Origin of the sequence: Stappia sp. TSB10GB4 (assembly GCF_900185745.1) — a bacterium.
Taxonomy (GTDB): domain Bacteria; phylum Pseudomonadota; class Alphaproteobacteria; order Rhizobiales; family Stappiaceae; genus Stappia.
The window spans coordinates 1-44,291 of the sequence record NZ_FYAV01000058.1; the positions used below are offsets into that span (position 1 = coordinate 1).

The following is a 44,291-nucleotide window of genomic DNA, read 5'->3' on the forward strand; positions in this document are numbered from 1 at the left end:
CCGCCGGCGCAGCCGCGCCGCGAGCCGCCGCCCCCGCCGATCCGCCGCAACGTGACGCCGCCGTCGTCCGGCCCGGCCGCCAATGCGCGCACGGCTTTCCCGCAGTTCACCGAGACCGCCGAGAAGCCGGCCGCCGACAAGCCGGCGCCGCGCGGCGACCTGTCCGGCGTTGTCGCCGGGGCGGTCGCCGATGCCGCCACCGCGGCCTCGTCCGCGAGCGCGCCCGCGGCGCCGAAGGTCGAGGTCAAGCAGCCCGAGCCGGAAGCGAAGGCCGAGATCAAGCCCGAAGCGCCGGCACCCGCCGCAAGCCGTGTCCAGCCGGATCTTGCCTCGCTGGAAGACGCGCTGCTCGCCGAACTCGGCCAGTTGCGCGGCAGCCCCGCCAGCGAACGCAGCGAGCCGCGCAGCGATGTCGGACCGCGCGCCGCCGCCCCCGCCGCCGCCGCCCCCGTCGCAGCCGCTCCCAAGGCCGAACCGGCCGCACCGCCGGCCGTTGACGAGGCGCCGAAGCCGGCGGCGGCCGCTCCCGAGATCAAGGTGGCTGCGCCGGCCGCAGCGGACGAGCCCGAGGCGGGGAGCGGCGACGACAGCCCGAAAGCGGAAAAGAAGGCCGACAAGGATGCCGGCTCGGTGACGATGGATGCCATCGAGGAAGAGATGGCGCGGCTCCTGAGCGAGATCGGCGGACCGCGCAAATGATGGTGCCGCGCACATGACGAAGGCCCGGCACGCCGTCCTGCCCCTCCGCAAGACGTCGGTCGCGGTCCTCGCCTGTCTCGCCATGCTCGCGCTGGTCACCGGCGCGAGCGCCCAGGACATCACCATCGGCTTTGGCGAAGGCGCCGGGCTGACCGAGCGTGCGGTCCAGTTGGTCGCGCTGCTGACGGTGCTGAGCCTGGCGCCGTCGATCCTCGTCATGGTGACGAGCTTTACCCGCATCGTCGTGGTGCTGTCGCTGCTGCGCTCGGCGATCGGCCTGCAGACGGCGCCGCCCAATGCGGTGATGACCTCGCTTGCCCTGTTCCTGACCCTGTTCATCATGGCGCCGACCTTCGAGGCCGCCTACAACGAGGGCGTCCAGCCGCTGGTCGAGGGCAATATCGAACTCACGGAAGCCTATGAGCGCGGCGCCCGGCCGTTCCACGCCTTCATGCGTGCCAATGTGCGCGAGAAGGACCTGGCGCTGTTCACCGAACTGTCGGGACAGGAGGCGCCGGAGACGCCCGAGGACATCAGCATGCGGGTGCTGGTGCCGGCCTTCATGATCAGCGAGTTGCGCCGCGCCTTCGAGATCGGCTTCCTGCTCTACCTGCCGTTCCTGATCATCGACCTGGTCATCGCCTCGGTGCTGATGTCGATGGGCATGATGATGCTGCCGCCCGTGGTGATCTCGCTTCCCTTCAAGCTGATCTTTTTCGTCCTGGTCGACGGATGGAACCTGATCGCCGGCAGCCTGGTGCAGAGTTTCTCCAGCGGCTGACCCCGTCCCGCCACCACACCGGGCCGGGCCGGGAAGGGAAGGCGCTGCCGCTAACCGGCGTCGCCGACCGCGCTCTCGGCCATTTCCGCCGCCGGCTCCGCGTCATCGCCGCGCGCGGCGGTGCGCTGCCTCTCCAGCGCGTCGTCAAGCCCCGACATCGGCAGCTCGGGCTCCTCGTCCGCCTCCAGGCCGGGCGTGCCGTCCAGCGCCGGCTGCAAGTATTTGCGCCGATACTCGGCCAGGAAGATGTCGAGCGAGTCGACGCTCTGCAGGCTGTCGAGCACCGACATGAACTCGACCCCGCGGCTCCCCACCGGCCGGGTCACGATGTCGAAGGCGGCGGCGCTGGGGCTGTCGCTCATCTTGCCGGAGAACTTGGCCTTCAGCCGCGACAGGCTGAAATCATCGTCGGCAAGCGAATAGCCCATCGCCGCGCGCAGGATGTCGGTGCGCTCCTGGTCGGCAAGCGGCACCGGATCCGACCAGCGACCGCCCACCAGCGCCTCGAGCTGCTCGCCCGCCTCGCGCCAGCTCTGCGCCGCCCACAACGTGTCGGCCTTCAGCCGCTCGACATCCTCGCCGCGCATGTTGCGGACGATCTCCAGCGCCAGATCCGGGCGGCCGCTTTCGGTCAGCGCGCGCGCCTCGACCATGTTGCGCTGGCGCTCCAACTCGCGCGGCAGCTTCGCCTGACGGGTGCGGGTGAGCACCCTGAGCGCCTGTTCCGGCTTGCGGTCCATCAGGTAGACAACCCCGAGGTCGGCGGCGATCTGGGCGCGGGCGGCGCCCTTCAGGCGATGGTCCACCTGGTGGCGCAGCAGTTCCGATGCCTGGTCGAGCAGGTCCATATCGACGAGCCGGCCCGCCAGCCGGCGCACCATCTCGTCGCCGCGTCGGCCGACCGGCGTCATCTCGCGGAAATCGTAGAACAGCGCCAGCGCCCTCACCGGATCCATCCGGTCCGCCTCGCCATTGAGGAACAGGTTGGCGAAAACCGCCCCCATCTCGTCCTGCAACAGGCGCGTGGTCTCCGCGTCCGCATTGGCCTGGATCGCCGATTGCATCGCCTCGAAGGCGCCGCGATACTCGCCCGCCTGGGCCTGAAGCTGAGCCAGGAAGCGCAGGGTCTTCAACTCGGTCTCGTCGCCGCGCCAGGACGCGGCAAGCCCCGCCAACTGGTCGATCGCCTCCTCCGTGGTCACCTCGCCGTCGCGATGGCGAACCCGCAAGGCGCGATAGGCGGCTTCCGCCGCCAGCGGGCGTTCCATCGAGCGCTGAACCAGATCGAAGGCGGTCAGCGCCTCGCGGGAGCGCCCGGAAGCGTCGGCGATCTGGCCGCGGATGATGTCATAGCGCGCCGCCTGCCGGGCCGAGGCAAGGCTCGGGTCGATCTCGGAGAGGATCGCCGCCGCCTGCCCGTAGTCGCTGACCTCGACCAGGGTCTCCGCCGCAGCCAGATGAAAGGCGATCTGCACCGCCGCCGGATAGCCGCCGACAACGGCCTGGCCGCGCGGCTGGTTGTCCCGCGCCTCGCTCCAGTTGCGCCGTTCGGCAGAGGCAATGGTGCGCCAGACGGCCGCGTGGGGATTGTTGAGAAGCTCCGTCCGTCCGAGATAGTCGAGCGCCTCCCGCGGCCGGGCCGCAAGGGTCTGGGCCGCTCCCATCATCAAGTTGAAGGCCGGATCGCGGGCCAGGGCCGGATCGTCGAGCGAGGCAAGCCGCATCAAGCCCAGCGCCTCATGGGCGAAACCATGGGCGAGATAGAAGCGCGACAGCTCCATCCGCGGTCCCCGCCGCTCCTCCTCCGGCGTGTTGGCGATGGTGTATTCCATGCCCTTGATCTTCTGGAGAAAGTCCCTCGTTCCGCTGCTCATCAGATTGCCGAGGTCGACCTGCCCCGGCGTCGAGGGATCGATCACCGGCGGCAGGATCGTCGATCCCCTCGTCAGGTTGCCGTTGGACACCGCCAGGCCCCGCGGCCGCTGCAGCAGGATCGCATCGCCAAGCAGCTTGATCTCAAGGTCGTCCGCCTTGCCGAGCACGGCAACGCCATGGGCCGACATCAACGCGTCGAATTCGGCGAAGCTCTGCGGCTTCAACAGACCGCGCGCCGGCGCGAAGCCGGTGACCACCGTCATCTTGTCGCCGGCGAAGGGATCGACCACTTCGCGAACATTGGCCGGCCCCTGGAAGGGGATGGTGATGACCGTGCCGCCATCGCTGCTCTGGCTGCGTTGCAGCGTCAGGGGCCGGGACGGTTCGAGGATCATCTCGCCGATGGTCATGACCCAGGCGCTGCCGTCGATGCCGATACTGGCCAGCGCGTCGCGCATCAGATCGATGCGGATCACCTGCCAGTCGGCATGGGCGATCACCTCCACCGCTTCCACCCGGTCCGCAAGCACCGAGCGCATGCCGCGAATGTCCACCGGATCGGCGGTGTCGAAGACGAGATAAAGGCTGCGGTAGCGGCGGAACACGGACGAGGCGACCGGGGTGGAGAAGGGAAACACCACGCGCACCGCCTCGCCGATACGGCGCGCCTCGGCGACGACGAAGCGGCGGGTCTCATCGCCATAGCCGGCCGGCGGCATTTCCGGAGAGGCGACCTCGTCGGCCGAACCGGACGGCCGGTCGACGGCAAGACCGCTGAGATCGATCTCCGCCGGTAGCCCGTCCTGCGTCGCCGGTCCCCCAGCGGCCTCGGGCCGAGGCGTCACGGCAGCCGTCGATGCGGCTGCGGCCGGCGGCTCCGGCGAAGCGGGCGCGGCCTCGGCGGGCCGGGTCGGGGCGGATGCCGGCGCGTCGGTCGGCGCCTCATCGCTCGCCTGAACGGCCGGTGTCGTTTGGGGCAAGGCCTGCGGAGCCGCCTCATCCGATCCCGGCTTGGCACGCGGAAGCGGTGTGCCCGGATCATCCGGCTCCGCCGGCGACGCCGACGCCTGCTCCACCGGCACTTGCGCCGGCGCGGCGCTTTCCGGAGAGATGGCTTCGGGGCTCGGCTGCGCCGCACCGGAGACGCCGGACGCCATCACCAATTCCCTGGCGGTGGCCGGAATGTCGTCCCCCGCCGTCAGAGCCTCACCGATGGCGGCATTGACGGGGTCCTGTGCCATGCTGCGCGGCGTGACGTCGACGATGTAGAAATTGTCCTCGCGAAAGGCCCGGATATCCACGTCCGGCTGTATCCGCAGCAGGAATTTCAGCCGCCCCTCGTCGCTGAAGGCCGTTGCGTCCACCACGCCGGGGGGCAGATCGGCGCGCAGCATCGACAGGTCGAGCGGGACATCGTAGCTGAACGTCACCTTGATCATGTCGCCTTCGCGCACGAAGGCCGAATCGAAGTTCAGGTTCCACTCGAAGGCGAGCCGGGTGAAGGTCGGATGGGTGCCGACGAAGAGCTCGACCTTGGGTTCTTCCTGTCCCTTCAGGCGTGCCTGTTCCAGGGCCCGGGCGCGGCGGATCGCCTCCTCGGCACGACGGGCCAGGTCCTGCACCACCTCGTCGGGCAGGCCCGGCGGCATGCCTTGCCAGTTCTGCGGCAGAAGATCGATGAAGAGCTTCTCTCCCGCCTCCATCGTGTTGATCCGGAAGTCGCCCATCAGCGCGAAGCGCAGCGCCGAACCGTCCGGATCCCGGCGGGCGATGGAGATGAAGTTCGGCATGTCGATCGGGACGCTGTCGACACTGGTCATCACCTCCTCGCGGAAGCGGATGCGCAGAACGCCGTTGGAGGCGATCGCATCATATTCGGGCAGCAGCGTGAGATCGCGGAAGGTCAGGACGATCCGGCCATAGCCATCCTGCTGAGAGGCCCGCAGATCCGCCTGCAGCGGCTCGGCATGGGCGGACGGGGCGACGACGGCAAGAGCGGCGAAAACGCCAGAAAACAGCACAGCAAACGCAAGAAACGCCGCCGTGATCCGCGCGGCGGCGACCTGAAGCATGCGTCTTTTCGAGCCGTCCTGCCTCACCGGGCTCCCCTGAACCTTTCGACCAAGCATCCAGTCTAGCGGCCGCCGCTTAACGCTGCGTTTAACCGACCTCCCGGATTCCCTGGCATTCCCGCCGGGGAACGACGGGACGCCCGCTCCGCATCAATTGCCCATGATCTTCGGCAGGTCCGGCGCGACGACGGCGGCGGCCTCTTCCGGTTTGCGTCCGGTCACGAGGGCCACCGTCAGCCGCTCGCTCGCCTCCGGCGACATGCGCCCCATGATGTCGGCCATCTTGCGCGGGTTCATCTGGCGGGCGACACGCACGAGGATGTCGAGGTCGAGCCGATCGAAGATGCGCGCCGCATCCTTCGCCTTCATCGACTCGTACATGACCACCAGGTCCTTCATCTCCTCCTCGCGCTTCTTCTCCTCCTTCTCCTGCAAGCCGCGGATCCGCTCCTCGATCGCCGAGATCTCCTCGACCTTTTGCTGCAGGCGATCCTCGGTCGCCTTCATGAGCTGCTGGCGCAACTCGAACTGCTTCTCGCGGTTGTCCAACTCGCGGCGGCGATCGCTGAGCGACTCCAGCACCTTGCGTTCGGCAATGGAGCCGCCGAGCTCGAGGCCGCCGACACCGGGCGGCGGCGGTGCCTCCTCATCGCCCTCGGTGGAGGGCCCGTCGGAAGCGCCTGCATCCCCTGTCCCGGCGGTGCCAGTTGCAGGATCGGTAGGCTGCTGCGCCATCGCCACGCTCACGCCGGCGGTGACGGACGTGCCGCCCTCGATGGCGAGCCCCAGCAGCTTCAGCGCGAGAAGCGCGCTGGCCGCCAGGACGAGAACGGGGATCAGGCGCAGGTTTGTCACGCAGCCTGCTCCGCGGCACGCTTGCGGAACAGTTCAAGCCGGGCGGTCGCCTCCATCGCGGCGGACCGGATGTCGCTGGCACGCATGGCCGACGGACGGGCCGCGGCCGCCGGCGCCGGTTCGGCGACCGGAGCAGCCATGGCGGCGGCCGGAGCCGGCGCCTGCGGAACCGCACGGGCGGCCTCGGTGATCTGGGTGATGCGCTCCAGCACGGTGTTGCCGCGCGAGACATGCGCGGCGAGTTCCTGCGACAGGCGCTCGGCGTCGACAAGGCGCTGGCCGAGGGTGCGGTCGGCCTCGCCCGCCGTCGCCTTCAGCCCGAGAATGGCACGCTCAGCGATCTCCGAGGCGGTGATCAGCTCGGAAATGGTCGCGCGCAGCGCCTCCTCGTCGGCCCGCAGCCGCTTCAGCCGCTTGTTGAGCACCACGCAATATCCGATCGTCACCACCAGCAGCAGGGCAACGAGGCTCTCGATCATCAGTCCGACAGGGAGCGTGCTCATGTTGGGTCCATTTCCTTCTGCATGGCCCGCTCGAAAGCGGCCAAGGTCATCTTGGGCTTCTGCAGCCCGCGCTCGACGCGGATCGCGATGGAATCCTCGTCCTTGCCCATCGTTCCTTGCGTCAGCGGAATGCCGCCGCACTTGATCGAGACCGGGTCGTTCGGAGAAATGTCGAACAGCAGCGTCTCGCCGACCTTGAGATCCAGCACCCGTCCGAGCGGGATGTGGGTCTCGTAGAGGACCGCGTCGACATCCACCTCCGCCGCGTAGATCTCGGTGGCCAAGTGGCCTTCCCAGATCTGGTCCCGGCCGAACTTCTCGCCCATGAACATCTGCAGGAGCAGATCGCGGATCGGCTCCAGAGTGGCATAGGGCATCATGATTTCGATCTTGCCGCCGCGGTCCTCCATGTCGATCCGCAGTTCGACGAGGATGGCCGCGTTGGCCGGGCGCGAGATCGCAGCAAAGCGCGGATTGGTCTCCAGGCGCTCCAGGTTGAAATGGACCGGCGAGAGCGGCGAGAAGGCCTGCACCATGTCGTGCATGATGATCTCGATCATCCGCCGCACCAGATTGCTCTCGATCGTCGTGTAGGGCCGCCCCTCGACGCGCACCGCCGACATGCCGCGGCCGCCGCCGAGCAGCACGTCGATGATCGAGTAGATCAGGCTCGATTCGACCGTGCACAGGCCGAAGCCGTCCCATTCCTCGGCCTTGAAGACGCCGAGAATCGCCGGCAGCGGGATCGAGTTCAGATAGTCGCCGAAGCGCACCGAGGAAATGCTGTCGAGCGACACCTCGACATTGTCGGAGGTGAAGTTGCGCAAGGAGGTGGTCGTCAGCCGGACCAGCCGGTCGAAGACGATCTCCAGCATCGGCAGACGCTCATAGGAGACCATCGCCGAGTTGATGAGCGCGCGAATGCCGCTCTGGTCGGCGGCGATCGTGTCCTCGATGTTGAAGCCGAGGAGGTTGTCGATCTCTTCCTGGTTGAGAATGCGGTCGGCGCCCCGCGTGGCGCTTTCCAGTTCCGGCTCGCTGTCGTCGATCATCGCCGCCCATTGGGCAGCCATGTCGTCGCCGCCGGCGACGCCCTGCTCCTCGAGCGCGGCGCCCCAGGCGGCGGCCAGATCCTCGTCCTCGCCGTCGCCTTCCATCTGCTCGGCCAGGGCTTCGCCCCATGCCTCGTCGAGATTGCCGAGATCGTCGTCGTCAGCCATCGGAGACCTTACTGGACCAGGATTTCCTTGAAGAGAACGCCTTCGACGCGCGCCGGATAAACCGCCGTGTTGATGCGCCGCAACAACTCTTCCTTGAGTCGGAACAAACCGGAAGACCCCTCGAGATCCGCCGGACGCAACTCGCGCAGGTAGACCTGGAAAGCGTCGAGAATGCGCGGAAGATAGGGCTCGATCCGTTGCACCATTTCGCGGTTCGTCACCTCAAGCGAAATGCGAACGCGCAGATAGGTCGCCCGCCCCTCGCTCGACAGGTTGACGGTCATCTCCGGCAGATCGAAGAACACCGCGGGCCGCTGCTCGGACACCGGCCGCTGCGCGCCTCCCGAGACCGCAGCCTCCTCGCCGCCGCCAGAGAACAGAAAGTAGTAGACCCCGCCGCCGATGGCCGCCAGCAGGACGAGACCCGCGAGACCGAAGATCAGCAGTTTCTTCCTGGACCGGCCGGCCCCGTCTTCCGGGGTGCCGGTTTCGGCTGCATCCGCATCCGCCGTCATTGTGACTCAACCTCGCTGCGCTGCCCTCCCGCGCGTGGAGTTAATTTCTAAAGTCACAATGGTTAACGAGTGGTTACCGAACCGTTAACGCCTCGCAAAATGCGGCAATTTTTGCCGGGCGGTAACCATTGGCCGGAACGAAGCTGCCTCCCACCCTGCCGCCCCGAACCAAAAAGCCCAATGAAATCAGAGGTACGAAAACTGGCACGATGTCTGCAACAAGGTTAACGGGTATCCGCTCTGGGGAGGGTGGATGCTCGCTGGGGAGCATAGGAACGGTACGCCATGGAGAATTCTCTGCTGATCGGGCTGTCACGCCAGACAGCCCTTCGCAACCAGTTGAACGTGGTGGCCAACAACCTGGCCAACATGAACACGACGGGCTTCAAGTCCCAGCGGCTGCACTTCGAGGAATATCTGATGCCCGTCGCGGAGGCCACGGCTTTCCAGCGCGGCGACCGGACGTATTCCTATGTCCTCGACTATGCAGCCTCCTCCGATTTCGGAGCCGGCGCCATCTCGCTGACGCAGAACGCCTTCGACGTGGCGATCGAGGGCGAAGGCTTCTTCGTCATCGGCGGCCCCGAAGGCGAGCGCTTCACCCGCAGCGGCGCCTTCCACCTCGATGCGACCGGGCAGATGGTGACGGCCGACGGCCGGCCTGTCCTGGGCGAGGGCGGCCCCTTCGTCTTCACAGCCGAAGACGGCGACGTGACCATCGCCGAGGACGGCACGGTTTCCACCGAACTCGGCGTCAAGGGCCGGCTGCGCGTCGTCACCTTCGAGGATCCGCAGGCCCTGGAACGCATCGGCGACAACCTGTTCGCCGGCGAGGCGCCCCAGGCCGCCGAGCGCATCCGCGTCCTGCAGGGCGCCGTCGAGAAATCCAACGTCTCCGGCGTCGTCGAAATGACCCGGATGATCGAGATCACCCGCAACTACACGACCGTGTCGAAGATGCTGTCTGACGGCGACGACTTGCTGCGCAAGGCAATCGAACGCCTCGGCTCCGTCCAGGCCTGAGCGAAGCGGAAGAAGGAACAGTCACCATGAAGGCACTTCACATCGCCGCGACAGGCATGCGCGCCCAGGAACTGAACGTCGAGGTCATCTCGAACAACGTCGCCAACATGCGCACCACCGGCTACAAGCGCCAGCGCGCCGACTTCCAGGACCTGCTCTACCAGAACCTGCGCCGCATGGGCACCAACTCCTCGGCCACCGGCACGATCGTGCCGACCGGCGTGCAGATCGGCTCGGGCGTCAAGACCGCCTCGACCGCCCGCATCATGAGCCAGGGCAACCTGAGCCAGACCAACAAGGAACTGGATGTCGCCGTGCGCGGCGAAGGCTTCTTCCAGATCCAGATGCCGGACGGCGGCACCGCCTATACCCGCGACGGCTCCTTCGAGCGCGACCCGAACGGCCAGATCGTCACCATCGACGGCTATGCGGTGCTGCCGGGCATCGTCATTCCCGAAGACGCCCGCGACATCACCATCTCCACCGACGGCCAGGTGCAGGTGCTCGACGCCAACAACGCCGTGCAGGTGCTCGGCCAGATCCAGATCGCCCGCTTCATCAACAAGTCGGGCCTGGAAGCGATCGGCGACAACCTGTTCCTGGAGACCGAGTCGAGCGGCGCCGCCATCGTCGCCAACCCGGGCGATCCCGGCTTCGGCGACGTGCTGCAGAAGCATCTCGAAATGGCCAATGTGGAAGCCGTCAGCGAGATCTCCGATCTCATCGCCGCCCAGCGCGCCTACGAGATGAACTCGCGCATCATCAAGGCGGCCGACGAAATGTCCGCCACCACCTCGAACCTGCGCTGATGCGCCGGCTGACCGGAAGGCCCCTCGCGATGTTCGCCAAGCTCCTCCTCGCCGCCGCTCTTGCCCTGGCCTCGGCCCTGCCGGCCGCTGCCGGCGCGCTGCGCTCGGAAGTCGCCGTCACCGGCCCGATCGTCACCATCGGCGACTTCTATCCCCATGCCGGCGCCCTCGCCGCGACGCCGCTGTTCCGGGCGCCCGATCCGGGCACCCGTGGCACGGTGCGGGCGAGCCTGGTGGCCGAGCGTGCCCGCACGGCGGGCTTTGCCCTCGCCGGCACCGACGGCCTGTTCGAGGTCGTCGTCGAGCGCCTCGCCCTGACCATCGGCGAGGCCGAGGTCGCCGAAGCCGTGCGGAACGAACTGCTCGCCCGCGAGCCCGAACTCGATGCCGACACGCTGGAAGTGGCCGTGTCGGGGCTGCGTGCCCCGCTCCTGGCCGACGCCGGCCGGATCGAGCCGATCACCGTCTCGGAACTGGCCTGGGACCGCCACTCCGGCCGCCTCGCCGCGACCTTGCGCGTGCGCGCCGTCGATGGTCCCGTCACCCTCCGCCTGACCGGCCTTGCCCGGGAAATGGTCGAAGTCTATGTCGCCGCCCGGCCGATCGATCGCGGCACGGTCATCACCGCCGCCGATATCGAGCCGCAGCGCGTCGCCCGCAACCGCCTCACCGCCCGCCAGATCACCGACCCGTCGCAGGTGGTCGGCCAGGCGGCACGCCAGGCGCTCCAGGTCGGTCGGCCGCTGCGCGCCGCCGATGTCGAGCCGCCCCTCCTGGTGCGGCGCGGCGCCAAGGTGACGCTGGTCTACCACACCGGCGGCATGACGCTGACCACCATCGGTCAGGCCATGGCGAACGGCGCCGCCGGCGACTTGATCGACGTCCTCAACCTGCAGTCCCGCCGCACCGTGACCGGGATCGTCCGCTCCCGCGACCAGATCGAGGTCAGTGTCGCGCGGCAGCACCTTGCACAGCTCCAGGAGACGAACTGATGGCTCCGCGCATGTCCCTCTTGAAGCCGGCCCTGACCCTGTCGCTGGCTCTTGCCACCGCCGCCTGCGGCACCGCCGACAAGCTCTCGCAGGTCGGCCAGACCCCGGCGCTCTCCGCCATCCAGGATCCGACAACCACCGCCGGCTACCGCCCGGTGCAGATGCCGATGCCGGCCCCCCAATCGGACCACTACAACTCCAACTCGCTCTGGCGGTCTGGTGCCCGCGCCTTCTTCAAGGACCAGCGCGCCGCCCGCATCGGCGACATCCTCACCGTTCTGGTGACGATTTCCGACAAGGCGGAGTTCGACAACAAGACCCAGCGCAGCCGCACCGGGTCCTCCTCCTCCGGCACCGGCGGCGCCGTGGGCGCTGCGATCAACACCTTCCTGCTGCCGAGCGGCTCGAACTCGGACAACCTGGCCTCGGCCCAGGGCGCCTCGACCTTCCAGGGCAGCGGCAAGGTCGACCGCGAGGAGAAGCTGCGTACGCGGGTCGCCGCCGTCGTCACCCAGATTCTGCCGAACGGCAACATGGTGATCGAAGGCCGCCAGGAAGTGCGGGTGAATTTCGAGGTGCGCGAGTTGATCGTCGCCGGCGTGGTGCGGCCCGAGGACATCGCGGCCAACAACACGATCGAAAGCGAGAAGATCGCCGAGGCCCGCATCGGCTACGGCGGCCGCGGTCAGATCACCGACGTCCAGCAGCCGCGCTACGGCGCCCAGGTGCTCGATATCGTCCTGCCGTTCTGACCCCGCCTCTTCGGTTCGCGGCGCGGCTCCCCAAAGAGCGCCGCGAACCTCTCCCCTCCCCAAGCCGCTCCACGCTCCCCAAGCAGAGAACGGCAGGCGGGCACGGGATCCCCCCGCTCCCCAGCGGACCCGTGCCCGCCGCACCTTTCCGTATCAAGTGCAAGACAGGAGGAATCCGTCAGAAAGGACGGCCAGCCGATCAGGCCGCGTGTTCGCGTCCGCCCGGGTCGAGCGGATGCCGTCCCGCCCGCAGACACGGCATCATGACGCCGCCCTCCGCGCCCTCTCCGCCGCGCTTGGTCGTAAACACCGGCGCCAGCACCATGGAGCGGAACGCGGTGAACAGACGGGCATCCAGCTTGCCCTTCATCTCCGCCATGATCGCCAGGGCCTGACGGGGCGACATCGCCGCCTTGTAGACCCGCTCCTCAGTCAGCGCACTATAGATATCCGCGAGGGTGACGATGCGCGTCAGCGGGCGGATGCAACTTCCGCCGAGCCCGTTGGGATAGCCGGTCCCGTCGAGAAACTCGTGGTGATCTCGTACCGCATGGATCACCTCCATATCGTCGCGCCCGCTCCGCTGCAGCGCGAAGGCGCCGCGTGCCGGATGGGTGTTGATCACCCGTCGCTCGGCATCACTCAGCGGCCCGTCTTTCTCCAGCACCGAGATCGGGATGAACAGCTTGCCGACGTCATGCAGCAGACACGCTTCGGCGATCAGCACGATATCGCTCTCATGCAGTCCGAGATGCTGACCGAAGGCGCTGCCGTTGCCGGCGACGCTGAGCATGTGGCGACAGGTGCGGCTGTGGTGGAACTGGACGGCATCCAGCCAGCCCCCGAGCCCGTCGCGCCGCGTCGCCTCGCAGATCGCCCGCGCCGTGGCGCCGATCACTTCCGGCGGCAGCGGCCGGTCGGTGCGCATCGCCCTGCCGAGCTCCCGATAGAGCGTTTCACCGCACTCGATCGCCTTAGCGATATAGGGCGACCGTCCGGCAAGATGGATCGACAGGTTGCGCCAGAGGATGGCCTTGACCGCTGCACGGATGTCGTCGGGCGTGCGGAAGCTCGGCAGCACCCGCTCGATGCCCAGCGCCTCGGCCTGGACCTGACAGGCCCGGTCGCTGCCCGTCGCAACGAAAATCGTGTCGTTCTTGCGCCGGTCTTCGCCGATCAGCCCGGCAAGGCGTGCAATGTCGGCGGACCGGCGCAAGCTGCAGTGAAGAACGATCACCCGCGCCGACGCAACGTTCTCGACAGTAAGCGATTCACGCGAGACGCGCTCGACCTTGAGAGCCATGGCGAGCGCATTTCCGAAAGCGGGAAAGGGCTTTTCCTGATCCATAACCAGAAGGACGTCGAGCATGGGACACCGAGGATCTGTAGCGCGAGGATGAATTTCCTCTACGTCATCGATACTCGACGCCGCTTGTCGAAGTCTTAATCAAGACGGATAGAAACTATTAACAGGGCATGAAACCGGACCATGCCGGGCGGATGACCGGGCCGCCGCCCATACGAAAAAGGCCCGGACGGATCCGGGCCTTAAAAGGTCGTCTGTGCCGGCCGAGAACCGGTCAGTCGTCGCGATACACCTTCTCGCGGCGCTCGTGCGCTTCCTGCGCCTCCAGCGACAGGGTGGCGATCGGGCGGGCCTCCAACCGCTTGATGGAGATCGGCTCCCCCGTCTCGACACAATAGCCGTAGGACCCGTCGGCGATCCGCTCCAGGGCCGCGTCGATCTTGGCGATCAGCTTGCGCTGACGGTCACGGGCCCTCAGTTCGATCGATCGGTCGGTCTCGGAAGACGCCCGGTCGGCGATGTCAGGATGGTTCTGGCTTTCCTCCTGGAGGTTTGCGAGCGTTTCGCGGCTTTCCTTGAGGAGCTCTTCCTTCCACCGCAAAAGCTTGTTCCGGAAATACTCGCGCTGACGCTCGTTCATGAAAGTCTCGTCCTCGCTGGGACGATACTCGGCATCCAGCTCAACCGTCATGTCCTACTCCGGCTCCCGTTAGGCCGCGCGGAATATAGCGATCCTGCGACCGATGGACAATGTCGCCGACGTCGAAAATAGCGCCAAATTTCCGTGAAGCATTTCATGGACTTAAGCCGGCTGCCCGCGGTTTTGGCAGAACTCCGGCCTGTTCGGGCGGCACCGCCCGCGGTTTACGTGCCGTAGAGTCCGAGCTTCGCCAGCTCCACTTTCGCGCGAAGCTCGATCTCGTCGACCACCTTCTCCAGCGCCGGATTGCCGCTGTCGATCCGCCGTTCCAGCAACATGGCCAGCCGGGTGAGTCGCTCCGGAGAGACGCGCCCGGCAAGCAGGTCGACCTTGATCTCCTCCAGCATGTCCAGCATGTCGTGGCCGCGCGCCATCGCCCGGCGCCGGCCGGTCAACGGATCGTCCACCTCCTGGAGCGCGAGCAGCGCATCGATGCCGGCAATGCCGCCGGCCGAACCGGCGGAGGCGGCACTTTCCGACCGCCCCGAACTGCCGAGGTCGAACTGGCTGCCGGACCCGTCGGTGCGCTTCTTCTGGTTGCGTCCGGCGATGCCCGTCAGGGGCGTGTAGCCTGAGATTCTCATCATCGAAAACCGGATCCCGCTGGAGGCAACTTCGACACTACACAATTTTCCGAGTTGGTAAACGAAGCGTTAACGACCCGGCAATTCCTGCCGAGCGACAGGTCGCATCCGTGGACGGAGTTTGGCCGAGCCCCCTGCCGTTTTCAACATTTAGCTTTTAAAACAATTGATTAGAGAATTTCAGCCGCCGCGCCGAATTCTGGCACGCTGCTCGCATAACGGAACGCGGACACACCATCGTCGTCGCCCGTTGCGCAATCGAGTCAAACCAGAATGACCCTGATCGGCCTCTTCTCCCGCCTCACTGCCATTCTGCAGGTTCTCTGCATGGCGTGGACGCTCGCCCTCGTGGCGGCGCTGGCGGGGCCCGCCAGCGCCGCCTCGCGGATCAAGGACATCGCCGACTTCGAAGGCATCCGCGACAACCAGTTGATCGGCTACGGTCTCGTGGTCGGCCTGCGCGGCACCGGCGACAGCCTGCGCAATGCCCCGTTCACCCGCCAGAGCCTGGAAGCCATGCTGGAGCGCCTCGGCGTCAACACCCGCGGCTTCAACCTCAACACCCAGAACGTGGCCGCGGTGATGGTCACCGCCAACCTGCCGGCCTTCGCCACCCAGGGCACCCGCATCGACGTCTCGGTCAGCGCCCTCGGCGACGCCGACAGCCTGCAGGGCGGCACGTTGCTGGTGACGCCGCTGCTGGGCGCCGACGGCGAGGTCTACGCCATCGCGCAAGGGCCGCTGGCCATCGGCGGCTTCGCTGCCCAGGGCGACGCCGCCTCCATCGTTCGCGGCGTGCCGACCTCCGGCCGCATCGCCAACGGCGCGCTGGTGGAGCGCGAGATCGACTTCAAGCTGGCCTCCCTCACCAGCCTGCGGCTCGCCCTGCGCAATCCGGACCTGACCACCGCCCGGCGCATGGCGCTCGCCGTCAACGAGTTGATCGGCCTGCCGACCGCCGAGCCGCTCGACCCGGCGACCGTCCGCATCGACCTGCCGCGCCAGTTCAACGGCAATATCGTCGACCTGCTGACCGATATCGAGCAACTGGTCATCCAGCCCGACCTGCCGGCCCGCATCGTCATCGACGAGAACTCCGGCATCATCGTCATGGGACAGAACGTCAAGGTCTCGACCGTCGCCATCGCCCAGGGCAACCTGACCATCACCGTCGCCGAAAGCCCGACAGTGGTGCAGCCCCTGCCCTTCGCCAACGGCGAGACTGCGGTCGAACCGCGGACGGACATCCTCGTCGACGATGCCAGCGACAACAAGCTCGCCGTCGTCCGCGAATCCGTGACGCTGCAGCAGCTCGTCGACGGTCTCAACGCCCTTGGCATCGGCCCCCGCGACATGATCTCCATCCTCCAGGCGATCAAGGCGTCAGGGGCACTGCAGGCCGAAATCGAGGTGATGTGATGAGCCTGCCCGGCATCGACACCGTCCTCGCCTCGGCCCAGGGCCGCTTCGCGTCGCGCACCTCCACGCCCGACCCGGCAAATTCTGCCGCCGTGATGCGCGAGAATGCCGAGCAGTTCGAGGCGGTCTTTCTCAACACGATGTTCCAGACGATGTTCGCCGGCCTGGAGGAAGGTGGCGCCTGGGGCAACGAGACCGGCTCCGAGGCCTGGAGCGGGATGCTGGTCGAACAATACGCCAACACCATCGCAAAGGCCGGCGGCATCGGCATCGCCGACGCGGTCCAGCGTGAACTTCTTGCCCTTCAGGAGATGGCCGGACAATGAGCCTCGACACCAAGCAACTCGCCGAGATTGCCCCCGAATTCTTTTCCGGCGCCATTGCCGATCCCCAGGCCGCCGAGGCAACCTGCATTCGCCTGGAGGCCGCCATGGGCGACCTGCTGGCCGTGATCGAGCGGGAGACGGAACTGGTCCGCCTCGGCAAGCTGGACGCGGCCGGCGACCTGCAGCCTGAAAAGGCCAAGCTGGTCAGCATCTACATGCGCGGCATGACCTTCGTGCGCGACCAGACCGTCGCGCTCGGCAATCTCGCGCCCGAAGCCGTCGACCGGCTGAAGCGCCGCCATGCCGAGTTCCAGCCGGTGCTGCGCATCAACCTGGCGGTGCTGGCGACCGCTCGCGAGGTTGCCGACACCCTGCTGCGCAAGGTGGCGGAGAGCGCCGCCAGCACCCGCGGACCGTCAACCTACGGCCCCGGAGGCAGCGCCCCGCGCACGCCCGCCCTCGCCGACGGCATCGCCGTCAACCGCGCGCTGTAGGGCCGTTTCCGGGCCGGGCCAAGCGACTCACCGCAAAAGAGACAGGTCTCGACGCCGCCCGCCTCCCAAGGCCGGGCGGCGTTGCCGTTGCGTCCTCTGCGCTTCCCCGGTTAACCACACTGGAACGAATCGGGATCAGATCGGTTCAGCCGCAAATCCTAACGATTTCATTAAGAGTGGATTCACAGTTTTCCGATAAGCTTCTTGCCATATTCTGCAAGTCGTTCTCCCTGAGTGCGGCGAGCGAAGTTGCATATCGGAAGACCCGAGAAGGGTTAACGAGCGAAAGACGTGATGGTCGAAAAGCAACAGTGATCCCGGGCGCGTGGCCTTCACGGGTCTGTCCGGTGAAGGAGTAAGGCAATGGAAGCAACACCGATCAGGACCGCGGCCTATACGCCGCAGCCGGCAACTCCCAGACCGACCGAGGCCGGATCGCCTCCGGCTGCGACCACGGACCTGCCTCCCGAGAAGTCCGTCCAGCCGACCAGCGAGACGACAGCCCCGCGCCCTGCTGCCGAGAACGATTTCGCCAAGGCCGAGAGCAACATCAAGCGCGAGGAATATCGCGACAAGATCACCGCCTCCATCGTCTTCCGCGCCGTCGACATGGACACCGGCGAGGTGGTGCAGCAGATCCCGGAGGAATCCCTCCTGCGGTTGCGCCGCGCCTTTGCCGAGACCACCCAGAAGGACATGACCGGCCTCGCGTTCAGCCGCAGCCTCTGATCGCGGACGGGGTGCCGTTGGCGCGTCCCGTCCACATTGCGATCATCGGGACCCTTGCCGGGGACATGGGCCATGGTTGGGCCGCTCCGCCCCACCCGATTCCGAATCGGCTATAGTCCGGGCGCCGTTCACCCTCGACCCGGACCCTGCGGATGCCGCCCTCTCCCCAGAGCCACCTGGACCAGATGCGCAAGGCGCTGCTGCTGCAGCGCGACGGCAAGCCCGCGCGCGCGCGCCCGATCTACGAGAAGATTCTCAAACAGGACCCGACCAACGTCGAGGCGACCAACCTCCTCGGCCTGTGCTTCCTGGAACAGGGCTATCCGAAGCGGGCCGCGGCGCTTCTGGAACGCGCGGTGGCTCTCGCCCCTGCGGAGCCGCGCTACCGGGTCAACCTGCTCGACTGCCTGGAACGGCTTGGCGACACCGCGCGCCTGCTGGCCCTGGCCGAACAGACGGAGGCCGGCGGGGCGACCGATCCCGACCTGCTCCATCGCCGGGCCCAGGTGTTGCGCAATGCCGGCCGCCTGCCGGAAGCGCTGGCCGCCTATGATGCGGCCCTGCGGGCAGCGCCCGAGCGCATCGATATGCTGGTGGAGTTCGGCCAGACGCTGATCCTCGCCGCCCGGCATGAAGACGCCGTGCGTGTCTTCCAGTTTGTCCTGTCCTCGGATCCCGCCCACCGCATCGCGCTGCTCAGCCTTGCGGACGCGCTGAACCAGGTGCATCGCGCCGGCGAAGCCCTTACCCTGCTCCAGGAGTGCGCCGAAGCCTTCGATGCCGAGACGGATGCCACCTACAGGCTGAGCCTTGCCAATGCCTTCTGGGGCATCGGCGCCTATGCCCAGGCCTTGGTGGAAACGGACCGGGCGCTCGCCCTCGGCGGCGTCGCCGGCAGCGATGCCCGTCTGCTGCGCGGCAAGACGCTCTACCATCTCGGCCGCTTTGGCGAGGCCGTCGAGGAGTTGGAGCGGGCGCTGGCCATCGACCCCGCCCGCCACGAGACGGCGATGACGCTCGGCCTCGCCTGCCTCGCCAGCGGCGATCTCGCGCGCGGCTGGAAGCTCGCCGAGCGCCGCGTCGAGGCCAACCTCAAGGGGCTGATCCAGCGCCGCTTCTCGCGCCCGACCTGGCAGGGCGAGCCGCTTGCCGGCAAGACCCTGATGATCTGGGACGACCAGGGCATTGGCGACGTGCTGCGCTCCGCCTCGATGTTTGCCGAACTCGCGCGGCAGGCAGGCCGGTTGATCGTCGAGTGCCATCCCAAGCTGGTGCCGCTGCTGGCCCGCAATTTCCCGCAAGTGGAGATACGCCCGCGCAGCAACGAGGGGCTGAACGCTTTTGCGCGGCCGCGTGAGGATTTCGACGTTCAATGCGCCTTTGGCGGGCTGCCCGCCCTGCTGCGGCCGGACATCGCCGCCTTTCCCGGCACGCGCGCGGCGCTCGCCGCCGATCCGGACCGCGTCGCTGCCTTGCGCGAGCGGCCACCGCTCGGCGGATCGCGGCCGAAAGTCGGCCTGTCCTGGACCAGCGGCAACCGCACGGGCCAGCGCGGCCGGTCCTATCTTGCATTGGAAGACCTGCTCCCGCTGCTCGCGGTCGAGGAGGTCGACTTCATCCTTCTCGACTATACCGACCGCACTGCGGAGATCGCGGCGCTGCAGGAGCGAACGGCCTTCACCCTGCATCGCTGGGACGACCTCGACCTCTTCGACGATCTGGAAACCGTGGCGGCGCTGACTTCCTGCATGGATCTCGTCATCTCGGCCAATACGTCGGTCGCCGACATGTCGGGTGCGCTCGGCGTGCCGACCTGGCGCTTCGGCCCGGTGACCGGCACGATCCTGCTCGGCCAGGACAACCCGCCCTGGGCCCCGGCAACGCGCTACCTGCGGCTCGACCCGGAACGGCCGGCGGCCGACATCGTGCCCCGGCTGGTGGCGGATCTGCAGACCTGGCTGGCGGAGCGCAAATAGCGCGAACGCCCCGACGAGCGTCACATCTGGATCGGATGGATCTCGAGATTGCGCTCCAGCCGCTCGAGCATCAGTTCCGCAACGGCGATGTCGTCGCGCTCGTCGATTTCCACGACTTCCTCGTCGCAGGTCTCCCAGAAGCCGATACGTCCCGTCAGCCGGCATCCGGTCCGCTCGAAACTGTCCGTGCGGAACAGGTAGAAGTTGCCGGTCTCGCGATAATAGCGGTCCTCGGCCGGGATCTGCTGGCGCATCAGCCGGTTGTGCGGATCGTAAAGCGGCTGCGGCTCGGGCAGGTTGCGCCAGATGTAGTTGCGGATGAGCCTGGCGGAGAAGAGCGAGTCGTAGCCCCCGTCCGTGAAATGCCGGAAGGCATCGGCCAGCGTGTCCCTGCGCCGCACCGGCGAAGTGACCTGCGGGAACAGGATCGCATCCGGCTTGTCCGCCCGGCACATATGCTGGATCGCATGGCGCAGCGAGGCCTCCGCCGGCGAGGTATCGGTCGCGAATTCGTCCGGCCGCAGCACTGGCACGCGCGCCCCGTAAGCCCTTGCCGTCTCCGCGATTTCCTCGCTGTCGGTCGAGACGACGACGTCGCGCACAAAGCCTGCGGCCTGCGCCGCCTCGATGGTCCAGGCAATCAACGGCTTGCCGAAGACCGGCACGATATTCTTGCGCGGGATCCCTTTCGAACCGCCACGCGCCAGCACGATCGCATCACAGATCATCATGTCTTTTCCGCAAAAACCGTCACGAAGGAGCCCCAGAAGGCGGGCGACACGCCCGTTCCCGGGTCCTGCATCCGCTCGAAGGCCTCAAGGGTGGCAAAGCGCGTGCCGAAGAACGGATACTCCACCGAGGCGATGCGGAAGCCGCTGTCCCGCAGCAGTCGCATCAGCGAGTCGTCGGTGAAGAGGCTGACATGCGTCGGATCGTGGAGCAAGCGGTAGCGCTCGCCGAAAAGGCGCGCCGCGGCGCTGGCGAAATTGGGCGTGCCGACCACGAAAAGCCCGCCCGTGCGCAGCGCCTCGGCCACCAGCCGGACGAAGGCAACCGGCTCGTCGACATGCTCGATGACATGATGGGCGACGATCACATCGCAGGACGCAGGCTGGAAACGGCCGGGCTCCAGCACGCCGCGAAGGGTAGCGGCGCCGCTGCGCTGCGCCGCCATCTCCACCGCCTTTGCGGACGGATCGAGGCCGATCCGCTCGTGGCGCGGGTCGATCTGCTCGAGCAACTCGCCGAGACCGCAGCCGATATCGACCACCCGGCCGGGGGGCCGCGCATTCACCGCCTCAGCGATATAGGCAAGGTCGGCCTTGCGCATCTCCCGCTCGGCGGCGATGTCGCGCAGACGGCCGTCCGGATCGCGCTTGTCGTCCCAATATTCGTCCGCCGACACCCGCGCCGGGTAGCGCACGAAGTAATCGTCCGATCCGTAAAGCGCCAGGCAGCGGTCGATGATCGAACTCACGCAAACCCCTCCACCCGCGCCGCCAGCCAGCCGGCAAGATCATCATGGTGGGTCCTGAGCACCTGCCGCTCGCGGGCACGCACCGCCGCAAGGCGCCGGACGCTTGCGGCGGGATCGGCAAGATCGCGTGCCACATCGGCGAAAAGAGGCGCGAGATCGCTGTCCGCGGTCCAGGCATGACAGCGGTCTGCAAGCCCGAGCGCGCCGAACTGGCCGGCGATCTTGTGGTGTGTGGAGAGGCCGAAGACCGGCGTGCCGAAACCGATCGACGCAAGGTTCGCATGATAGCGCATGGCGATGACGGCGGCGGCGCGACGATAGAGGTCGAAACTGGCCGACCAGCCGCCCTCCCCTTGCGCCAGTCCGGCAACGACGATGCGCTCGCGCCGCAACCTGTCGTCCAGCGCGGCGAGCACCGCGCCGATCGGCCCGAAATCGCTGTAGATATGGGGCACGAAGACACAGGTGAGCGTCTCGTCGGCGCCGAGCAACGTCTCTATCCCGGCGGCAATTCCGGCCGCGAAGCGGTCGGTCAGATCTTCGCCGCGGTCTCCGGCATAGCGCTTGTCCGGCATGTCGCCGGCAAGGTTGACGGCGACAAAGCGCTGCCCCTCCGGCAGGCCGGGATGGGCCCAGGGCGACGGCTCGGCGAACAGGCCGCCATCCGGGATCACCGGCATGGCATCGGCATAAGCGCTGCCCAGATGATCGCGGATCAGGTCGCTCGACCCGTCATTGCGCAGCGAGAACCGGCAGTGATCGAAGCCGAGCATATCGTCGAGAAACGCCCGCGTCCGCGCCACCGCCACCGGACTGACGCCGCGCGTCGCGTCGACGCCGAGGCCATGGAACACGATCGGCCGCCGGATCGCGGCAAATAGCTCGGGGCCCGCATCCAGATAGGTGCCGGAGGAGGTGGTCTCGCGCCAGAGCTGAAACAGGCTGAACCCGCCGATGACAACCAGATCCGCGCTGTTTGCCTCGTCCACGAACGCCCCGTCAAACGCGCGCCGGCGCCAGTGGATGAAGTCCCGCACCTCGATGGGGCGATGGTTCAGAGGAACCGGAAGATCGGCGGCGCGCGTCCGGTATTCGCCGTCATGCATGGCATTGTCGCCGAGATTGCCGACGAAGGAGGCCAGGTGCAGGACGGAGAGCGGGCGCATGCGGGCGGGGATCACGGAGCGGGGGTCACGATGGGACGGTCACAGCGCGGCCAGCGTATCCTTGCGCCGCAGCTTCTCCATCACGGGGCGCTCGCGGGCGTAGATATCGATGACGCCGTCGCCGCGAACCTTCTCGGCCAAGCGAATGCCGGCAATCATCTCCTTCATCTGCGCCACGTCGATGGAGGCCGACTGGTCGGAGCCCCACATGGTGCGGTCGAGAGTGAAGTGGCGCTCCACCGACACCGCGCCGAAGGCGATCGACAGGATGCTCGGCAGGATGCCCTCCTCGTGTCCGGAATAGCCGATCTTGAGATGGGGAAAGCGCTCGCGCAGGGTGGAGATGCCGGCGAGATTGATCTCCTCGGGAAGCGCCGGATAGGTCGAGGTGCAGTGATAGAGGCAGGAGATCTGGCCGCCGGCCTCCTCGATGGCTTCGACCGCCGCCTCGACCATCTTCAGATTGCACATGCCGGTGGAGATCAGCAGCGGCACCCCGCTGCGGGCAGCATGGACAAGCAGTTCCCGGTCGGTCACCGACGCCGACGCGATCTTCAGATAGGGAACGTCCAGCGCCACGAGAAAGTCGACCGCCGCCTCGTCCCAGGGCGAGGCGTACCAGACGATCCCCAGTTCGGCGCAGAGCGCGGCAATCCGCTCATACTCAGCCCGGCCGAATTCGAGCCCCCGCTTCAGGTCGCCATTGGTCTCGCCCAAGGGCGACTTGCGCGGCCGCGACAGTTCCTCGGCGGAGTAGACGACATCGACGGTGCGCTTCTGAAACTTGACCGCATCGCAGCCGACACGGTGCGCGGCGCGGATCATCTCCAGCGCCAGGTCGATACTGCCATTGTGATTGATGCCGATCTCGGCGACCACCGTGCACTTGTCAAATGTGAAGAGGCTCATCTCGCGATCTTTTCGGGCTCGCGGCAAACGCGGGTTCCGATCAGGCCGGTCCGGCGCGTTCGCGGGTTTCACTGTCCTTACCCCCGCCAGGCGGCAGTTTCTTAACCGCTGCGAGGCAGCGGACGGCACCGGATCCTCGGCGGTGGCTGTTCGAGCACCTTCGCAGTATCTCCGTTTCGGGATGATTCGGCGAGCAGTTTTAAGCTCCTGCCGCAGGATGCGAGCCTCCGGCGGACCTGGTAACCGGCTGTTTACCCTAAGATACGTTAACCAATTGTTTTTACAATTGATTCCGGAACGACGGGGTACTTTCGCCTGGCAACGAGGATGCGTTGCTCGACCTGTTACCAGAAAGGTACACCAATGAGCGTTACTCTCTCCGCTGGCGTGCGCCAGAACCTTCTGTCGCTGCAGAAGACCGCCGAGATGATGGCCACCACGCAGAACCGCCTTGCCACCGGCAAGAAGGTCAACTCGGCCCTCGACAACCCGACCAACTTCTTCACCTCGCAGAACCTGAATTCGCGCGCCAACGAGTTGTCGAGCTTGCTCGACGGCATCTCCAACGCGACGAAGACCCTTGAGGCCGCCAACAACGGTATCACCGCCATCACCAAGCTGGTGGAAAGCGCCCAGTCGACGGCCCGCCAGGCGCTGCAGGACGGCTCCGCCGGCTCCGGCACCGTGGTGGAAAGCTCCTCCTCGATCTCGACCAACGGCCTGACGCCGGTCGCGGGCGAATCGATCCAGGACCAGGCCAAGCGCCAGACCCTGTCCAACCTTGGCTTCTCCAACGGCGATACGATCACCCTGCAGGCAACCGACACCACGACCGGTGCGGTTTCCCAGATCGAGATCACCGTCGGCACGACGCAGAAGGTCGACGGCTCGGGCGCAGTCTCGACCGTTCAGGACGTCCTCGACGTGATCAACGCCTCCGGCGTTGCCACCGCCGAGGTCACCGATGCCGGCAAGCTGAAGATCACCGGTTCGGACACTGATACGCTGAACCTGTCGATCGTCGACGTCGGCGGCGACGGCTCGACCGCGACGACCCAGCAGACCTCGCTGGCCGCCTCGCTCGGCTTCGGCACCAACACCTCGATCGATCTCAACGGCGACGCCGACTACGTCGACGCGGGCGAGACCCAGGTGACCTTCACCAATGGCGCCAGTGCCGGTGATGCCGACAGCTTCTCGATCACCACCCAGGCCAATCCGGCGTCGAACTCGACCACCCGCCAGAAGCTGGTGTCGCAGTTCAACGACATCCTGGGCCAGATCGACAAGCTTGCGCAGGATGCCTCCTACAACGGCATCAACCTGGTCAACTCGTCGTCCTCGAAGCTCACCGTCGCCTTCAACGAGAAGCGCGACGCGGCCAGCAAGTCGGAACTGACCATCCAGGGCAAGGATCTGACCTCGTCCGGCATGAGCCTGACCCAGGTGTCGAGCCTCAACGACACCGAGGCCAATGCGGCTCTCGACAAGCTCAGCGGTGCGCTGACGACGCTGCGCGAGACCTCGTCGACCTTCGGTTCGAACCTGTCCACGGTGCAGATCCGCAAGGACTTCACCAAGGATCTGATCAACACCCTGCAGACCGGTGCCGACAACCTGGTGCTGGCCGACACCAACGAGGAAGGCGCCAACCTCCTCGCCCTGCAGACCCGCCAGTCGCTGTCCACCACGGCGCTGTCGCTGTCCTCGCAGGCCGACCAGGCCGTGCTGCGTCTCCTCTAAGACGCAGCTCGCCGCAAGGCACAAAACACTCACGAAGGGCGGCGAGTCTCGACTCGCCGCCCTTTTTCGCGCCCCTTTCGATATGGTTAACAAACCTGCTGTAATTGCACGGCAAATCGGAATTCTCGACACATGTCATTAACCTTAATTTAGCGTTTCCGGGTCAATTTGGCTGCGAGCCTCAGGACGAGGCCATGCGAAAATTTGGGCAGCCAGAAAGGATTTCCGAATGTCCGACATCACTCTTTCCGCCGGTGTGCGTCAGAACCTGCTGACGCTGCAGAGCACCGCCGACATGATGGCCACCACCCAGAACCGCCTTGCCACCGGCAAGAAGGTCAACTCGGCCCTCGACAACCCGACCAACTTCTTCACCTCGCAGTCGCTGTCGGCCCGTGCCAAGGACCTGACCAACCTGCTCGACGGCATCGGCAACGCGATCAAGACGATCGAGGCCGCCGACAACGGTATCACCGCCATCACCAAGCTGGTGCAGAGCGCCCAGTCGACGGCCCGCCAGGCGCTGCAGGACGGCTCCGCCGGCTCCGGCACCGTGGTGGAAAGCTCCTCCTCGATCTCGACCAACGGCCTGACGCCGGTCGCGGGCGAATCGATCCAGGACCAGGCCAAGCGCCAGACCCTGTCCAACCTCGGCTTCTCCAACGGCGATACGATCACCCTGCAGACCACCAACACCACCAATGGTGCGGTTTCCCAGATCCAGATCGAAGTCGGCACGACGCAGAAGGTCGACGGCTCCGGTGTGGTTGAGACCGTTCAGGACGTCCTCGATGTGATCAACGCCTCCGGCGTTGCCACCGCCGAGGTCTCCGATGCCGGCAAGTTCAAGATCACCGGTTCGGACGCCGAGACGATCAACCTGTCGATCGTCGACGTCGGCGGCGACGGCTCGACCGCGACGACCCAGCAGACCTCGCTGGCCGCCTCGCTCGGCTTCGGCACCAACACCTCGATCGATCTCAACGGCGACGCCGACTACGTCGACGCGGGCGAGACCCAGGTGACCTTCACCAATGGCGCCAGTGCCGGTGATGCCGACAGCTTCTCGATCACCACCCAGGCCAATCCGGCGTCGAACTCGACCACCCGCCAGAAGCTGGTGTCGCAGTTCAACGACATCCTGGGCCAGATCGACAAGCTCGCGCAGGACACCTCGTTCAACGGCATCAACCTGATCAACTCGTCGTCCTCTAAGCTCACCGTCGCCTTCAACGAGAAGCGCGACGCGGCCAGCAAGTCGGAACTGATCATCAAGGGCGAGGATCTCACCTCCTCGGGCCTCAATATCACCAAGACGACCAGCCTCAACGACACCGAGGCCAACAACGCCCTCGACGAGCTCTCCAAGGCGCTGATCACCCTGCGTGAGGCCGGATCCAAGTTCGGCTCCAGCCTGTCCACGGTGCAGATCCGCAAGGACTACACCAAGGCTTCGATCAACACCCTGCAGACCGGTGCCGACAACCTGGTGCTGGCCGACACCAACGAGGAAGGTGCCAACCTCCTCGCCCTGCAGACCCGTCAGCAGTTGTCTACCACGGCGCTGTCGCTGTCCTCGCAGGCCGACCAGGCCGTGCTGCGGCTCTTCTAAGAACGCAGCTCGCCGAAAGGCGCAAAACGCTCTCGAAGGGCGGCGGGTTTCGACCCGCCGCCCTTTCCTTTTGGGTTTCTTTCAAATTTCTAAAGCGCCGGTCGCGATTTGCGACATGGTTAACCTGTCGTTAGGAATTTCAGCTCAATTATTAACGCGTTCTCAGAATGAGATGCGCCCGGGACAAGGGCGGCGCGAAAGGATTTCCAAATGTCCGACATCACTCTCTCCGCCGGTGTACGCCAGAACCTGCTGACGCTGCAGAGCACCGCCGACATGATGGCCACCACCCAGAACCGTCTTGCCACCGGCAAGAAGGTCAACTCGGCCCTCGACAACCCGACCAACTTCTTCACGTCGCAGACGCTGTCGGCCCGCGCCAGGGACCTGACCAACCTGCTCGACGGCATCGGCAACGCGATCAAGACGATCGAGGCCGCCGACAACGGTATCACCGCCATCACCAAGCTGGTGCAGAGCGCCCAGTCGACGGCCCGCCAGGCCCTGCAGGACGGCTCCGCCGGCTCCGGCACCGTGGTGGAAAGCTCCTCCTCGATCTCGACCAACGGCCTCACCCCGGTCTCGGGCGAATCGATCCAGGATCAGGCGCGCCGGCAGACCCTCACCAACCTCGGCTTCACCAACGGCGACCTGATCGAACTGTCGACCTCGAACACGAGCAACGGAACGCTTTCCGGCATCTCCATCACCATCGGCACGACGCAGAAGGTGGACGGTTCGGGCGTGGTGTCGACCGTTCAGGACGTCCTCGACGTGATCAATGCCTCCGGCGTTGCCACCGCAGAGGTCACCGATGCCGGCAAGTTCAAGATCACCGCTTCCGATGCGGAAGATCTCTTCCTGAACATTCACGACTTGGACGGCGACGGCTCGACCGCGACCACCCAGCAGACCTCGCTGGCCGCCTCGCTCGGCTTCGGCACCAACACCTCGATCGATCTGTCCAGCCCGGCCGACGGTGACTACACCGATCCGGGCGAGACTCAGGTGACCTTCATCAATGGCGCCAGCGCCGGTGATGCGGACCTGTTCTCTATCGCCGCACGTGCCAACCCGGCATCGAACTCGACCACCCGCCAGAAGCTGGTGTCGCAGTTCAACGGCATCCTCAGCGAGATCGACAAGCTCGCGCAGGACACCTCGTTCAACGGCATCAATCTGATCAACTCCTCATCCTCGAAGCTCACCGTCGCCTTCAACGAGAAGCGCGACGCGGCCAGCAAGTCGGAGTTGACCATCCAGGGTGAGAACCTCACCTCCTCGGGCCTCAACATCACCAAGTCAACCAGCCTCAACGATACCGAGGCTAACCAGGCTCTCGACGAACTCTCCAAGGCGCTGATCACCCTGCGTGAGGCCGGATCCAAGTTTGGTTCCAGCCTGTCCACCGTGCAGATCCGCAAGGACTTCACCAAGGCCTCGATCAACACCCTGCAGACCGGTGCCGACAACCTGGTGCTGGCCGACACCAACGAGGAAGGCGCCAACCTCCTCGCCCTGCAGACCCGTCAGCAGCTGTCCACCACGGCGCTGTCGCTGTCCTCGCAGGCCGACCAGGCCGTGCTGCGCCTCTTCTAAGGTAAATACTAGGCAAACATTTCCTGGCGGCGGGATCCCCGCCGCCTTTTTTGCTTCGGGACACCTTAAAATCTTGCCTGAATCACTGCGTTGTGCGAGTATTCGAACATGGCACTGAAGATCGAACTGCGGCCAAGGGAAAGGTTCATCGTCGGGTCCACCGTGATCACGAACGGGGATCATCGGACGCATATCTTCATCGAGGGCAGCGAACCGATCCTTCGCGAGAAGGACATCTATACGGCGGAAACGGCAAACACCCCCGCCAAGCGGATCTATCTTGCTGTGCAGCTCATGTATCTCAACCAGGATATCGAGCGGCACAGGAAGGTCTATTTCGACCTGGTGAACGACCTCATTCGGGCGGCACCGAGCACCATCGGCCTGATCGACGCCGTCAACAATGAGATCTTAACCGGTTCTCTCTACGCTGCCTTGCGACGGGCGAAGGAACTGGTCGAGTACGAACGGGAACTGATCGCACATGCACAATCTGGCCACCGCAGCATATCAGCAGACGACGCAATCGACCGTGAGCCCGCGCGAACTGGAAGCCACGCTGCTTCTCAAGGCGGCAGCCAGGCTTCAGGCGGTCAAGGATGACTGGGGCACCGAGGGCGGCCCCGTCTCTCTGGACGAGGCGCTGTCCTACAACCGCCGTCTCTGGACGATCCTGGCGACCTCGGTGACGAGCAACGACAACCCGATGCCGCTCGAGATCAAACAGAATCTCGGTTCGCTCGGCGCCTTCATCCTCAAGCACACGCTTGATGTGATGACAAATCCGAGCCCGGAGCGGCTGACGACGCTGATCCAGATCAACCGGAACATCGCCCAAGGCCTGCGCGGCACCTGACCGGCGCCGCCTTTGCAAGATCCCTTCGAACGCCGGCCTTGGGCCGGCGTTTTTCGTACTGGGCAGGCGGGTGGCCGTATGGCCCGCATCGGACCAAGGTGCCGAGATGCTGACCCATCGCGCCTTGAAATTGCTCAGGCGCCGCACGGGCTTGACTAGAGCCCTTTCGGCCAATTCGAAGTCAATTCTGCTTCTCGATTGGAGCGGCGATCCGGCGTCGAAACGGTCACCGCGCGATACCTTCGCATCGGGCAAGATCGGTTCGGCGTCGGGCGCCCGCCAATCGGAAGCCCTGCGGGACGGGCGATTTTGCGCCAATTCCAGCGCAAAGCCCCTTGTCCGCATCCAGATACGGCCTGCGTGTCTTTGCTTGACCTTGTCACAAAATCGCTCCGTCAGAATGGCTCCGAATTGGCCGAAAGGGCTCTAGCTCTCGATGAGCCAAGCACACCGACAGTTGGTATCAGACGTCAGGCCACAACAAGCAGAAACCCCAGCGAACCGTGTTCGCCGGGGTTTCTGCAGGTAGGTTGAAGCGACGACCCAGAAAAGCGCCGCCGACCCGATCAGCGGGCTGCTCCGTTACAGGTAGTTCGCCAGCGACAGTTGCAGCATGATGCTGGTTGCCTGATAGCTCACTTCCAGATTGGTCCTCAGGGTCAGGAGTTTGGCTGCCACCTCCTCCCGATTGACCCCCTCGATCCCGTCGACGATCAACTGGAGCGCGCCCTCTTCGACCCGGTGCCGCTCCTTGGCATCCGCCACCGTCCGCTGGACCGCCGCGAATTCCATATGGTTCTTGCGGATGCCCGACGCATCCGCGCCATTCGGCGTCAGCACCCCGTTGGAGCGATCGGCCATCGCCTGATAGAAGCGCTGGTTCTCGGGCTGGGACGGCGAGAAGTCGGAGGCGATGAAGGCCGCGAGAGCTTGCACCACCTGGCGATAGCCGTCTTCGTTGGCGCGGGCGCCATACCCGACCGTCAGATTCTCGTCGATCGTCGCCTTCATGTCCGCCCGCGGACTGCCGGGGGAATTGTCGCCGACATACCAGGCGACCGTATCGGGCGTGCCGTCGCGCAGGGACGTTGCCGTCGCGAAGTCGCCCGCATTCGGAACCACCCGCGCCTGCGGCAGGTAGCCGGGCGGCACCGGAGACTTCGGCGCGGTGTCGAAGAACGCATCGGAGGCACGCATGGTCGAAGCCGCCTTGAGTTCCGTGCCGGCCAGCGTCTGCAACGCAGTGTCCAGCGCGGCCTTGAAGTTCTCCGCCGTGTCGGCGGGGGTCGCCCCGCGCTGGAAGGTGAACTCCGGGTCCTGGGATGCGCCCTGGACGCCGATCGTGATTTCCGTCTGTGTCCCGTCGGGCAGATTGACGAAAACCCGGATACCCTCGCCGGGTTCCGGCTGTCCGGTGAAGTCGACCTCCAGCGCCGCCGGCGGTCCCGCCGTCTGTGTGACGGAGGCATTGCTGAAGCCGGACGAGACGTTGTCGATCTTGAAACCGAAGGGATGCGCGCCGTCCTCGGCAAAGGTCACCTGGCTGCCGACCACCGCAGTCGTGGTCCGCCCGTTACCGAGCGCACCGAGATCCGCCTGGTTGTACTCGCTGATCACCGTCTGCAAGCCGGCATAGTTGCCGTTGCCCGCGAGAATGAAGTCGAGACTCTGTACCGGCAGCGTGTCGGCCGTCTTGCCGGAGAACAGGTAGCGGCCGCCCACATCGGTGTTGAGATGCGCCATGAACTCGCGCAACGCGATCTCCGCCGACGTCTGGCTGGAGGTGCGGCCGTTGGAGAACAGCTCGAAATTGTTGCGATCTGTCGTGGCCTTGGCTTCGATGCGGATCGCCTCCAGGCGCCCGCTGGTCTTGTCGAGAGCATCCAGCCGCAAGCCGGCGATCTGGATGGTCTGCCGATAGACCCCGACGGACGAGAGCTGCTGGCGGATCGACAGGTTGAGCACCCGCTCGGATCCCAGCCCGCCATAGGTTTCCGCCTTGAGGCCGGTGCCGAGCTGGCGCTGCAGGTCATCCATCTGCGAGCGCAGGGCCGTCAGGTAACTGACCTGCCGAGGCAGCGTGAAGCTGTTGCTGTACGGATTGATCGCCATGGCTCTCGCTAGCTCCGCATCAGGATATCGAAGAGTTCTCTCACCACCTGCATCACCCGCGCATTGGCCGCATAGGCATTCTGCAGGGTGACGAGATGCGCCAGTTCCTGGTCGACATCGACCTTGGAACTGTCGTCAAGACGTGTCTTCAGGTTCTGGGTTACCACCTGCTGGCCGGCCAGAGCCGCTTTCGCCTGGGCGGAACGCCCGCTTTGATGCGAGACGCTGGCGGTGACGAAGTCGGCGATGGAGCCCTTGAAGACGGAGCTGCTGCCGCCGATCCGGGTGCCCGGCGAGAAGGCCGTCGACGTCCCCTTCAGCTTGTCGAGGATCGCCTGCGGCCGTGTCGCATCGCCGGTGGCGACCCCGGGCGCATACTCGACGAGCAGCGCCGGGTCGTTCAGGATCTCCTGCGACACACGGATGCGCGAGGCGAAGCCGGTGGTGTTGGGTCGCCCGTCCGCAATCCCCGTGAACGCGCTGCCATTGTCGTCGACGAAGAGCGAGAACGCATCGCCAAAGGCCGAGGAACTCCCGGCGGTTTCCAGGGCGCTGAGCCGCTCGATACGAACGCTTCCCGGTGCCGTGCTTTCCAGCCGAAGGGTCGAGCCGCCCGGAGCGGAGGCTGCGAAGGTGCCCGCACCGATCCGCGGATCGGCGTCGAGGGCCGCCTGGATATTGGCGGCGATGGTGGTGTAGTCGCCGCTGGAGAAATCGACAGCCAGGAAGATGTCGTTGGAATCGTTGGTTGCCGTCAGGGCCGGCGGGGTCGGACCATCGCTGCGATAGATGGTGACCGACTTGGTTCGCCCGGTGGCGAGATCCTTGTACTCGAAGCTGAGACTGTCGCCCGGCTGCAGGTTGGCAAGATCGACCTCGTAGCCGGTCTGAACGCCGGCATCGATATGAGGCGTTCCCTGCTGCTCGTGCGTGGAGAAGGCGCGGGCGACGGCTGCGGCGATCTCGTCGAGCTGGGTCTGGGCATGCACCAGCGCCTCGTCGCGCATGTTGATGAGGCCGGCAATCGACCCGCTGCGCAACGTCCGTGTCGAAAGCAGGTCGATCTGACTGCCCTCGGAATTCTCCAGGACCAGCGTTCCAACGCCCCGCAGGTCGCCATCCATCGAATAGAGCGCGTTGGAATTGACGCTGCCGCGGGCATCGAACTTCAGCTTCATCACGTCGACATCGTAGAGCAGCGTGCCGCCACCCATGTGGATGCGGACGCCGCCTTGCTCCGTCGGCTTGACCGTGATGTCGATATATCCCGCAAGTTCCTCCAGCATCGTGTCGCGCTTGTCCATCAAGCCGACGGGGGCAGACCCGTCCTGCGAGGAGGCGACGATCTGGCGGTCGAGCTGCTGAATGTCCGCTAGAAGCGCATTGACCCGGTCGACCTGGTCGGCGATCTGGTACTCGACCTCCTGCCGCATCGACTGGATGTCGTTGGACATCGAGTTCAGCTTGCCCGCCAGTTGCTCCGCCATGCGCAGGACTTCGAGCCGGTTGGAATAGTCCTCCGGCCCCGAGACAAGGTTCGACATCGATGCCAGGAAGGCATTGTAGGAGTTCGACAGCGAGCCGGCATCGCCGATCGTCCCGAACAGGGTGTCGATCCGCGCCAGATATTGCTGCGAGACCGAGGCGTAGTTGTATTCCGCCAGCGAGGTGCGGTACTGGCTCTGGACCGCCACATCCAGGTATCGGCGCATGCTGTCGACATTGAGGCCGGTGATCCGGCCATTGCCGTCATAGGCCGCCGAGGCGCTGATCGACTTGCGCGTGTAGCCGACAGTGTCGGCATTGGCGATGTTGCTCGCTGTCACATCGAGCTGGCGCTGGTTGTAGCCAAGCCCGATCAAAGCGGTATTGAGAGCGCTGCTCAGTCCCATGGCCTCACCCGGCGTTGGCCTCTCGGCGTCGCAAGGACCGGCTGGCGCAAAGACGCCAGCCGGCCGAATTCAGGCCCGCGTCAGCGGATCATGTTGATCGCTTCCTTCAGCATCTGGTCGCTGGAGCTGACGATGCGGGTATTGGCCGAATAGGCCTGCTGCGTGATGATCAGCTTGGAGAACTCGTCGGCGATGTCGGTATTGGACGCCTCCAGCCGCTTGCCGATGATCTTGCCGTTCGCCCCGGCGATCGGCTCGCCCGATTCCGGCGTCACCTCGAAGGCGCCGCCGCTGACGCGCTCCAGCCAGGCCTCGCCCGAGAACGTGACCAGCGAGATCTCGTAGAGTTCGCGGGTCCGGCCGTTGGAGTAGGAGGCGACCAGGCGGCCGGCTTCGGAAACCGTGACGCCGGTCAGGTCGCCGGCGGGATAGCCGTTCTGGATCAGCTTGGAGATCTTCGCGCTGCCGTTGCTGTCGGCGAACTGGGTCAGCGCATTGGTGCCGAAGCTGAGCGTGACATTGCCGACCGGCTGCCCGTCGACATTGAGGCCGGTCATCGTCATCGTATCGTTGGCCGGCAGCGTCATGCGGCCGTTGGCGCCGAACTGGGCATCGGAGACCTTGACCCACTTGTCATCGGTGCCGGTCGCCTGGGAATCCGCGAGATAGTAGAGCGACCAGGTGTCCGGCTGGGTGCCATCGTCCTCGAACGTCTTGGCCCAGCGCATCTGCACGTTCACCGGCGTGCCGTTGGCGTTGTAGACGGTGATGGCCTCGCCGGCGATCGAACTGTTGAGGAACGTGACCTCGTCATCGGCGGAAATGGAGTTGGCGCCGACCACATGGGTGGCGGGCGCGCCGTCCGGCGCCACGCCGGTGGAGGCCTTGGTCAGGGAACTGTCGAGCGTATCCGATCCGCCGGCCAGCTTGGTGCTGGTCTGCGGCGTGGTCGGCAGGTTGCCCTCGTAGTTGATGCGGTCGGTCACCACCGCCGGGATCACCGAGGTATCGATGGTGATGATCGAGGGAACCGAACCGGAGACGTTCTTGGTCACCGGATCGATCGGCTGCCCCATCAGGTAGTAGCCGGCGCCGTTGACCAGGCGCCCCTCCTTGTCGACCTCGAAGTCGCCGCGGCGGGTGTAAAGGTCGTTGCCGGTGAAAATGGAGCGGCCGTCGACTTCGCCGGCCCGGCTCTGCACGACGAAATAGCCGCTGCCGTTGATGCCCATATAGGTGTCGACCTGGCTCTGCTGCAGGTCGCCCTGAATGCCGTTGGTCGCCCGCGACGTCGCCGAGACCGTGCCGGCCAACTGGTTGGGCTGCGCGCCCTTGCCGCCGCCGACCAGATCGGAGAACGACGTATCGAGCCGCTTGTAGCCGACGGTCGCCGAGTTGGCGATGTTACCCGAGATGTTCTCCAGCGCACGAGCCTGCGCGGAAAGGCCGGACACGGCCGCGTTCAATGCACCAAAAACACCCATGTGAACCTCCAGAACGGATCGGATGGCGTGGCGAGGCCCGCCGGACGGACCACGCTCTTGCCTCCCGAGTTCGCAAGTGTCGTGCCAGTTCCGGAAAACTCCGCAACTCATTGAAAGAAAAGGAAACAGGCATTTGAAGAGGACAGGCGCCGGGGTCTGGCCGGCAGCTTTGTCCTCCCTGCCCGGCAAGTCCTGCCGGGCAGGGCCGGCAACCGGGCAGCTCTTGCGCAGCACCGTCCCGCCCCATACTGTGCCGCGCATTGGGATCGTTCTGACGGGAAGACACATGCGTTTTGAAGGCACGTCCGGCTATGTCGCCACCGAGGATCTGCGGATTGCCGTCAATGCGGCGATCGCACTGCAGAGGCCGCTGCTGGTGAAAGGCGAGCCGGGCACCGGAAAAACCGTGCTGGCACAGGAGATCGCCGCAGCGCTCGGGGCGAACCTCATCGAATGGCACATCAAGTCGACGACCAAGGCCCAGCAGGGTCTTTACGAGTACGATGCCGTCTCGCGCCTGCGCGACAGCCAGCTCGGCGATGACCGGGTCCACGACATCGCCAACTACATCCGCAAGGGACGGCTGTGGGAGGCCTTCACCGCCGATGCCCGTCCGGTGCTGCTGATCGACGAGATCGACAAGGCGGATATCGAGTTCCCCAACGACCTTCTGCGCGAACTCGACCGCATGGAGTTCCACGTCTACGAGACCGGCGAGACCATCAGCGCCCGCCAGCGTCCGGTGGTCATCATCACCTCGAACAACGAGAAGGAACTGCCCGACGCGTTCCTGCGGCGCTGCTTCTTCCACTACATCACCTTCCCCGACGCCCAGACCATGTCGGACATCGTCGATGTGCACTTTCCCGGCCTGAAGCAGGAGCTGCTGCGCGAGGCGCTGAAAGTGTTCTATGACCTGCGCGAAACGCCGGGCCTGAAGAAGAAGCCCTCCACCTCGGAACTGCTCGACTGGATCAAGCTGCTGCTCAACGAGGACATCGACGCGGCAACGCTGCGCGAGCGCGACGGGCGCAAGCTGATCCCGCCGCTGCACGGCGCCCTGCTGAAGAACGAACAGGACGTGCAACTGTTCGAGAAGCTCGCCTTTCTCAGCCGGCGCGACGGACGCTGACCCGATGACGCGCCGGCAGGTCCCGCTTGCCGCTTCGCTCTTCGCCCTGCTGCTCCTGACGGCGGCCTGGGCGGCCCCGGCCATGGCCCAGGACAAGGGCACGGATGCGGGCTGGACCAACGTCATCAACGGCATGCGGCACTTCACCGGCCTCGTCTGTCCGGACAAGCTGGCATCGCTCAACCGCACCCGCGTGCTCTCCGGTTCGTCCGACCGGCATGCCGGCTGCGTCTATCAGAATGCCGAAGGCATCTCGGCGGTGCTGCGGACCCATCCCTCCGGCGCCGGCGAGCAGGCGGCGCGCGCATTCCGCGACCGCTTCCACGCCGCCGGTTTCAAAACGGCGGAGATGACCGGCGCGGCCGCCAGCGGCATCTCCTTCCTGACCGGCGCGCGCGGCGGCAAGGAGCGATGCGAGACGCTGTGGCGCTTGCGCAACGGCAGCGCCGATTTCACCCTGTGGATCGCCTACTCGCTCCCGGACGAAACCGGCGAAATCGGCGCGCTGGTGGCAGCCTTCGCCCGGCTGCTCGCCTCGCGCTAGAGCCCTTTCGGCCACGCTGAACGGCACAGAGACAGCGGCGACATGGATTTTCCGGACGCGCGGCGGCCGGCTTGCGGTTAGACTTGACTGCATCGTTCACTGCCGGGAGCCACTGCCGCCATGCTGCGCCTGCTGTTGCTGAGACATGCGAAATCGGATTGGGGCCAGCCGGGCCTGTCCGACTTCCAGCGCCCGCTCAACGAGCGGGGACGGCAGGCCGCCCCGGAGGTCGGGGCCCATATGGCCCGGCACGGGCTGCAGCCGGCGCGCATCCTGTGTTCCAGCGCGCAGCGCACCCGCGAGACGCTGGCCGCCCTGCTGCCCGCCTTCACCGGCGAGGCGGACATCCACGTCACCAGGGCTCTCTATGACCAGTCCGAATTCGGCTATCTCGGGCTCATCCGCAGCCTCGGCGGCGCCGCCCGCAGCCTGCTCGTCGTCGGCCACAATCCGGCGACCCAGGACACCGCCCTGTCGCTGATCGGCGCCGGCAATCCGGCCCTGCGCGAGGCGATCGGCGCGAAATATCCAACGGCGGCGCTCGCCGTGATCGACTTCGACGCGTCCGCCTGGTCCGCCGTCGAACCCGGCTCCGGCCGGGTCGTCGCCTATTGCCTGCCGCGACACCTGTCCGGGACCAGCTCCCTGTCCGCGCTGCCGGAGGCAGCCAATGACGGTGTGCCGGCCACAGACCGCTGAACCGGCCTTGCGCTTGCAACGCAGGGGCCGCTTCCCCACATGGGCTGGCGGAGACACACCGTGACGCGACGCAGCTTCCTCACCCGCGTGACCGACGAGGTCCGCTATTCCATCGAGAACATCGCCGAGACCGCGTCGACGCTGGGAACGCCGACGCTGCGGCTCGGGGTGACCGGCCTGTCGCGCGCCGGCAAGACGGTGTTCATCACCGCGCTGGTGCACAACCTGATCCATGGCGGCCGGCTGCCGCTGTTCGAGGCCGCTGCCAGCGGGCGGATCGCCCGCGCCTATCTGGAGCCGCAGCCGGACGACAACGTGCCGCGCTTCGATGTCGAGGCGCATGTCGACACGCTGCTGAAGGAACGGATCTGGCCGCAATCGACCCGGCAGGTCTCGGAACTGCGGCTGACCATCGAATTCGACTCCGCGCATTTCCTGTCGCGGGCGCTTGGCCGCGGCAAGCTGCATCTCGACATCGTCGACTATCCGGGCGAATGGCTGCTCGACCTGCCGCTGCTGGAAAAGGACTTCCGCACGTTTTCCGCTGAGGCCCTGGCCCGTGCCAGGGAGCCGGGGCGCGAGACGGTCGCCGCCCCCTATCTCGAAATCCTGGGCGAGACCGATCCGGCCGCGGAGGCCGACGAGCCGCAGGCCCGGCGCCTTGCCGCCGCCTATACCGACTATCTGCGCGCCTGCCGCGAGGACGAGCGGGCGCTCTCCATGCTGCCGCCCGGCCGCTTCCTGATGCCGGGCGACCTGGAGGGCTCGCCCGCCCTCACCTTCGCCCCGCTCGACCTTGCCGGCCATGACGGCCCGCTCAAGCCCGGCTCGCTGGGCGCGATGATGGAACGCCGCTATGAGGCCTACAAGAAGCATGTGGTGCGGCCGTTCTTCCGCGACCACTTCGCCCGCCTCGACCGCCAGATCGTGCTGGTCGACGCGCTCAACGCGCTGAATGCCGGGCCCGCCGCGCTGGCCGACCTGGAGGCCGCGCTGGCCGAGATCCTCTCGGCCTTCCGGCCCGGCAAGGTGGCGCGGATCTTCTCGATCTTCGCCCGGCGCATCGACCGGATCCTGTTCGCCGCGACCAAGGCCGACCATCTCAACCGCGCCGATCACGACCGGCTGGAAGCGATCCTGCGCCGCCTCGTCGGGCGGGCGATCGAGCGCGCCGAATATGGCGGGGCCGAAGTGGACGTGCTGGCGCTCGCCGCAATCCGCGCAACGCGCGAGGCGAGCCTCACCCATCACGGCGAGACGATGCCGGCGATCCTCGGCACGCCGCTCACCGGCGAGCGCGTCAACGGCGAGACCTATGACGGACGCACGGAAATCGCGCTGTTTCCCGGCGACCTGCCCGACGATCCGGACGTGCTGTTCGCCGCCGACGCGCCGGCCTCCTCGGTGCGCTTCGTGCGGTTCCGCCCGCCCGAGCTCCAGGTGACCGCCGAGGGCGTCAAGCTGTCGCTGCCGCATATCCGTCTCGACCGCGCCCTGCAGTTCCTCATCGGAGACCGGCTGGCATGACCTCGAGAGACGACGGCCTGCGGCGGGACCGCAAACCGGCCGCCTTCCGCCTGGACGACGCCCGCGTGCGCATGAGCGCGGAGGACGACGTGCAGCCGACCCTGTCCGGCGAGGCGCGGATCGTGCCGACCCGCGAGGGCGAGATCGCCGGGCTGCCGGCGCCCGAGCGCAAGGCCGGCATCCGCTGGGGCCGCTGGTTCGCCATCGGCCTCGGTGGGCTGGTGTCGCTGGCGGTGGGACTGTCCGTCGACGCGCTGATCCGCGACCTGTTCTCGCGCACCGACTGGCTCGGCTGGCTCGGCATCGGCCTTGCCGCGGTGGCGGCGCTCGGCGCCCTCGGCCTGATCCTGCGCGAAATCGTCGGGCTCCTGCGCCTGCGCCGCATCGATGCCCTGCGCCGGACCTTCGCCCTGGCCGCGGAAACCGACGACCAGGACAAGGCCCGCGCGGGCTTGCGCGAACTCGTCGCGCTCTATGGCGAGCGCCCGGAAACCGCCCGCGGGCGCAATGCCTTGAGCGGCCATATGCGCGAGATCATCGACGGCCGCGACCTCGTCGTCCTGGCCGAGCGGGACCTGCTGAAGGAGCTGGACGCGCGCGCCGTGCGCATCGTCAAGGACAGCGTCAAGCGGGTGTCCGTCGTCACCGCGATCTCGCCGCGCGCCGCCCTCGACCTTGCCATCGTGCTGATCGAGAACCTGCGGATCATGCGCCGCCTCGCCGCGCTCTATGGCGGCCGTCCCGGCCTTCTCGGCTTCCTGCGGCTCGCCCGCCATGTCGGTGCGCATCTGGCGATGACCGGCGGCATGGCGGCCGGGGACAGTCTCGTGTCGCAACTGCTCGGCCACGGCCTTGCCGCGCGGCTCTCCGCCCGCCTCGGCGAGGGCGTCGTCAACGGGCTGCTGACCGCCCGCGTCGGCATCGCCGCCATCGAGGTCTGCCGCCCCGTCCCCTTCATCGGCAAGCCGGGGCCGGGCGTCTCCGACGTGATGGGCGAGCTGTTCCGCGCCGACCCGGAAGCCAAGGCCTTGCTGGAAAAGGCGGAAGCGCAGGCGAAGGACGCGCGCCCCTGACCGACGTCCGCCGCATCATGAAATTTTGACTAGAATATATTTTCAAATGCATCTTAAGGATGTATTCTTTCTGCCGACGCCGTTTTTTGCGGATCATTCCGCACTGGTGTCTGTTTTTCCTACGATTTTCAAAAAGGCGTTCACGCAAGGGGGGTTCTGAAATGGCTACATGCGATGCCGGACACGGCTGCTCAATCACCTGCTCGAATGGTTGTGGCGCCGTCTACAACCACACCACTGGAGCCTGCACCACGTGGTGCGAGCCGAGTGCCATGAGCGTCAGCCCGGATACGTTCGACGGCAAGTTCTCGATCGAGATCAACGATATGTCCGTTGCGGCACTTTCCACCGCACTCGGCGAGAAGCACCTCGACGGCGGCTTCAAGCAACTTGCGGGGTCGGGCGGCCGGGTCTCGTTCAAGATGGAATCGACCGACGTCGGTGGCGTGATCGAACAGATCCGGAAGCAGGCGGGCTAGCACTACTTTGGCAGATTTTTAGCCGAGAGGGTCTGCGGCAGTGGGGACACCTGCACGCCCCGCGCCACGGCGCGGGGTGCAATGGCGCGGGACAGCGGCTCGGCATCTCGACAAGCGGCCGCGTTCTCCCTAACCTTCGCCCATGTTCCTGACCTTCCTGACCAACCTGCGCGCCGCCGGCCTGCCCGTCTCCTTGCGGGAATATCTGACGCTGCTGGAAGCGCTGAAGGCCGACCTCGCCGACAAGAGCGTGGAGGATTTCTATTACCTCTCGCGCACCTGCCTGGTGAAGGACGAGGCCAATCTCGACCGCTTCGACCGGGTGTTCGGCCAGACCTTCAACGGCCTGGAGCTCGGCGGCGGCGGCGACGGCACGCAGGCGCGCGAGCTGCCGGAGGAGTGGCTGCGCAAGCTCGCCGAAAAGCACCTGACGGAGGAGGAAAAGGCGCAGATCGAGGCGCTCGGCGGCTTCGACAAGCTGATGGAGACGCTGCGCGAGCGCCTCAAGGAGCAGCAGGGGCGGCATCAGGGCGGCAGCAAGTGGATCGGCACGGCCGGCACCTCGCCCTTCGGCGCCTATGGCTACAACCCGGAAGGCGTGCGCATCGGCCAGGCGGAAAGCCGCCATCGGCGGGCGGTGAAAGTGTGGGACAAGCGCGCCTTCCGCGACCTCGACGGCACGGTGGAACTGGGCACCCGCAACATCAAGGTCGCCCTCAAGCGGCTGCGCCGCTTCGCCCGCCAGGGCGCCCATGACGAGCTCGATCTCGACGACACGATCCGCGCCACCGCCCATCGCGGCCTGCTCGACATCCGGATGCGGCCCGAGCGACGCAACGCCGTGAAAGTGCTGCTGTTTTTCGACATCGGCGGGTCGATGGACGACCATATCCGGGTCTGCGAGGAACTGTTCTCGGCCGCGCGCTCCGAGTTCAAGGTGATGGAGTATTTCTACTTCCACAATTGCCCGTATGAATTCGTCTGGAAAAACAACGCGCGCCGCCATTCCGAGCGCATCCCGACCTTCGATGTGCTGCACAAGTACGGCCCCGACTACAAGCTGATCTTCGTCGGCGATGCCTCGATGAGCCCCTACGAGATCGCCTATGCCGGCGGCTCGGTGGAGCATTGGAACGAGGAGGCCGGCTCGGTCTGGGTCGAGAGGCTCGCCGGCCACTACGCCCGCAGCGTCTGGCTCAACCCGGTGGCCGAGCGCCACTGGAGCTACACCCATTCGATCCAGATGATCCGGGACTTGATGGGCGGGCGCCACTACCCGCTGACGCTGAACGGGCTCGAAGCGGCGATGAAGGAGCTGTCACGCTAGCGGGGCGGGGATAGACGCCGGCCTCTCCCCGGCTGAGCCACGCAAGGCGGCCAACTTGTCCCCGTTTTGGCGTCGAAACCGCGAAAAACGGGTAATCCCCGCCGGTCCCGCTCTCCCCGCACGATCCCCGCCGGGATCCGTCAGGCGCCGCCGGTCTCCGCGACCCTCTCCCCCGCCTGTCCCCGCGCGCGCGAGAGTGCGAAATTGCGCGAGATTGCGAAATCGTCGCAAATTTTGAGAATCCGACATCAAAATCCGTCTCAATTCGCCGCAAACCGGCGCAAATTTCGAGAAATCGGCGATTTTCGCCAAGGCGCCCCGGGGATAGGCTTCGCCACCGCTGAAACCAGCATCGGCGGGACGCGGAACCGGCTCGCCGGACGCACCGTCAGTCGCCGAAATAACGGCCGGGCGTGACGCCGAAGGACTTCTTGAACGAGGCGACGAAGGCGCTCGGCCCCTCATAGCCGAGCCGGTCGGCGACCTCGCCGACGGAGAGGCCCTGCGACAACCACTCGACCGCCTTCATCAGCTTGGCCTGCCGCCGCCAGGCGCGGAAGGAGAGGCCCGTCTCAGCCGGAAAATGCCGCTCGAACGAACGCAGCGACAGGTTGGCCCGCGCCGCAAGGTCGCTGGCCGACAGATCGGCGGCCGGATCGTCGATCAGCGGGCGGATCGCCTCGCGCAGGCGCGGCTCCTCCGGGATCGGCAGATGCAGCGGCGCGACGCGCGAGGCGGCGATCTGGTCGACCAGCACGGCGGCGAGCCGCCCGGTCGGGCTGTCCGGGTCATAATCCGGCGGAGAAGACATGAAGGCGAGGATCAACTCCTTGAGCAGGGGCGTCACCTGCACCACGAAGGGCGTGTCCGGCATCGCCGGCAGGCCGTCGGGCCGCATGTAGAGAAAGCGGACGTCGGTCTCGGTGTGATAGGTGGAATGGTGGACGATGCCGGGCGGGATGAAGATCGCCCGCTCGGGCGGCACGACGAAGCTGCCGCCCTGCGTCACCACGGTCACCGACCCGCGCAGGATATGGAAGAGCTGGGCCCGGCCATGCGCATGCGGTCTGGTCACGGCGCCGGGCCGCTCGGTGCCGATGAAGGAGATGATCGGGTCCGGATGGTCCTCCGGAAACTTGTTGAGGCGCAGCGGATGGATCACGGGATCACCGATATCGGACGTGCAAGCCCCAGCATACAGAGCGCGCACCGCCCGCGCCACGCCTGAGAGGGCGAACGGCACCGGCGTTTTCGATCCCGGCCAGTGGAAATGCAAAAATAAAACCCGGAATGATCTGCAAAAATATTTCAGATAATAAAATAGAAACCCGGAAAAACGTGCTACAGTACGATCATCGTCATGGTTGGAACTCAATTCTGCGTCATGATGAATTTCGCAATTCAAGAGATGTCCGAATTCAAGTTGCCCGAATTCAAGAGATGTGGGCAGAAATCGATAGCCATCGGGCTGGCCGCAGCGGCACCACCAGACAACAGCACGACGACCGTTCCCGGATCTCCTGGCCCCGGATCGCCTGGCCCCGGATCGTCTGGCCCGACCCGGAAGATGCCGGGACTCCATTCCAGGCCGTGAAGGTCGACACCATGACCACGCGCACCAGGCCAACCGGCGTCCGTTTCCAGGGCTCCTTATCTGTTGTCCGGCGTCGTCGAGCCGCAGCCACCGGGCGACGACCAGGTCGACCGGGAAGAGGCGTTGATCGGGGGCCTGTCCTGGACCGTCCGGAGACGGGTGGGATCTTCATTCACCTGCCGGCAATCGGCGTGCGGGCAGCGATCCGGCAGTTGGTGCCGATCGACCCGGCCGAGACAGATGCCGTGACCGAAAAGGAAACTCGGAGATGACAGCAACACTCTTCACCCGGCGCAGAGCCGGTCCGCCCGCCGCCGAACAGGGGCCGCACCTGCTAAGGGTCGGACAGGACGTCCGCCTCAGGACCATACGGGGCAGGCAGGCGAGCAAGGGCGATGTCTACCGCATCACCGGCGTCATGCCCGTGGAGGCCGGCGCTCCCCAATACCGCATCCGCAATGCCGAAGAGAACCACGAGCGGGTGGCGATGCAGGACGAACTGGAGCCGATCGACACGTCCGGTTCCGGCGCCCAGGCAAGCTTGATGAAAAGGACGTTTGGATAATGGCCAAGGGACAAAAGCGTAGCAACCGGGAAATCCGCAAGCCCAAGCAGGCGAAGACGGAGGCGAAACCGGAGATCCCCTTCGCCAACCGGGTCAAGCTCTCCGCCATGGAGGCCGCCCCGCGCCAGAAGGGCAAGAGCTGACGATCGGGCGGCCTGCCTGCCTGCGGAAAGCGGCACTTTCAAAGGCTGCCGAAGAAGGCGCGGCGCGGAATGCTTCTCCTTGCGTCTTTCCGGACGAGCATCGCGAGATCCGGGACCGGAACCATTGGCACCCTCAGCCGACGTGGGACGGGAGGGGCGGCAGCCTAGCTCATGCGCTCCTGCCTCTCCTCGGCGTCTTCCCGGACGAGCATCGCGAGATCCGGGAACCATTGGCACCCTCGGCAGGCATGAGGTGTGAAAGCCTCTCCCCGGCGTCGTCCCGGACGAGGCCGAAGGCCGATGATCCGGAACCGGGGAGCCAGAAGCGGTCGTGGAGTCCGGCGGGAGCGCACCCCATAGGCCCTCGGCTCGCCGATCCCGGCTCTGCGGCCGGGATGACGCGGGGAGAGAGCGGTGCGGGAAGACGCGAGGAGGGGGTGGAGCGCGGGAGGACGCGGGACGGGAGCGCATCGCCACCCTCCCGGCTGTCACGCCTGCGCAGGCAGGCGTCCAGTATCCGCTGGTGGTCATGGTGACACCTCGGTGGAGACTTGCGCAAGGCAGCGCCGAACCCCAAGCCGCCCGACCTGTGGTACCTGGATCCCTGTATGTCCGGGTTGTGTCATGATGCTTGCGGGACGGAGGCCGTTGGACCCCTGGTCGTTGTGAGACCGTAGACCGGCATTTGGCCCCGTCCCGCTTCGCATGATCAACCTGAACAGTTGCAC

General features: G+C 66.2%; 41 protein-coding genes and 1 pseudogene. 26 read left to right on the forward strand and 16 right to left on the reverse strand.

Annotation, left to right across the window (positions count from 1 at the left end; all coding sequences use genetic code 11):
• Positions 1 to 699: pseudogene (locus TSB10GB4_RS17810) on the forward strand (hypothetical protein); the annotation flags it as partial.
• Positions 700 to 712: 13 nt separating this feature from the next.
• Entirely contained in the window at positions 713 to 1,480 is a 768-nt protein-coding gene (gene fliP / locus TSB10GB4_RS17815) for a flagellar type III secretion system pore protein FliP (protein WP_186396858.1), read from the forward strand.
• Between the two features lie 50 nt (positions 1,481 to 1,530).
• Here the strand turns inward: fliP and TSB10GB4_RS17820 are convergent, their stop codons facing one another.
• From TSB10GB4_RS17820 to TSB10GB4_RS17840, 5 genes are all read right to left on the reverse strand, one after another.
• On the reverse strand, positions 1,531 to 5,427 hold the full coding sequence (locus TSB10GB4_RS17820; RefSeq protein ID WP_186396859.1) for a hypothetical protein: 3,897 nt from the start codon (positions 5,425 to 5,427) through the stop codon (positions 1,531 to 1,533).
• A gap of 150 nt (positions 5,428 to 5,577) precedes the next feature.
• Positions 5,578 to 6,282 (reverse strand): MotE family protein, encoded by a 705-nt coding sequence (locus TSB10GB4_RS17825; RefSeq protein WP_186396860.1) that lies wholly within the window; start codon positions 6,280 to 6,282, stop codon positions 5,578 to 5,580.
• Complete coding sequence (locus TSB10GB4_RS17830) at positions 6,279 to 6,785, reverse strand: DUF6468 domain-containing protein (protein ID WP_186388511.1); 507 nt, start codon at positions 6,783 to 6,785, stop codon at positions 6,279 to 6,281. The genes TSB10GB4_RS17825 and TSB10GB4_RS17830 overlap by 4 nt, the downstream gene beginning before the upstream one ends.
• Positions 6,782 to 8,005, reverse strand: a complete 1,224-nt coding sequence (gene fliM, locus TSB10GB4_RS17835; RefSeq protein ID WP_186396861.1) for a flagellar motor switch protein FliM — start codon at positions 8,003 to 8,005, stop codon at positions 6,782 to 6,784. Before fliM ends, TSB10GB4_RS17830 begins: the two co-directional genes overlap by 4 nt.
• A gap of 8 nt (positions 8,006 to 8,013) precedes the next feature.
• Positions 8,014 to 8,520: a flagellar basal body-associated FliL family protein gene (locus TSB10GB4_RS17840; RefSeq protein WP_186396862.1), complete on the reverse strand. Its 507-nt coding sequence runs from the start codon at positions 8,518 to 8,520 to the stop codon at positions 8,014 to 8,016.
• A gap of 285 nt (positions 8,521 to 8,805) precedes the next feature.
• Here TSB10GB4_RS17840 and flgF point away from each other — a divergent pair, with 285 nt between their 5' ends.
• From flgF to flgH, 4 genes are read left to right on the forward strand one after another with little or no spacing between them, the layout of a single operon-like run.
• Positions 8,806 to 9,543 carry a flagellar basal-body rod protein FlgF gene (flgF, locus tag TSB10GB4_RS17845; protein ID WP_186388514.1) on the forward strand — a complete coding sequence of 246 codons (738 nt, stop codon included), beginning with the start codon at positions 8,806 to 8,808 and terminating at the stop codon, positions 9,541 to 9,543.
• Positions 9,544 to 9,569: 26 nt separating this feature from the next.
• Entirely contained in the window at positions 9,570 to 10,352 is a 783-nt protein-coding gene (gene flgG, locus TSB10GB4_RS17850) for a flagellar basal-body rod protein FlgG (protein WP_186396863.1), read from the forward strand.
• Positions 10,353 to 10,381: 29 nt separating this feature from the next.
• Positions 10,382 to 11,344 (forward strand): flagellar basal body P-ring formation chaperone FlgA, encoded by a 963-nt coding sequence (flgA, locus tag TSB10GB4_RS17855; protein ID WP_186396864.1) that lies wholly within the window; start codon positions 10,382 to 10,384, stop codon positions 11,342 to 11,344.
• A complete protein-coding gene (gene flgH / locus TSB10GB4_RS17860) occupies positions 11,344 to 12,096 on the forward strand; it encodes a flagellar basal body L-ring protein FlgH (RefSeq protein WP_186396865.1) in 753 nt (250 codons plus the stop codon). The genes flgA and flgH overlap by 1 nt, the downstream gene beginning before the upstream one ends.
• A gap of 199 nt (positions 12,097 to 12,295) precedes the next feature.
• Here flgH and TSB10GB4_RS17865 read toward each other — a convergent pair whose 3' ends face one another.
• From TSB10GB4_RS17865 to TSB10GB4_RS17875, 3 genes are all read right to left on the reverse strand, one after another.
• Positions 12,296 to 13,465 carry an HD-GYP domain-containing protein gene (locus TSB10GB4_RS17865; RefSeq protein WP_208984861.1) on the reverse strand — a complete coding sequence of 390 codons (1,170 nt, stop codon included), beginning with the start codon at positions 13,463 to 13,465 and terminating at the stop codon, positions 12,296 to 12,298.
• Between the two features lie 211 nt (positions 13,466 to 13,676).
• Entirely contained in the window at positions 13,677 to 14,093 is a 417-nt protein-coding gene (gene dksA / locus TSB10GB4_RS17870; protein ID WP_186388519.1) for an RNA polymerase-binding protein DksA, read from the reverse strand.
• Between the two features lie 173 nt (positions 14,094 to 14,266).
• Positions 14,267 to 14,689, reverse strand: coding sequence for a flagellar assembly protein FliX (locus TSB10GB4_RS17875; RefSeq protein ID WP_208984862.1), 423 nt, complete (start codon positions 14,687 to 14,689; stop codon positions 14,267 to 14,269).
• Between the two features lie 324 nt (positions 14,690 to 15,013).
• Here TSB10GB4_RS17875 and TSB10GB4_RS17880 point away from each other — a divergent pair, with 324 nt between their 5' ends.
• The 5 genes from TSB10GB4_RS17880 (at position 15,014) to TSB10GB4_RS17900 (ending at position 19,630) form a co-directional block, all read left to right on the forward strand.
• Entirely contained in the window at positions 15,014 to 16,105 is a 1,092-nt protein-coding gene (locus TSB10GB4_RS17880; RefSeq protein ID WP_244570958.1) for a flagellar basal body P-ring protein FlgI, read from the forward strand.
• A complete protein-coding gene (locus TSB10GB4_RS17885; protein ID WP_186388521.1) occupies positions 16,105 to 16,431 on the forward strand; it encodes a rod-binding protein in 327 nt (108 codons plus the stop codon). The genes TSB10GB4_RS17880 and TSB10GB4_RS17885 overlap by 1 nt, the downstream gene beginning before the upstream one ends.
• Positions 16,428 to 16,925: a hypothetical protein gene (locus tag TSB10GB4_RS17890; protein WP_208984863.1), complete on the forward strand. Its 498-nt coding sequence runs from the start codon at positions 16,428 to 16,430 to the stop codon at positions 16,923 to 16,925. Before TSB10GB4_RS17885 ends, TSB10GB4_RS17890 begins: the two co-directional genes overlap by 4 nt.
• Before the next feature lie 363 nt (positions 16,926 to 17,288).
• Complete coding sequence (locus TSB10GB4_RS17895) at positions 17,289 to 17,654, forward strand: hypothetical protein (RefSeq protein ID WP_186396868.1); 366 nt, start codon at positions 17,289 to 17,291, stop codon at positions 17,652 to 17,654.
• 152 nt (positions 17,655 to 17,806) lie between these two features.
• The gene (locus TSB10GB4_RS17900) at positions 17,807 to 19,630 is read left to right on the forward strand and encodes a lipopolysaccharide assembly protein LapB (protein WP_186396869.1); all 1,824 of its coding nucleotides are present in this window, start codon (positions 17,807 to 17,809) and stop codon (positions 19,628 to 19,630) included.
• A gap of 20 nt (positions 19,631 to 19,650) precedes the next feature.
• Here TSB10GB4_RS17900 and TSB10GB4_RS17905 read toward each other — a convergent pair whose 3' ends face one another.
• From TSB10GB4_RS17905 to TSB10GB4_RS17920, 4 genes are read right to left on the reverse strand one after another with little or no spacing between them, the layout of a single operon-like run.
• On the reverse strand, positions 19,651 to 20,361 hold the full coding sequence (locus tag TSB10GB4_RS17905; protein ID WP_186396870.1) for a cytidylyltransferase domain-containing protein: 711 nt from the start codon (positions 20,359 to 20,361) through the stop codon (positions 19,651 to 19,653).
• A complete protein-coding gene (locus tag TSB10GB4_RS17910; RefSeq protein ID WP_186396871.1) occupies positions 20,358 to 21,107 on the reverse strand; it encodes a bifunctional 2-polyprenyl-6-hydroxyphenol methylase/3-demethylubiquinol 3-O-methyltransferase UbiG in 750 nt (249 codons plus the stop codon). Before TSB10GB4_RS17910 ends, TSB10GB4_RS17905 begins: the two co-directional genes overlap by 4 nt.
• A complete protein-coding gene (locus TSB10GB4_RS17915; RefSeq protein WP_186396872.1) occupies positions 21,104 to 22,273 on the reverse strand; it encodes a polysaccharide pyruvyl transferase family protein in 1,170 nt (389 codons plus the stop codon). The genes TSB10GB4_RS17910 and TSB10GB4_RS17915 overlap by 4 nt, the downstream gene beginning before the upstream one ends.
• A gap of 39 nt (positions 22,274 to 22,312) precedes the next feature.
• Positions 22,313 to 23,182: an N-acetylneuraminate synthase family protein gene (locus tag TSB10GB4_RS17920; RefSeq protein WP_186396873.1), complete on the reverse strand. Its 870-nt coding sequence runs from the start codon at positions 23,180 to 23,182 to the stop codon at positions 22,313 to 22,315.
• Between the two features lie 363 nt (positions 23,183 to 23,545).
• Between TSB10GB4_RS17920 and TSB10GB4_RS17925 the strand changes: the two genes are divergently transcribed.
• The 5 genes from TSB10GB4_RS17925 to flaF all read left to right on the forward strand — a co-directional run bounded on the left by TSB10GB4_RS17925 (position 23,546) and on the right by flaF (position 28,992).
• A complete protein-coding gene (locus TSB10GB4_RS17925) occupies positions 23,546 to 24,925 on the forward strand; it encodes a flagellin (RefSeq protein ID WP_186396874.1) in 1,380 nt (459 codons plus the stop codon).
• 229 nt (positions 24,926 to 25,154) lie between these two features.
• The gene (locus TSB10GB4_RS17930) at positions 25,155 to 26,537 is read left to right on the forward strand and encodes a flagellin (protein ID WP_186396875.1); all 1,383 of its coding nucleotides are present in this window, start codon (positions 25,155 to 25,157) and stop codon (positions 26,535 to 26,537) included.
• A 210-nt stretch (positions 26,538 to 26,747) separates the two neighbouring features.
• On the forward strand, positions 26,748 to 28,136 hold the full coding sequence (locus TSB10GB4_RS17935; protein ID WP_186396876.1) for a flagellin: 1,389 nt from the start codon (positions 26,748 to 26,750) through the stop codon (positions 28,134 to 28,136).
• A gap of 108 nt (positions 28,137 to 28,244) precedes the next feature.
• Positions 28,245 to 28,739: a flagellar biosynthesis repressor FlbT gene (gene flbT, locus TSB10GB4_RS17940; RefSeq protein ID WP_186396877.1), complete on the forward strand. Its 495-nt coding sequence runs from the start codon at positions 28,245 to 28,247 to the stop codon at positions 28,737 to 28,739.
• Positions 28,669 to 28,992, forward strand: a complete 324-nt coding sequence (gene flaF, locus TSB10GB4_RS17945) for a flagellar biosynthesis regulator FlaF (protein ID WP_244292915.1) — start codon at positions 28,669 to 28,671, stop codon at positions 28,990 to 28,992. The genes flbT and flaF overlap by 71 nt, the downstream gene beginning before the upstream one ends.
• Positions 28,993 to 29,574: 582 nt before the next feature.
• Here the strand turns inward: flaF and TSB10GB4_RS17950 are convergent.
• The 3 genes from TSB10GB4_RS17950 to TSB10GB4_RS17960 form a co-directional block, all read right to left on the reverse strand.
• Positions 29,575 to 31,104 (reverse strand): flagellar protein, encoded by a 1,530-nt coding sequence (locus tag TSB10GB4_RS17950; protein ID WP_186396878.1) that lies wholly within the window; start codon positions 31,102 to 31,104, stop codon positions 29,575 to 29,577.
• 8 nt (positions 31,105 to 31,112) lie between these two features.
• Positions 31,113 to 32,996 (reverse strand): flagellar hook-associated protein FlgK, encoded by a 1,884-nt coding sequence (gene flgK, locus TSB10GB4_RS17955; RefSeq protein WP_186386140.1) that lies wholly within the window; start codon positions 32,994 to 32,996, stop codon positions 31,113 to 31,115.
• Positions 32,997 to 33,076: 80 nt separating this feature from the next.
• Positions 33,077 to 34,480 carry a flagellar hook protein FlgE gene (locus TSB10GB4_RS17960; RefSeq protein WP_186386141.1) on the reverse strand — a complete coding sequence of 468 codons (1,404 nt, stop codon included), beginning with the start codon at positions 34,478 to 34,480 and terminating at the stop codon, positions 33,077 to 33,079.
• A 286-nt stretch (positions 34,481 to 34,766) separates the two neighbouring features.
• On the opposite strand from TSB10GB4_RS17960, the gene TSB10GB4_RS17965 reads away from it, so the two are divergent.
• The 7 genes from TSB10GB4_RS17965 (at position 34,767) to TSB10GB4_RS17995 (ending at position 41,261) form a co-directional block, all read left to right on the forward strand.
• A complete protein-coding gene (locus tag TSB10GB4_RS17965; RefSeq protein ID WP_186396879.1) occupies positions 34,767 to 35,612 on the forward strand; it encodes a MoxR family ATPase in 846 nt (281 codons plus the stop codon).
• Positions 35,613 to 35,616: 4 nt separating this feature from the next.
• Positions 35,617 to 36,156, forward strand: coding sequence for a hypothetical protein (locus TSB10GB4_RS17970; RefSeq protein ID WP_186396880.1), 540 nt, complete (start codon positions 35,617 to 35,619; stop codon positions 36,154 to 36,156).
• A 120-nt stretch (positions 36,157 to 36,276) separates the two neighbouring features.
• The gene (locus TSB10GB4_RS17975) at positions 36,277 to 36,855 is read left to right on the forward strand and encodes a histidine phosphatase family protein (RefSeq protein ID WP_186386144.1); all 579 of its coding nucleotides are present in this window, start codon (positions 36,277 to 36,279) and stop codon (positions 36,853 to 36,855) included.
• A gap of 60 nt (positions 36,856 to 36,915) precedes the next feature.
• Positions 36,916 to 38,382: a YcjX family protein gene (locus tag TSB10GB4_RS17980; RefSeq protein WP_244570957.1), complete on the forward strand. Its 1,467-nt coding sequence runs from the start codon at positions 36,916 to 36,918 to the stop codon at positions 38,380 to 38,382.
• The gene (locus TSB10GB4_RS17985; protein WP_186396882.1) at positions 38,379 to 39,455 is read left to right on the forward strand and encodes a YcjF family protein; all 1,077 of its coding nucleotides are present in this window, start codon (positions 38,379 to 38,381) and stop codon (positions 39,453 to 39,455) included. The genes TSB10GB4_RS17980 and TSB10GB4_RS17985 overlap by 4 nt, the downstream gene beginning before the upstream one ends.
• Positions 39,456 to 39,727: 272 nt before the next feature.
• A complete protein-coding gene (locus TSB10GB4_RS17990; RefSeq protein ID WP_186396883.1) occupies positions 39,728 to 39,934 on the forward strand; it encodes a hypothetical protein in 207 nt (68 codons plus the stop codon).
• A gap of 142 nt (positions 39,935 to 40,076) precedes the next feature.
• Positions 40,077 to 41,261: a VWA domain-containing protein gene (locus tag TSB10GB4_RS17995; RefSeq protein WP_186396884.1), complete on the forward strand. Its 1,185-nt coding sequence runs from the start codon at positions 40,077 to 40,079 to the stop codon at positions 41,259 to 41,261.
• Between the two features lie 388 nt (positions 41,262 to 41,649).
• Here TSB10GB4_RS17995 and TSB10GB4_RS18000 read toward each other — a convergent pair whose 3' ends face one another.
• On the reverse strand, positions 41,650 to 42,423 hold the full coding sequence (locus TSB10GB4_RS18000) for a helix-turn-helix domain-containing protein (RefSeq protein WP_186396885.1): 774 nt from the start codon (positions 42,421 to 42,423) through the stop codon (positions 41,650 to 41,652).
• Between the two features lie 128 nt (positions 42,424 to 42,551).
• Between TSB10GB4_RS18000 and TSB10GB4_RS18005 the strand changes: the two genes are divergently transcribed.
• Genes TSB10GB4_RS18005 through TSB10GB4_RS18015 form a run of 3 tightly spaced genes read left to right on the forward strand, consistent with a single transcriptional unit; the run spans position 42,552 to position 43,563 of the window.
• The gene (locus TSB10GB4_RS18005; RefSeq protein WP_186396886.1) at positions 42,552 to 43,127 is read left to right on the forward strand and encodes a hypothetical protein; all 576 of its coding nucleotides are present in this window, start codon (positions 42,552 to 42,554) and stop codon (positions 43,125 to 43,127) included.
• The gene (locus TSB10GB4_RS18010; RefSeq protein WP_186396887.1) at positions 43,124 to 43,420 is read left to right on the forward strand and encodes a hypothetical protein; all 297 of its coding nucleotides are present in this window, start codon (positions 43,124 to 43,126) and stop codon (positions 43,418 to 43,420) included. The genes TSB10GB4_RS18005 and TSB10GB4_RS18010 overlap by 4 nt, the downstream gene beginning before the upstream one ends.
• Positions 43,420 to 43,563, forward strand: coding sequence for a hypothetical protein (locus tag TSB10GB4_RS18015; RefSeq protein ID WP_186396888.1), 144 nt, complete (start codon positions 43,420 to 43,422; stop codon positions 43,561 to 43,563). The genes TSB10GB4_RS18010 and TSB10GB4_RS18015 overlap by 1 nt, the downstream gene beginning before the upstream one ends.
• The last annotated feature ends 728 nt before the right edge of the window (positions 43,564 to 44,291 follow it).

Coding starts and splice junctions, on each gene's coding strand:
- TSB10GB4_RS17895 (WP_186396868.1), top strand. CDS start 17,289: ATGGAAGCAACACCGATCAGGACCGCGGCCTATACGCCGCAGCCGGCA.
- TSB10GB4_RS17840 (WP_186396862.1), bottom strand. CDS start 8,520: ATGACGGCGGATGCGGATGCAGCCGAAACCGGCACCCCGGAAGACGGG.
- flgA (WP_186396864.1), top strand. CDS start 10,382: ATGTTCGCCAAGCTCCTCCTCGCCGCCGCTCTTGCCCTGGCCTCGGCC.
- dksA (WP_186388519.1), bottom strand. CDS start 14,093: ATGACGGTTGAGCTGGATGCCGAGTATCGTCCCAGCGAGGACGAGACT.
- TSB10GB4_RS17865 (WP_208984861.1), bottom strand. CDS start 13,465: ATGCTCGACGTCCTTCTGGTTATGGATCAGGAAAAGCCCTTTCCCGCT.
- TSB10GB4_RS17960 (WP_186386141.1), bottom strand. CDS start 34,480: ATGGGTGTTTTTGGTGCATTGAACGCGGCCGTGTCCGGCCTTTCCGCG.
- TSB10GB4_RS17965 (WP_186396879.1), top strand. CDS start 34,767: ATGCGTTTTGAAGGCACGTCCGGCTATGTCGCCACCGAGGATCTGCGG.
- TSB10GB4_RS18005 (WP_186396886.1), top strand. CDS start 42,552: ATGATCTGCAAAAATATTTCAGATAATAAAATAGAAACCCGGAAAAAC.
- TSB10GB4_RS17925 (WP_186396874.1), top strand. CDS start 23,546: ATGAGCGTTACTCTCTCCGCTGGCGTGCGCCAGAACCTTCTGTCGCTG.
- TSB10GB4_RS18010 (WP_186396887.1), top strand. CDS start 43,124: ATGACAGCAACACTCTTCACCCGGCGCAGAGCCGGTCCGCCCGCCGCC.
- flgG (WP_186396863.1), top strand. CDS start 9,570: ATGAAGGCACTTCACATCGCCGCGACAGGCATGCGCGCCCAGGAACTG.
- flgH (WP_186396865.1), top strand. CDS start 11,344: ATGGCTCCGCGCATGTCCCTCTTGAAGCCGGCCCTGACCCTGTCGCTG.
- TSB10GB4_RS17900 (WP_186396869.1), top strand. CDS start 17,807: ATGCCGCCCTCTCCCCAGAGCCACCTGGACCAGATGCGCAAGGCGCTG.
- TSB10GB4_RS17975 (WP_186386144.1), top strand. CDS start 36,277: ATGCTGCGCCTGCTGTTGCTGAGACATGCGAAATCGGATTGGGGCCAG.
- TSB10GB4_RS18015 (WP_186396888.1), top strand. CDS start 43,420: ATGGCCAAGGGACAAAAGCGTAGCAACCGGGAAATCCGCAAGCCCAAG.
- TSB10GB4_RS17890 (WP_208984863.1), top strand. CDS start 16,428: ATGAGCCTCGACACCAAGCAACTCGCCGAGATTGCCCCCGAATTCTTT.
- TSB10GB4_RS17905 (WP_186396870.1), bottom strand. CDS start 20,361: ATGATGATCTGTGATGCGATCGTGCTGGCGCGTGGCGGTTCGAAAGGG.
- TSB10GB4_RS17985 (WP_186396882.1), top strand. CDS start 38,379: ATGACCTCGAGAGACGACGGCCTGCGGCGGGACCGCAAACCGGCCGCC.
- flbT (WP_186396877.1), top strand. CDS start 28,245: ATGGCACTGAAGATCGAACTGCGGCCAAGGGAAAGGTTCATCGTCGGG.
- TSB10GB4_RS17830 (WP_186388511.1), bottom strand. CDS start 6,785: ATGAGCACGCTCCCTGTCGGACTGATGATCGAGAGCCTCGTTGCCCTG.
- TSB10GB4_RS17915 (WP_186396872.1), bottom strand. CDS start 22,273: ATGCGCCCGCTCTCCGTCCTGCACCTGGCCTCCTTCGTCGGCAATCTC.
- TSB10GB4_RS17990 (WP_186396883.1), top strand. CDS start 39,728: ATGAGCGTCAGCCCGGATACGTTCGACGGCAAGTTCTCGATCGAGATC.
- TSB10GB4_RS17885 (WP_186388521.1), top strand. CDS start 16,105: ATGAGCCTGCCCGGCATCGACACCGTCCTCGCCTCGGCCCAGGGCCGC.
- TSB10GB4_RS17995 (WP_186396884.1), top strand. CDS start 40,077: ATGTTCCTGACCTTCCTGACCAACCTGCGCGCCGCCGGCCTGCCCGTC.
- TSB10GB4_RS17820 (WP_186396859.1), bottom strand. CDS start 5,427: ATGCTTCAGGTCGCCGCCGCGCGGATCACGGCGGCGTTTCTTGCGTTT.
- fliP (WP_186396858.1), top strand. CDS start 713: ATGACGAAGGCCCGGCACGCCGTCCTGCCCCTCCGCAAGACGTCGGTC.
- flgF (WP_186388514.1), top strand. CDS start 8,806: ATGGAGAATTCTCTGCTGATCGGGCTGTCACGCCAGACAGCCCTTCGC.
- flgK (WP_186386140.1), bottom strand. CDS start 32,996: ATGGGACTGAGCAGCGCTCTCAATACCGCTTTGATCGGGCTTGGCTAC.
- TSB10GB4_RS17950 (WP_186396878.1), bottom strand. CDS start 31,104: ATGGCGATCAATCCGTACAGCAACAGCTTCACGCTGCCTCGGCAGGTC.
- TSB10GB4_RS17920 (WP_186396873.1), bottom strand. CDS start 23,182: ATGAGCCTCTTCACATTTGACAAGTGCACGGTGGTCGCCGAGATCGGC.
- TSB10GB4_RS17935 (WP_186396876.1), top strand. CDS start 26,748: ATGTCCGACATCACTCTCTCCGCCGGTGTACGCCAGAACCTGCTGACG.
- TSB10GB4_RS17970 (WP_186396880.1), top strand. CDS start 35,617: ATGACGCGCCGGCAGGTCCCGCTTGCCGCTTCGCTCTTCGCCCTGCTG.
- TSB10GB4_RS17930 (WP_186396875.1), top strand. CDS start 25,155: ATGTCCGACATCACTCTTTCCGCCGGTGTGCGTCAGAACCTGCTGACG.
- fliM (WP_186396861.1), bottom strand. CDS start 8,005: ATGGCTGACGACGACGATCTCGGCAATCTCGACGAGGCATGGGGCGAA.
- TSB10GB4_RS17875 (WP_208984862.1), bottom strand. CDS start 14,689: ATGATGAGAATCTCAGGCTACACGCCCCTGACGGGCATCGCCGGACGC.
- TSB10GB4_RS17880 (WP_244570958.1), top strand. CDS start 15,014: ATGGCGTGGACGCTCGCCCTCGTGGCGGCGCTGGCGGGGCCCGCCAGC.